The sequence below is a fragment of the Mesorhizobium sp. P3_A2 genome (assembly GCF_056403115.1).
The window spans coordinates 453447-508516 of the sequence record NZ_JBFUGC010000001.1; the positions used below are offsets into that span (position 1 = coordinate 453447).

A 55070-nucleotide genomic window follows, 5' to 3' on the forward strand; every position below is an offset into this window, starting at 1 on the left:
CTGATGTAACATCCCTGTGGCCGATTGCAGGCCGCGCGACGGCGAACTAACAGTTTGAAACCAAAAGAAATGCCGGAGTTGCGCGTGGACAAGAAATGGGACTTCTGGATCGACCGCGGCGGCACCTTCACCGACGTGATCGGGCGCGACCCGGACGGCGGGTTGCATCCCAAAAAACTCCTGTCGGAAAATCCCGAAGCCTACCCTGATGCGGCCATAGCCGGCATCCGCGAGTTGCTCGGCCTGAAATCGGGCGCCGCCATTCCGTCCGGCCTGATCGGCGACATCAAGATGGGCACCACCGTCGCCACCAATGCGCTCTTGGAGCGCAAGGGCGACCGCGTGCTCTTGCTGATCACCAAGGGCTTTCGCGATGCGCTGAAGATCGCCTACCAGGCACGGCCGGATATCTTCGCCAAGGAGATCATCCTTCCCGAACAGCTCTATGAGCGGGTCATCGAGATCAACGAACGCGTGCGGGCCAATGGCGATGTCGAGCGCCTGCTCGACATCGCCGCCTGCCGTCCCGCGATCGAAAAGGCCCGCGCCGACGGCATTGAAGCGGTGGCGATCGTCTTCATGCATGCCTGGAAATACCCCGACCACGAGAAGGCGGTGGCGAAAGTCTGCCGGAAGATCGGCTTTTCGCAGATTTCGGTCAGCCATGAGGTCTCGCCGCTGATCAAGCTGGTCGGTCGCGGCGACACCACAGTGGTCGATGCCTATCTCTCGCCGATCCTGTCGAGGTATGTGCAAAGGGTGGCGGGCGAACTGGGCGCCGTCCCGCCAGCGCCTTATTCTGTCACGCCCCCCTCTGCCCTGCCGGGCGTTTCCCCCACGAGGGGGGAGATCAGCCAGTCCCCTCGCCTGATGTTCATGATGTCGTCGGGCGGGCTCACCGCCGCCGACATGTTCCAGGGCAAGGATGCGCTGTTGTCCGGTCCGGCGGGCGGCGTCGTCGGCATGGTCGAAACGGCGAAGCTCGCCGGCTTCGAGAGAGTCATCGGCTTCGACATGGGCGGCACCTCGACCGACGTCGCCCATTATGACGGCGAGTATGAGCGCGCCTTCGACACCGAGGTCGCCGGCGTGCGCATCCGTGCGCCAATGATGCGCATCCACACGGTCGCCGCCGGCGGCGGCTCGATCCTGCACTACGAAGCTGGCCGCTTCCGCGCCGGCCCGGACTCCGCCGGCGCCAATCCCGGCCCGGCCGCCTACCGGCGCGGCGGCCCGCTCGCCGTCACCGACGCCAATGTGATGCTGGGCAAGCTGCAGCCCGATTTCTTCCCCGCAATTTTCGGCCCCGGCCAGGACCAGCCGCTGGATGCGACCGCGGTACGCGAAAAATTCGCCGCACTCGCCGCCGAAATCGGCGACGGCCGCGCCCCAGAAGCCGTCGCCGAAGGTTTTGTCACCATCGCCGTCGAGAACATGGCCAACGCCATCAAGAAGATATCCGTCCAGCGCGGCTACGACGTCACCGAATATCTGCTGAACTGCTTTGGCGGCGCCGGCGGCCAGCATGCCTGCCTGGTTGCCGACGCGCTCGGCATGGAAGCGGTGCTGATCCACCCCTTCTCCGGCCTGCTGTCGGCCTATGGCATCGGCCTGTCATCGGTCTTTGCTTCACGCCAGCAGGCGCTGCTCAAGCCGCTGGCGGAAGAGTCCAGGTCAGAGATCGACAGCCTCATTGCCACGTTGAAAAAGGCCGTCATCGCCGAACTCGCGGCGCAAGGCATCGCCGAGGATAAAGTTGCCGCAAAGCCGGTTCTGCACATCCGCTACGACGGCACCGACACGACGCTGCCGGTGAATTTCGAGCAGGACTCGATCTTTCAGGCCAGGCGCGATTTCGAGATCGCCCACAAGGCGCAGTTTGGTTTCGTCTATGACAACAAGCCGATGATTGTCGAGACGGTTGGCGTCGAAGGCAGCGAAATCGCAGAGGCCAGGGCCGAAGCCTATGCGCCCGCAGGACCTGCACGGGTTGAAGCCGGCGCTTCCGGAACGCGGCGCATCTACACCGAAGGCCGGTGGCATGAGGCCGGCATCCATCGCCGCGAAAACCTGCGCCCCTCCAATTTGGTCGCGGGACCCGCTCTCATTATCGAGCCGAACCAGACCATCGTCGTCGAGCCGGGCTGGCGGGCCGAAATCACCAATCTCAATCACGTCGTCATTCGCCGCACGGAACGGAAAGTGCGCGCTGCGGCCCTCGGCACCCAAGCCGATCCGGTGATGCTGGAGGTCTTCAACAACCTCTTCATGTCGATCGCCGAGCAGATGGGCGTCACGCTGCAGAACACTGCCTATTCCGTCAACATCAAGGAAAGACTGGATTTTTCCTGCGCCGTCTTCGACCGTCACGGCGCGCTGGTCGCCAACGCGCCGCACATGCCAGTGCATCTCGGCTCCATGGACCGATCGGTCGAGACCATCATCCGGCTGAACTCCGGCGACATCCATCCCGGCGACGTCTTTGCGCTGAATGCCCCCTACAATGGCGGCACGCATCTGCCCGACATCACCGTGGTGACGCCGGTGTTCGATGATGCGGAGAAAGAAATCCTGTTCTGGGCGGCCTCACGCGGTCATCATGCCGACATTGGCGGCACGGCCCCCGGCTCGATGACGCCGCTTGCCACCACGGTCGACGAAGAAGGCGTTTTGTTCGACAATTTCCGTGTTGTCGATCGCGGAAAATTCCGCGAGGCGGAACTGCAGACGCTGCTCACCGACCACCCCTACCCCGCGCGCAACCCGCACCAGAACATTGCCGACCTCAAGGCGCAGATCGCAGCCAATGAAAAGGGCGTGGCGGAACTGCGCAAGATGGTCGCCCATTTCGGCCTCGATGTCGTCGAGGCCTATATGGGCCATGTCCAGGACAATGCCGCCGAAAGCGTGCGCCGCGTGCTGGAGCGGCTGCCCGACGCATCAGAATATGAATACCCGACTGACACCGGCCAAGTCATCAAGGTGAAGATCACGGTCGACCGGCAAAAGCGCGAAGCGACCGTCGACTTCACCGGCACCTCGCCTGTCATGAAGAACAACTTCAACGCGCCCGAGCCGGTCGCCCGCGCCGCCGTGCTCTACGCCTTCCGCGTCATGGTCGAGGACATGATACCGATGAATGCCGGGTGTCTGCGGCCAATCAACATCATCATCCCCGACGGCTGCATGCTGAAACCCAGCTATCCCGCCGCCGTTGTCGCCGGCAATGTGGAGACCTCGCAACATGTCACCAACGCGCTGTTCGGCGCCATGGGCGCCATGGCCAACGCGCAAGGCACGATGAACAACCTGACCTTCGGCAACAAGCAGTACCAGTATTACGAGACGATCTGTTCCGGCTCGCCGGCCGGGCAGATGAACTCCGGCCGCGGCTTTGCCGGCACCTCCGGCGTCCACACCCACATGACCAATTCCCGCCTCACCGATCCGGAAGTGCTGGAATTGCGCTTTCCCGTCCTGCTCGAGGATTTTCACATCCGCGAGGGATCCGGCGGCAAAGGCAAATGGAACGCCGGCGACGGCACCAGGCGGACGATCCGCTTCCTCGAAAAGATGGAATGCGCCATCCTGTCCTCGCACCGCAACCGCCCGCCGCAAGGTCTGGACGGCGGCGGCGACGGCGAGGTCGGCTCGACCAAGGTGCGGCGCAAGGACGGCAGCATCGAGACGTTGATGGCCTGCGACCAGACCGTGCTCGACGCCGGTGACGCCGTCATCCTGACGACGCCGACGCCGGGAGGGTTTGGCCAAGATTAGTGCATGTCGCCCAAAAATTGTTCATCCGATTTGGGAAAGCGACTTGCATCAAAACAACAAGCTGAAGCGTCAACAGCCTGTCACTGGCCTGTCATGACGCTGCGCTACCCGCTTGCGCCAAAGCAAACGGGGAATCATTAGCCATGACGGACGTTTCGGCAGATCTGGTCTTTCGCCGTGGCAAGGAAGTTGGAAAAGCCGTCTACCAGAACCGCCCGCTGTCGAAGGCCGGCCTTTCCGAGCGGCTGTTTGCGCTGCTGTTTTCCGGCCTCGTCTACCCGCAGATCTGGGAAGACCCTGAAGTCGACATGGAGGCCATGCAGCTTGGCCAGGGGCACCGCGTCGTCACCATCGCCTCCGGCGGCTGCAACATCCTGGCCTACCTCACCCGGTCGCCTGAACGCGTCGATGCGGTCGATCTCAACGCCGCCCACATCGCCTTGAACCGGATGAAGCTGGAGGCGGTGCGGCATCTGCCTTCGCAGGGCGACCTGTTCCGCTTCTTCGGTGCCGCCGACACCAGCCATAATTCGGAAGCCTATGACCGTTTCATCGCGCCGCATCTCGATCCGGTCAGCCGCCACTACTGGGAGCGCCGCAACTGGCGCGGCCGCCGGCGCATCACCGTCTTCGACCGCAACTTCTACCAGACCGGCCTGCTCGGCCTGTTCATCGCCATGGGACATCGCACCGCCAAATTCTTCGGTGTCGACCCCGCCGGGATCATGGCGTCGAAGAGCATCGCCGACCAGCGCCGCTTCTTCAACGAAGAGCTGGCGCCGGTCTTCGACAAGAAGCTCTTGCGCTGGGCGACCTCGCGCAAGGCGTCGCTGTTCGGTCTCGGCATTCCACCGGCACAGTACGATTCGCTGATCACCTCGGGCGACGGCTCAATGGCCAGCGTGCTGAAGGCCCGGCTTGAAAAGCTCGCTTGCGATTTTCCGTTGAAGAACAACTACTTCGCCTGGCAGGCTTTCGCCCGCCGCTATCCCAATCCTGGTGAGGCCGCCCTGCCCGCCTATCTCGAAGAGGCCAACTACAAAGCGATCCGCAACAATGTCGATCGCGTCGGCATCCACCACGCCAATCTGATCGAATTCCTGGCTGGCAAGGACGCCGGGACCGTCGACCGCTTCATCCTGCTCGACGCGCAGGACTGGATGACCGACGACCAGCTCAACGCGCTGTGGTCGGAGATCACCCGCACCGCCTCGGTCGGCGCCCGCGTCATCTTCCGCACCGCCGCCGAACCCAGCCTGCTGCCCGGCCGCGTCTCGACTTCGCTGCTCGACCAGTGGAACTACGAGGACGAGGCCTCGCGCGACTATTCGGCCCGCGACCGCTCGGCGATCTATGGCGGCTTCCACCTCTATGTGAAGCGCGCCGCATGAGCACGAGCGAGCTGCCGGCCGGCCATGCCGAACTGATGGACGGCGTCTATCGCTGGCAGCGCCACATCTACGACCTGACCCGCAAATATTACCTGCTCGGCCGCGACCAGATGATATCGGAGCTGGATGTGCCGGCGAAAGGAACCGCGCTCGAACTCGGCTGCGGCACCGGCCGCAACATCGCCCTTGCCGCCCGCCGCTACCCCGATGCCCGTTTCTACGGCCTCGACATCTCGGCCGAGATGCTGGAGACCGCCGGCAAGGCGATTGGGCGCGAAGGCCTGTCCGGCCGCGTCGTGCTGGCGCGCGGCGATGCCACGGATTTCGACGCCAAGACACTGTTCGGCGTCGAGCGTTTCGACCGCATCTTCGTGTCCTATTCGCTGTCTATGATCCCCGGTTGGGAAAAGACGGTTTCAGCAGCACTCGCCGCACTTGCGCCCGGCGGCTCATTGCATGTCGTCGATTTCGGCCAGCAGGAAGGCCTGCCGCGCTGGTTCCGGACCATGTTGCGCGGTTGGCTCAAAAAGTTCCATGTCACCCCGCGTGAATCATTGCGCGAAGTCCTGGAATCGGAATCTCGGCGAACCGGCGCAACCTTCCGTTTCCGCACGCTTTATCGCGGTTATGCCTGGCTCGCCGTGATCGCATCGCACAACCTTACCTCCCCCTCGATGGGGGAGGTCGCGCCGAAGGCGCGGGTGGGGTGAAGCGCTAGGCACCCCACCCCSGCGCTGCGCGCCGACCCWCCCCATCAAGGGGAGGGTAAAGGGAGCTAATGTAGCGCCTTCAGCAGCGCGCCAAGCATCACCTGCGGCCGGTAGCCGAGCTTGGCCGGGGTCAGCCCGAGCCGCACCACCACCAACTGCTCCGACGGGATGATGGCGACCGTCTGGCCGTCATGGCCCTCCATCCAGTAAGTGTCCTTGGGCAGGCCGGCAGCGACGCCGGCGCCAGGATTTTCCTCGTCGCCGGGAGCTTCGATCCACAGCTGGCCCTTGCCGTAGACTTTCGAGGCGGTCGCCGGTTCGCGCATCCAGTCGACGAAACCGGCCGGCAGGATCTGGTTGCCGTTCCACACCCCGCCCTGCAGCAGAAACTGGCCGAAGCGCGCCCAGTCATGCGCCGTGGCGTAGAGATAGGATGAGCCGACGAAGGTGCCCTCTTCGTCGGTTTCGAGCACCGCGCTTTGCATGCCAAGCGGCGCGAACAGTGCGGTTCGCGGCCAAGCCAGCGCCTTCGCCTTGTCGCCGATCGCATCCTGCCACAGCCGTGACAGCATCACTGCTGTGCCACTCGAATAGGAAAACACCTTGCCGACGTCGCCGGTCAGCGGCTTGGCTTCGGCAAAGCCCGCCATGTCGGGCTCGAGATAGAGCATGCGCGTTACATCGGCGACATCGCCATAATCCTCGTTGAACTCCAGCCCGCTCGACATCGCCATCATGTCTGCGAGGCTGATGGCGGCGCGGCCGTCGGCCTTCCAGGGGCCGAACAGGCCCTGATTGGTCACCGCCATCTTGCCGTCCTTGACCAGCGTGCCGACGAGCGCAGCGTTGACCGTCTTGGTCATCGACCAGCCCAGCAGCGGCGTCTTCGCCGAAAACCCGTCGCCATAGCGCTCGGCGACGATGCGGCCATTTTTCACCACCACCACCGCTCGCATGCCGGTTCCGGTCATCCCTGCATCGTCGAGGATCTTGCCGATCTCGGGATTCTGCGAGGCATCGACCCGATCTCCCTCCGGCCACAGATCGCCCTTGGTGGTCGCCGACGCTTCGGCAGGGATTGTCGTGCGCCGTACCTTGCCGACATCGCCATCGGGAACCGAGGCGCAACCCAAGCCGTGGCGCGCGACGGCAACGCTCTTGCCGAGGAAGCCGAGCAGCCCGGCCGAGACGGTCCCCCTGTTCTTGTCGACCGACACTTTCATAAACCTGAGCAGTGGATGGCCCGGTGCCTGCACGTCGACGGCAAGCACCTCGTTGGGGTCACGCCCGGCGATAAAGACATTCGAGCAGACGATCTTGGCCGAATAGCCCGCACCGACGCGGATCAGTTCCGGCGGCGCGATGTAGAGCCAGGCAAACAATGCGGCGACCGCCAGCACGACCAGGCCAAGCAGCCATTTGATGATCTTCACGACGGCCCGCATCTTTTAGTCCCTGCTTTTCCGCTGCCCGGTGGCTTGCGGCTCGACTTATGTCATCGATTTGCCGCCATTGCTTCCGCAAAATCGGTGTTCTTGTTGAGCGCCGTCAACCTGTTATCAACCATGATCGGCGATCACTGGAGAATCGGGCGATGCTGTGGGGCGATCGTCTGGTCTGGTGGGGCCACCCGCAACAACAAAACCCAACAGCGACCGGCTGATTCCGGCTCGAGAAATGCGATGCGCCGTTTCGCGGCCCTCATCACGTTGACGCTGCTGGCCGCCTGCTCGACCGCCGGCGATCTCGTGCCGTCGATGTCGCCTTCGAGCAGCCCGACGGTTGCGGTGCGCGCACCGCGCTTCGAAGACTCCAAGCCGCATGAATGGGACAGCGGCGCGCCCTGGAATTACGCCGTTCACGGCACCGATGTCTCAAAGTACCAGACGTCGGTCGACTGGCCGACAGCCAAGGCCAACGGCATCTCCTTCGCCTTCATCAAGGCGACCGAGGGCGGCGATCGTTTCGACGAGTATTTCAACGAGCATTGGACCCGCACAAAGGCCAATGGCATTCCGCGCGCGGCCTACCATTTCTTCTATTTCTGCACGCCGGCCGCCACCCAGGCGCGCTGGTTCATCGAGAACGTGCCCGTCGACCGTTCGGCCATGCCGCCGGTGCTCGACATGGAATGGAACCCGAAATCGCCGACCTGCCGGCTGCGTCCGGATTCGGCGACGGTGCGCGCGGAGATGACCACCTTTCTCGAAATCGTCGAACGGCACTATGGCAAGAAGCCGATCATCTACACCTCGGTCGACTTCTTTGACGACAATGACCTTTCGACTTTCCGCGGCTATCCCTACTGGCTGCGCTCGGTCGCCGGCCACCCCCGCCAGAAATATGGCAGCCACCCGTTCACCTTCTGGCAATACACCGGCACCGGCATCGTTCCCGGCATGACCGGCAAATCCGATATCAACGTCTTCAACGGCAGCGAAGCTGCCTGGAAAAAGTGGCTGCGGCAGAACACGCATTGACACCGGCGCTGCCGCCTGCTTTTCGACGGTCCATGCGAACCGATTTGCAACCACAGGGATATCAGGGCCGGAAACAGTCGAAGAACCGACTGCGCTCCGGGCTGCTCGCGGCCCTGCTGCTCAGCGCCGCGGCCATGCCGGCGGCAGCGCAGGAATGCGGCGGCGACTTCGAAGCCTGGAAACAAGGCGTGGCGGCGGAAGCCAAGGCAGCCGGCGTCGGCGCTATCGGCCTTAACGCCCTGGAAGCCGCTTCCATCGACGACAAGGTGCTGGCGCGCGATCGCGCCCAGGGCGTCTTCGCCCAGACCTTCATCCAGTTCTCCAACCGCATGATCTCGGCCTACCGGCTGAAGCAGGGCGCGGCCAACCTGAAGAAATACGCCGACGTCTTTGCCCGCGCCGACCAGCAGTTCGGCGTCCAGGCGCCGATCATCGCCGCCTTCTGGGGGCTGGAGACCGATTTCGGCGCCGTGCAAGGCGATTTCCACACGCTGAGCGCCTTGGTGACGCTGTCGCATGACTGCCGCCGCCCGCAGCTGTTTCGGCCGCAACTGGTGCCGCTGTTGATGCTGATCGATCGCGGCGTCGTGCCGGCCGACGTCACCGGCGCCTGGGCCGGCGAGGTTGGCCAGACGCAGATCCTGCCCTCCGACTATCTGGCGCGCGGCGTCGACGGCGACGGCGATGGCATCGTCGACCTCAGGAGCAGCGTGCCCGACGTGATCATGACCACGGCCAACAAGGTGCTGTCGCGCGGCTGGAAACGCGACCAGCCCTGGATCGAGGAAGTGCGTGTGCCCGAGGACATGCCGTGGGAGCAGACCGGCCGCACCAACAAGCTGCCGCTGTCACAATGGGCTCAATGGGGCGTTACCAATCCCGACGGCACGCCGCTGATCGACAACGGCCTCAAGGCCGGCCTGGCGCTGCCGATGGGCCGCAAGGGCCCAGCCTTCCTCGCCTATGACAATTTCGACGTCTATCTCGAGTGGAACCAGTCCTTCACCTACGCGCTGACTGCCGCCAACCTCGCGGCACGGCTGGCAGGGGCAAAGCAGTTCGACCCGCGCAATCCCGAAACCGGGCTCAATGGCGACCAGATGAAGGAATTGCAGACCAAGCTCGAAGCGCGTGGCTACGATGTCGGCACGGTCGACGGCATTCTGGGCACCAACACCCGTGAGGCTATCCGCAAGGAACAGATGCGGCTTGGGCTACCGGTCGACGGCTGGCCGACGCCGGAGCTTTTGGGGAAATTGTGAAGTGAGTAGGCAGTAGAATCTCCCCAAGCTGCATTCCCTATTCCCTACTCCTTGCCCGAACGAAATCGATAAATGCCCGCAAAGCCGGCGGGACGTGTCTTGAACTTGGGTGATACAGGAAGAAGCCTGGGAAGCTGGGCGACCAGAGCTCAAGAAATCTCACCAGCCTGCCAGCCGCGATCGACGGCTGGACCTGATAGTCGATCATGTAGGCGACACCTGCTCCACCCAGCGCCGCATTCAGCATCAGCTCGGTGTCGTTGACCGTCAGGCTGCCCTGGACCGCGATTTCAAGAACCCGTTTGCCGCGCGAAAACTCCCACCGGTAGATGTTGCCGCCGCCCGGCCACTGAAAATTGATGCATTGGTGCTGGTGCAGATCCTGGGGATGACGGGGAATTGCGCGGCCTTCAAGGTACGCCGGGGCAGCCACCGCCGCCATTTGCAGATCCTCGCTGAGCTTGACTGCCACCATGTCCTTCTGCAGCCGCTCGCCGAGACGGATCCCGGCGTCGAACCGGCCTTCGACAATATCGGTCAGCATGTCGTCGACGATCACCGTCAGCGCGATTTCCGGATAGGCGCGCTGGAAGTCTCCCAGGATAGGCGCGATGAAACGCATCGCCGCGACGCGCGACACGTTGATGCGCAGCGACCCCGCCGGCCGGTCTCGTCCGGCCTGAACGTCGGCAACTGCACCGTCCAGTTCGCCGAATGCGGCGGCCAGCCGGGCAAACAGCGTATCGCCCGCAGCGGTCGGTGAAACACTGCGGGTCGTGCGGTTAAGCAGCCTGACCCCGATACGAGCCTCCAACTGCCGGATCGACTGGCTGAGCGCAGGCGGCGATACACGCAGCCGGGCGGCGGCGCGGACGAAGCTACGCTCTTCCACGATTGCCGCGAATGCCTTGAGCTCGGTGAATTCGGAGCCGCGCATTATGTATCCCTGGATTAACAAGCCAATCAGATAATAGGCCATTATCTGATCAGTTGCATGACCCTATTTCTCGATTATCGGCGCCGACAGATGAAACCGGCGCGGGCCTGAATGATTGAAGGAAACGTATCATGTCCAAGTCCTTGCAAGGCAAAACCGCACTCGTCACCGGCAGTTCGCGCGGCATCGGGCGAGCCATCGCCGAAGGGCTCGCGGCCAAGGGCGCTGCCGTCATCGTCAACTATGTCGGCAACCACGAAGCCGCTCACGAGGTCGTGGCCGCCATCGCCGGCAAGGGAGGAAAAGCGGTCGCCATCCAAGCCGACATGTCCAGCGTTTCGGATATCCGCCGTCTGTTTGACGAGACCGAGAGTGAGTTCGGCGCGATCGATATCGTGGTTGCCAATGTCGGCGTCGCCGTCATCAAACTTCTGACCGAGGCAACCGAAGCCGATTTCGACCATGTCTTCGGCACCAATGCCAAGGGCACCTTCTTCGTACTTCAGGAAGCAGCGCGTCGCGTGCGAGACGGCGGCCGCATCATCGCAATCTCCACCGGCGGCACCAAGATGTTCTTCACGCAGACGGCGCTCTATCTCGGAAGCAAGGGCGCCGTCGAACAGTTCGTACGCGTGCTCTCGCGTGAACTCGGGCCGCGCGGCATCACTGTGAATGCGGTGTCGCCGGGCTTCACCGATACGGACCTGCTTCCCGAGCGCGATCGCGCCGTGGCGGCCGGTATGTCGCCATTCGGCAGGATCGGTGCGCCACGCGACGTTGCCGATATCGCGGTCTTCCTGGCCAGCGACGAGGCCCGCTGGCTGACCGGCGAGAATATCCAGGCCGGTGGCGGGGTGGCCTAATCCGCCATCGTCTCCAGGCTGGCAAACCCTTGCGGCGCGTCGCCTTCGTCGAAGGGTGTCGTCACCTCGACGAAGGTGTCGGGATAAAAGCCGTTGAAGCGGGTTCGCAGCGACAGCGAGTAGGCGCCGATATGGCCGATCTCGATCCAGTCGCCGGTGTCGACGGTTTCCGGCAGCCAGAATGGCCTGGACAGAATGTCGACGGAATCGCAGGTCGCGCCGCAGACCTTGAACGGCACGATGTTCTTTTCCTCGCCATTGCGCGAGCGGATCGCCGGGTCGGGGATGAAACGGGCCGGCAGGGTGATCTTGCCGGTCCATGAATCCGACAGCGACGCCCAGATGCCGTCATTGATGTAGAGCCGCTTGCCCTTGCGCAACAGCACGCGCACGATCAGCGACAGGCAGCGCGCCACGATCACCCGGCCGGGCTCGGCCACCAGCGGCATCTGGTCGAACTGATATTCCCTGAGGTCGCCCGACAGCCGCGACATGATCTGGCCGAGCGACGGCATCTCGATCTGCTTGCGGTTGGGGTCATGGCCATATTCGGCGGGAAAACCGCCGCCGACATCGAGGCCGGCAACGTCGAAGGTCAGCCGGTTGCGCACCCAGTCGGCCGAGGCCAGCGCCCGCTCATAGGTGTCGGGATCCTCGATCTGGCTGCCGACATGGAAGCAAAGCCCGACCTTGTAGCCGGTGCGGTTGAGCCGCTCGGCAAGCTCCACCGCATAGGCCGGCCCGGCGCCGAATTTCTTCGACAGTTCATAAGCCGCCGAGCCCTTGGTCTGGATGCGCACGAAGACGCTGATGGCGCCCGGATCGATGTCGAGCGCCCGCACCACGCGCGTCAGCTTGGTGATCTCGTCCTCATGGTCGAGCGAAATGACGCGGATGGCGTATTTCTCCAGCGCCAGCTTGATGTCCGACTGCGCCTTGACCGGATGCATGTAAAGCATCTCGGCATCGGGTGAGACGGCGCGCACGGCGGCGAATTCGCCGGGCGAGGCCACGTCGAAGGCGGTAACGCCGGCTTCGACCAGCGCCTTCAGCACGATCTGCTCGCCATTGGTCTTGACCGCATAGGCGGTCTTGCCGGGAAACATGCCCATGAATTGTTTGGCGTCCGCCTTCAGCACCTGCGGGCGAAAGCAGTAGACCGGGTCGTCAGGACGAAGCGCCAGCGCCGCCTCGCGGGCATTCTCGAATCGCTGCATGGACGAATCCCCTGACTTCTCGGCTGCGCACAATTAATCCAAGCTAGCGGCTAAAGAAAACAATTCTGTGTCTGGCGGGCACTGACGCTTCGACTAGCGTCGGATCGAGCGTTTGCCAACGATCAGGTTTCGGGTGGCCCTTGTCGCCGAACCCGATATGCCTTCTGCCTGAGCGGCTGGCATTCATGCCGTCTTGGGAAGGACCTGTCACGATGGCAATTGCCACGACATCCGTGCAGCGCGGACCGATGACGCTCAGGGACTGGGGCCAGCTTCTGTTGCTCGGCGCAATCTGGGGCGGTTCATTCTTCTTTGCCCGCATCGCCGTTGCCGAGATGCACCCGCTGGTGCTGGTGCTGTTTCGCGTCGCCATCGCGGCCATTGCGCTGCAGCTCTATCTCGCCATTCGCGGCCCGTCCTTCCGCCTCGCCTTTCCGCATGCCGGCCTGTTTTTCCTCCTGGCGCTCGCCAACAATGTCGTGCCGTTCTCGCTGATCTTCGCCGGCCAGACCGCGCTCGGCGCCGGCGTCGCCTCGGTGCTCAATGCAACGACGCCGTTCTGGACGCTGATCCTCGCCAATGCGTTGACATCGGACGAAAAGCTGTCGTGGAACAAGCTTGCCGGCATCGGGCTCGGCATCGCCGGCACCGCGGTCATGATCGGCCCCGGCCTGCTGGCCGGGCTCGGCGGCCCGGTCTGGGCGAAGTTCGCGCTGATCGGCGCCTCGCTGTCCTACGCGGTTGCGCTGATGATCGCCCGCCGCTTCAAGGGCGTGCCCTCGCCCGTCATCGCCACCGGACAATTGACGGCGTCGACCATCATCATGATCCCGGTGGTGCTGTTCACCTACGGCCCGGCCGGCCTGTTCTCGGTCTCGCCGCCGGTCTGGGCGGCGGTGTTGGCGTTGGCACTGCTCTCCACCGCCTTCGCCTACATCCTCTATTTCAATCTCGTCGCCTCTGCCGGCGCCACCAACGCCTCGCTGGTCACGCTCATCGTCCCGGCTAGCGCCATCCTGCTCGGCCTGCTGTTCCTCGGCGAGCGGCTCGCTCTGTTCGAGTTCTGCGGCATGGCCTTGATCGCCTTCGGCCTGGTGACGATCGACGGACGGCTGTTCGGTCGGCGCTAAAACTGGGATGGTAGCGCTGCCATGCCACGCTTCTGCCACAGACCCGTCACAATTTATTCACAGCCCGCCAGCGGGCATTTGCCGAAGAGTTTCAATGCCTAACACCAAGCGGCAGGTCGCAAATTCCACAATCGCGTCGCATTGCAGCATATTTTCCGCTTGCCTGTGGCACAAATGACCCTAGACTCCGTCCATAGCTCTTTCATAGAGGAGGCTATGACATGGGACTTACCAGGCCAATCAACGCATTGATGATCTGTGCTGCATTTGCCTTCATTGGCGCCCTTATCATAGGCGTTCTTCCGTAACCGCCAGAGCGGAAGAAGATAGCAGCAACTAGCCCACAAATTCGAAAGGCCGGGTTTTTCGCCCGGCCTTTTGCATTTCAGATTTCATACCACGAACCTCAGGCTGCCGCCGATCCGGCTGCCTCTGTTTCGTGGGAGCGGATGCCGATCATGTGGCAGATCGCGAACACCAGGTCGGCCCGGTTCATGGTGTAGAAGTGGAAATCGCTGACGCCGCGCTCGACAAGGTCGAGCACCTGCTCTGCGGCCACGGCCGATGCCACCAAAGCATGCGTCTGCGGGTCGTTTTGCAGTCCCTCGAAGCGCTCGGCCAGCCATGCCGGTACCAGCGCACCGCAGCGTGCCGAGAAATTAGCGACCTGGGTGAAATTGTGCACCGGCAGGATGCCGGGCACGATCGGGATGTAGATGCCGGCGCGGCGCGCCTTCTCGACGTAACGCTCATAGAGATCGTTATCGAAGAAGAACTGGGTGATCGCCCGCGTTGCGCCATTGTCGGCCTTGCGCTTGAGCATGTCGAAGTCGGTGGCGAAGTCAGGGCTTTCCGGATGCTTTTCCGGATAGGCCGAGACCGAAATGTCGAAATCGCCGGCATTCTTCAGCGCCCCGACCAGTTCGGCGCCATTGGCATAGCCATCGGGATGCGGCCGGTAGGCCGTGCCGACGCCCGCCGCCGGATCGCCGCGCAAGGCGACGAAGCGCCGGACGCCCATCTCGGCGAATTCGCGAACCACGGCGTCGACCTCATGGCGTGCAGCATCGACGCAGGTCATGTGCGCCGCCGGCGTCAGCGTCGTCTCGTTGAGGATGCGCTTGACCGTGCGCGCCGTGCGCTCGCGCGTCGAGCCGCCCGCGCCATAGGTCACCGAAACGAATTTCGGCTTCAGCGGCTCCAGTCTTGTGACGGTGTCCCACAGCCGCGCCTCCATCTCATCAGTCTTCGGTGGGAAGAACTCGAAGGAGACGCGGACCTTGTCGCCAATGTCGGGACGGCGGGAAAATCGGAACTGGTTCATCAGGCGGTTTCCCCAATTTGGTATGCTTTGGCCGGCAGTGTGTCGTTTGAGGGTTCGGCGATCAGCAAGCGGCGGTCGCGGCCGAGCCACAGCTTGACGGTGAGCCTGGCTTCGTTGCCGCCGCGCGGCTCGAATTCCTGGCTGTCTTCAAGGTCGAGCCCGGCCTCGGCGAACCATTCAGAGATCTGCCGGTCGGAAAAGCCCAGCCTGACATGCGCATGCTGGTCGCGCAGGAACTCCAGCGCATGCGGCGCGAAGTCGACGATCACCAGCCGGCCCGAAGGCCGCAGCAGCCTCGCCGCCTCGCGGATGGCACGGGCGGGGTCATCGAGATAGTGCAGCACTTGATGGATGGTGACGAGGTCAAAGGCATCGCGCTCGACCGGCGGCGCAAAAATGTCGCCCTGGCGAACCTGCGCATTGGCAATGCCGGCCTTGTCGAGATTGGCGCGCGCCACCGTCAGCATCTCGCGCGACATGTCGATACCGACCCCACGCCGGTAGAGCGGCGAGAAGATTTCGAGCAGCCGCCCGGTGCCGGTGCCAAGATCGAGCATAGACTGGAACGGCCGTTTGCCGACCAGCTTGAGCAGCGCTGCCTCCACGGCACGGTCCGGCACATGCAGCGAGCGGATGTGATCCCAGCTGGCGGCGTTTTCGGAGAAATATTCCGCCGCACGATCCTGGCGCTTGCGCTTGACGGCAGCCAGCCGCTCGAGATCGCGCTCGACCTGCGGATCGGCGCCGCGAATGCCTGACACCAGCCCCATGACGAAGTCGCGGGCAGAATCCGTATCGGACAACCGGAAGAACGCCCATGAGCCCTCCTGGTAGCGGCCGATCAGCCCTGCTTCCATCAGCAGCTTCAGATGGCGCGACACGCGCGGCTGCGACTGGCTGAGGATCTCGGTGAGATCGGACACGGTAAGGTCGCCACGCGACAACAGCGCCAGGATGCGCAGGCGGCTGGATTCGGCCGCCGCCTTCAACGTATCCACCATCGTATCGAGCGAGACATGCATTGGCGTATTCTCGTTGAAAAGATATAAACATATGTTTATGTCAGCTTTGACGACATGGCAAGGCCTATGTCGCTTCCTGACAAGAAAATGCCGCACGCGTGATCTCCATGCCCAGGAAGCGCTTTTCCGTCACGATCGACTGGAAACTTGTGCTAGAGGCGAAAGCCATGTTCGAGACGCGCGACGGCGAAAAGCTCCTGCAGTCAGACCCGGCCGACATGTCGCCCGATGGCCACGTCGTGTTCATCGGCCGCGTCGCCTCGCCATGGACATCCAGGGAAAGCTGCCCGAAGAACATGAGAGCGGCCCGCGAAACCGGACAGGCGGCGACGGTTTTCATCGACCCACCCTATCGTGGGGGCCTGCTTGCGCTGGAGCGCGCCAGCCACATCATCATCCTATCCTGGCTGCATCACGCACCGCGGGGACTGATTGTGCAAAAACCCCGCCATGCGGCTGAACCGAAAGGCGTTTTCTCGCTGCGCTCCCCTGCCCGGCCGAATCCGGTCGGACTGCACATAGCCAAGCTGATCGCTGTCGACATCGATACAGGCCGCATCGACATCGACGCCATTGATGTGCTTGACGGCACGCCCGTCATCGACATCAAACCCTATTTCGCCTCGACTGACGCCTTCGCCGAGGCGACCATTGCCGGGCGCGACGAGGCATGAGCGCGCCCACCGGCCGTCGCCGCGCCATCGCCAAGGCGCTGACCGCGCTGCTGCCGCTGGCGCCCTATGCCGACATGGAGAAAATCCGCGCCGACGCCGGGGCTGTGCATATGAAGACGCTGCCGCCGGGCATTGCCGTATGGCTGGCAACGATAGCCCACATCAGGCACGGCCATACCGACTATGAAAAGCTGCTGGCCGAGGGCTATGACCGCGACTCGGCGCGGTTCTTCGTCATCGAGCAGACCAACATGGTGCTGACCCGCTGGCGCGCCACCCGCCTGCTCGACGCCGACGATGAAGAGGAATGACTGTTTTTGTGCATGTCGTTCTCTCAAAACCGGGACCACTTTTGAGCGACATGCATTAGGCTACTGCCGGCTCAGCACCGCAACGGCGTTGTAGGGCTGGCCGTCGGCCTGCCCGACCCAGGTCCAGGACAGGTTTCCCTTGAAGAACCGGACGGTGATGCCGCCGCCGTCGATACACTTGTCCTGACCGTAGGTGATGTTTTCGCGGTATTCCGCCGAGCTGTCGTCCCGGGAAATCTGGGTCAAGGATCCTCCGCAGCCAAGCGAAGGATAATCGATCGACGCAGCGCCATCGCCGATGGTCATGGCGATCGCCCAGTCGGCGCCGGCAGCCCCAGCCGGACTCTGATGGCCGCTGCCGGTCCAGATGCCGTTGAGCCCCGTCGCGTTGACCACGCAAGGCACGTTCTGGAAGATCGGCGTCAGTTCGCTGCCTGTCTTCTCGCAGCGATAGGTCTGGCCGTTCTGGCACAGCTCCTCTCCCTCGCGAGCGCACTGAGCAGACGCGTTTCCCGTTGTGGCGAAAATGACTGTCGCAAAAATGATGGCGCCGAGCCGCTTGCCCATGGTCCCCTCCCGGCAAGATGTCCGCAGGCAGCATAAGGCAAGTCTAATGAGGCAGCCAGCATGCATCGACAGGCCGAGGCTTTGTCCAAGCCGAATTGAGGGGAATCCTTGCATGACATCATCACCTGTCCGGCTGACCGGCACACCGCTGAGCGCGCGCGACATCGCCGCCATTGCCCGCCGCAACGCGCGGGTCGAAATCTCGCCGGAGGTCGACGCCTTGGTCCGCGCCAGCCGCGCGGTGATCGAGCGCCATGCGGCTGAAAATCGTCCGGTCTACGGGCTGACCACCGCACTGGGTGCCGCCGTCGATACGCCGCTCAGCGACGCGGATCTGGTCGCCTATCAAAGGCGGGTTTCGCTGGGTCATTCCGTCGGCTTCGGACCGGCTTTGCCGCAGGAGGCCGTGCGCGCCATGATGGCGGTGCGGATCGCCGGTATGGCCGCCGGCGGCACCGGTATTTCGCCTGCCGTCTTCGAAGGGCTGGTTACGGCGCTCAACGCCGGCGTGCATCCCGTCGTGCCGTCGCTTGGCTCGCTGGGTGCAGCCGATCTGGCGCCACTCGCGCATCTGACGCTGGGCCTGCTTGGTCAGGGTGAGGCCGACTATGGCGGTGAGACCATACCGGCGGCCGAGGCGCTCAGGCGCGCCGGGCTAAAACCGCTCGACATCCGCGCCAAGGATGGCCATGCCATCATCGTCGCCAACAGCCTGTCGGTCGCACAAGCCTGTCTGGCGCTCGAAGACATAGAGCGCGCATTTTCCTGGTCGCTGAAAGCGGTCGCCCTGAACTTCGAGGCGTTCCGCGCCAATCTCGGCGCGCTCGACGACGCGGCCATGGCGGCACGGCCCGCCTTTGGCCAGCGGGCGATGGCGGCGCAACTGCGCGACCTCTTGGCAGGCAGCGCGCTGTTTGCGCAAGCTGCTGCCCGGCGCATCCAGGACCCGCTCAGCTATCGCTGCGTTCCGCAGGTCTGGGGCGCGCTGACCCATGCGATCGACGAAGCCCGCACGGCCACCGAAATCGAGCTCGCCAGTTCCGGCGACAATCCGGTCGTGCTGACCAGCGAGGACAGGATCGTGTCGCAAGGCAATTTCGACATGACCGCCTTCGCCCTCGCCTGGGAGCGGCTCGGCCAGGCTATGGCGCACGCCGCGGCAGGTATTGCCAACCGGACGATCAAGCTGATGTCCCCCACCGTGTCGGAACTGCCGCGTTTCCTGGCGGCGCAGGGCCAGAACCGCATCGGCTTTGCCATTTTGCAAAAACCCGTTGCCGCCATGGAAGCCGAAATCCGCTTCCTGGCCAACCCGGTCTCGCTGACCCCGATCGCGGTGTCCGACTGGATCGAGGACCAGTCCTCGATGGCGCCGGCGGTGATTGCCAAGACGAGCCTGATCGTCGAACGCTTGCGCTACCTCATCGCCATGGAGCTGATCGCTTCGGCCTACGCCGTGGAGATCCGCGGCGTGACGGACGGACTGGGCCGTGGCGCGGATGAGGCCTACAAGGCGGTGCGCGAGCGCGTTCCCCCGCTTGAGGAGGACCGGGAACTGGGCAGCGATGTCGCTGGCATCGCCGCAATGATCGCCGGCAGCGACAGCGCTGGACAAAAGGAGGCTAGATGAGCAGCACCACCGACCCGCAACCCAAAGGACTGCCTTCCGTTTCAGCCCGCCATATCGATCCGCATTCCTATCCCGACGGCATCGCCTTCCTCGACGGCCAGTATCTGCCGATGTCGCAGGCAAAAATCTCGGTGCTGGACTGGGGCTTTCTGCATTCCGACGCCACCTACGACACCGTGCATGTCTGGGACGGCAGCTTCTTCCGCCTCGACCTGCATCTCGACCGCTTCTTCGCCAGCTTGCAGAAATTGCGCATGACGGTCCCGTTCGACCGCGATGGCGTCAGCGAGATCCTGCACAATTGCGTGGCGCTCTCGGGCCACCGCGCCGCCTACGTCGAGATGCTGTGCACGCGCGGCGCTTCGCCGACCTTCAGCCGCGATCCGCGCCAGGCGATCAACCGCTTCATGGCATTTGCCGTGCCGTTCGGTTCGGTCGCCAATGCCGAGCAGTTGCGGCGTGGACTGCATGTCGCCATCAGCGACAAGGTGCGCATTCCGCCGGCCTCGATCGACCCGGCGATCAAGAACTACCACTGGCTCGACCTGGTGCGCGGTCTCTACGACGCCTATGACTGCGGCGCCGAGACGGCGCTCATTCTCGACTTCAACGGCAATGTCGCCGAAGGCCCCGGCTTCAACGTGTTCTGCGTCAAGGATGGCAACCTGTCGTCGCCGGCCATTGGCGTGCTGCCCGGCATCACCAGGCGCACTGTCTTCGATCTCTGCGCCGAAGCCGGCCTTGCCGCCGCCGCGGCCGATGTCAGCGTTGCCGCGCTGAAGGGAGCCGACGAAGTCTTCATCACCTCCACCGCCGGCGGCATCATGCCGGTGACGGTGATCGACGGCACGCCTGTCGCGGACGGCAAGATAGGCGCAATCACCAGCCGGCTAATGGCGCTCTACTGGCAAAAGCATGACGACCCGGCCTGGTCGAGTCCGGTACGCTACCCCTGACCAGCCGAGCGCCTTGCTCAGCCGGATGGTCGGGGCAAAAAGATTCCTCCTCGCCTCTGGAAAATCGCGCGATGCGCCGTATATGGCAGAAACGGAGAAGCCTCCGTTTCCATCCCCAATTCACGGCCCGCATGGGCAAGGATTCCACATCATGACAAGCAAGGTTTGGTTCATCACCGGATCGTCGAAAGGTTTTGGCCGCGTCTGGGCCGAGGCAGCGCTCGCCCGTGGCGACCGTGTCGCTGCAACCGCCCGCGATGCCGGCACGCTCGCCGATCTCGTCGCCAAATACGGCGACAACATCGCCGCGATAAAGCTCGACGTCACCGACAAGAAAGCCGTCGATGCGGCAATAGCCGAGGCGCACAAGCGCTTTGGCCGGCTCGACGTCGTCATCAACAATGCCGGTTACGGCCATTTTGGCGCCATCGAGGAAGTCAGCGAACAGGAAGCCCGCGACCAGATCGAGACCAACGTCTTCGGCGCGCTCTGGGTCACCCAGGCGGCGCTGCCGATCATGCGGGCGCAGCGCTTCGGCCACATCATCCAGATCTCGTCGATCGGCGGCGTCAACGCCTTTGCCTCGCTCGGCCTCTACCACGCCTCGAAATGGGCGCTCGAAGCGTTCAGCCAGTCGCTCAGCCTGGAAGTCGCCGAGTTCGGCATCCATGTGACGCTGGTCGAGCCGGGCGGCTTCTCGACCGACTGGTCCGGTGCCTCGGCCAAGACCTCGAAAGCCATCGAGGCCTATGCACCCGCCCGCGCCGCTATGGCCGAGCGCCGCAGCCGCGCCGTGGCCGGCGATCCCGAGGCCACTGGACCGGCAATGCTCGAAATCGTCGACGCGGCCGAGCCACCGCTGCGCGTGTTCTTCGGCGACGGCGGCCTGCCGATGATCAAACAGGAATACGCCAACCGCATCGCGCTTTGGGAAAAGTGGGACCACGTTTCCATCGAGGCGCAGGGCGCGAAGAAGAACCGCAAGGCGGCCTGAACATTTCTGTTAAATCCGGTTGCGCCGTCCCGGCGGCGCAGCCGGCTCTCGTATCGTGGAACTACGGTCGATAAATCCACTGCTCCGGCACGCGCACCGAGATCTCTTCGCCGACCGTGATGCTGCCCGGTTTCTCGACCCAGGCAACCAGGCCGCGCAACCGCTTCGCCGCCTTCGGGAAGGCCAGCGCGCCCGTCTCATGATCGGCCATCCCCGCATTTTCGGCGACCGAACGCCCGGCAAGGCGGCAAGGCCCATTCTGCGCATCGACCTTGATCGTTACCCCGCCTTTGAAGAACAGCAGCGTGCCTGAAGGCAACATCGACAGATGCGGAACGCCCTCGATCAGCAGATTGGCGCCTATCCATTCCGGCTTGATCTCCTTCAGGCCCATCCGCTTAGCGACGACGGCGAGCTCGTCCGCCGCGACAATCGATACCTGTCGCTCGTTACGCATTTCGGTGCCGCGCGGGTACCAGGGCTCGCGCCCGCCGGAGCGCCGAGTGGCACCAGCGTGGAAGTCGCCATCGATGCCGTCGAAGCCGAGCTGCAATTCTTGAACCGCACGCGTCTGGAAGTGATCTGATGGCGCGACGTAGAGCGCCGCCGCGCGGGCGGAAAGCTTCTTCGCAGGAATGATTTCGACCGGCTTCTCGGATTCCGCGAAGAGGTCCGCTGCGGCGTTCTGTTTTTGAATCATGCCTTTGGTTTTTGCTCCCCGACCGGCAGAGCCGCAAGAGCCGTTTCAGCCAAAGCGCGCAACTCTTCCACCGAAGCGCCGTCTCGCGCCTGGATCGACATGCCATTCATGGTCCCGGCCAGGTATTTGGCGAAGCCCTCGACGGAGAAGCCTTCCGGCAGGTCGCCCTTTGCCTTGCCCTGCGCCAGCCGTTCGGCGATCGCCGCTTCGCTCGCCTTGCGATAGGTCTTGAGCTCGTCGGCAACGGCTTGCGCCTGGGGAGAGGTCGCCAGCGCGCCGCTGACAAACAGGCAGCCGCCGGGCTTGCCGGGTCTCGAATAGGCTTCCGCCGCCCCGAGCAGTAACCGCCGGATCGCCTCCCCCGTCGACACCGGCGCGCTCAATGCTTCCAGCGCAAAGCCGATCTCTGTCTGGTGGTAGCGCTCAAGCGCCTTGCGGAACAAAGTCTCCTTGTCGGTGAAGGCATTGTAGATCTGCGGCGGCGTCAGCCCCATCGCCTCGCGCAGCATGGTGAGCGACGTCGCCTCATAGCCATGCTCCCAGAACAGATGCATTGCCGCATCCAGCGCCCGGTCGGGGTCGAAGGCACGCGGCCGGCCGCCACGCGGCTTTTCCAAATTATCCATAGCGATCGTTATGAAACCTGTTGACTCGCTTTCCCTCCATAACGTAACAATCGATACGAAACATGGCAAGCAGCAACTGCAGTCCATGCGATCTCCAGGAGAGGATAGAAAAATGCCCATCACCGTGACCGCACCGCAAGGCGTACTGACCCCGGCGGGAGAGCGCGAAATCCTGCCGCGTCTCAGCGCCGCCCTGATCGAAGCCTCCGGCGCCACCGGCAATGCGTTCTTTACCGCCATCGTCGGCGGCACGGTCCACATCCTGCCGCCGCACCACATCTATGCCGGCGGTGCCAATCGGCCCGTCGTCATGGTCGAGTTGAAATTGCCCAACATCGGCCTCGGCTCGCTTGAAGCCCGCAGCGCCTTCATCACCACTGCCGCCAGCATTGTCGCCGATCTCTGCGTGCCTGGTCACAGGCCCGAAAACACCTGGGTCAACATCGTCAACGCGCCCGACGGCGGCTGGGGCATCGGTGACAGGCAATACACCGGCGACGCGCTCATCGCGGCCGCAACCGCGGCAGCGCAGTGATGCGGCAAGCGCACCGAGCAGGACCCAACTAGATGCGGCTCTCCCCTTCGCTGTTCTTCACTACCAATTGCGAGCCAGCGCTGGCCTTCTACGAAGAGAGCGGCCTCGGTCGGGCAACCATCCTGCTGCGCTGGGGCGACAACGGCATGCCGGTGCGAACCGAAGCCATGCGGGGAAAGGTGCTGCATGCGCGATTCGAAGGTCCGGGCGTGCTGTTTCATGCCTCGGACAATGACGATGCGGAGCCGATGAAGGGCTCCGCAATGATGCTGGAGTTCGACGATCCGGCCAAAATGCGGGAGTTTTTCGACCGCATGGCCTCAGGCGGCCGGATCACTGTACCGCTGGCACGGCAATTTTGGGGAACCAGCTTCGGCATGCTGATCGACGCGTTCGGCGTGCAGTGGATGTTCTCCGGGCAATGAGCGTGGAGCACGATCTTCTTACCTGAAAGCGGCAGCGGTCCCGTATTGCGCCGCATTGCCGCCGCGCTGCGCCGGCTTCATGGTGAGACAGTCGGCGGAGGTCTCCCATGCGTCCCGGTACGGCAATCGCATTGCTCTGGCTGGTCTGGGTCGTGTCCTGGCTTCTAGCCGCCTTTTGGTCCGACCCCGCGCAAAAGCGCGCCGGCATCCAGGCGGAGTTTCGCTATCGCGCTTTGTGGATGGTCGGCGCGGTGCTGCTGTTCATTCCCGCGCATGGCTATGCCGGCCGGCTGCGGTTCTGGTTTCCGACCCTTGCCGAAGCGTGGATCTGCGTCGGGCTCATTGCCGTTGGCTTGCTGTTCGCCTGGTGGGCGCGGCTGCATCTCGGCCGCCTCTGGTCGGCTTCGGTGACGGCCAAGGCCCAACACCGTGTCGTCGACACCGGCCCCTACGGGCTGGTTCGCCACCCGATCTACACCGGGCTGCTGCTGGCCATCCTGGCCACCATGGCGGCCAAGGGCACGGTCTGGGGCATCGTCGGCGCGGTCTTTCTCACCATCGGCATCGTCGTCAAGGCAAAGCTTGAGGAGCATTTTCTGCGCGGCGAACTGGGCAGCGCCTATGACGATTATGCCCGACGGGTGCCGATGTTGGTGCCGTTCACCCCAGCCTGACTACAGCATTCTGAGCAGCGCGCCACCAATCGAATAGCCGGCGCCGAAGGCGCACAGCACACCGAAATCGCCGGGCTTCATGTCGGCATGGTTTTCCGAAAGCGCAATGATGGCGCCCGCGCCGGCGGTGTTGCCGAGCCGCTCCAGCACCATCGGCGCGCGGTCGTGGTCGACCTCGTGGCCGAAAGCCAGCTTCAGGATCATCGCGTTCATCCGCGCATTGGCCTGATGCAGCCAGAAGCGCCGGACGGCTTGCGGCGTCAGCCCGTGCTCGGCCAGGAATTCGACGATGAATTTGTGGCCGGCGACGGTGACTTCCTTGAACACCTTGTTGCCGACCTGTTTGATCAGATTGCCCTCGAGGCTGATCATGTAAGGATCGTCCTGGGCAGTGCGGGTGTGGTAGCCCAGATTGGTGCGGATGTTGTTCGACATCTGCGTCCAGGTGCGCGTGTCCAGCACCTCGAAGCGCCCCGGCCGCTTCTCGCCCTTGGCCAGCCCCTCGACCACCATCGCCACCGACGCGTCGCCGAAGATGAAATGCGTCTGCCGGTCGCGGAAGTTGAGATGGCCGGTGATGATCTCCGGGGTAACCACCAGCACGCGTTTGTGCGCGCCCGTCCGCACCAGATTGACCGCAATGTGCAAGGCGGCCGCGGCCGACGAACAGCCGAGGCCCATGTCGAAACCGGCGCCGTTGGTGCCCAGGGCATCCTGCATTTCGATGGCGATCGCCGGATAGGGCCGCTGCTGGTGCGAAGCCGAGCAGATCACCAGGTCGATGTCGGACGGTTTCAACCCTGCATGGTCGAGCGCCTTCCTGGCCGAGGCGACGCCGAACTCGGCCTGCAGCGACAGCGCATCGTCGGGCCGTGCCGGGATGCGCGGCGCCATCCGGGTCGGATCGAGAATGCCTTCCCGCTCGATCACATGGCGGGTCTGGACGCCCGAGGCGTGGACGATGAAGGCGCTGTCGGATTTCTGCAGCGGCGTCTCGCCGGAGACCTCGCGGCGCGCATTCTCCGTGTCGACCCAGGCATTGAAGCTGGCGACCAGTTCTTCATTGGTGATCTTGGCTTCAGGGATTTCAACGCCGATGCCGCTGATGATGACGCGATGCATATCCAGTCCGTTCATGCGCAGGCGTTGTCGTCCTCATGTGGGCGACGAAGAGGCGCGACGCAACACTTTTCTCACCCGGCCGGTTTACGCCGGCTTAAGCCGAGGACATTGGTCGGCATTCTCCAGAGTGCTAGCCGGCCCGCTTGGCGACGATGAAGATGCGCGGGAAGCGCAGCAGGACCTTGCCGTTTGCGGTCTTCGGATAGGCCTTGGCAATCTTGGCCGTGTAGCTGTCGAGGAACATCTCGCGCTCGCCGGCGTCCAGCGGATCGAGGAAAGGCTTCAGCCCCGTCGACTTCACCCATTCGACGATCGCTTCGGCGTCGGCCTGCGGATGATTGTAGGCCGTATGCCAGATATCCACCCGGTCGGAGAGTGGCGACAGCAGGTCATAGTAGAACGACACCGGCGGCAACGGCCCGCGCGCGGCCCCCGCCATCTTCACGGCGAACGGCATTTCGGCCGCGGTCTCGCGCATCAGCTGATGCGAGGGCTCAAGCAGATTGTCGGGCATCTGGACGGCGAGCGCGCCGCCGGGCGCGAGAAAGCCCATCAGCCGCTGGAAAACAGCCGGATGGGTCGGCAGCCACTGGAACACCGCATTGGCGAAGATCACGTTGACCGGCTCTGCCGGCTGCCATGTCGAGGCGTCCGCAAGGTCGAAGTTGACGCTGGGCAGGCGCGCCCTCGCCTTTTCGATCATGTCGGGAGAGGAGTCGAAACCGCTGATCTGCGCATCCGGCCAACGCTCGACCAGCAGCTCGGTCGAGTTGCCCGGCCCGCAACCGATGTCGACGACCCGGCGCGGAAAATCCACCGGCACCTGCGCCACGAGGTCACGCGCGGGCCGCGTACGCTCATCCTCAAACTTCAGATATTGGGCGGCGGACCAATCAGCCATTTGAACTCCTCATATCGCTTTGAGAATTCGCCGCCCGGTTGCCCTATTACCGCGTCAGCCTCTTGTAGGTCATGCGGTGCGGGTTGACGGCTTCGGGCCCGAGCCGGCGGATCTTGTCCTGCTCGTAATCCTCGAAATTGCCCTCGAACCATTCGACATGGCTGTCGCCCTCGAAGGCGAGGATGTGCGTCGCCAGACGGTCGAGGAACATGCGATCGTGCGAGATGATGACGGCGCAGCCACCGAAGTTTTCCAGCGCGTCCTCGAGCGCGGCCAGCGTTTCCGTGTCGAGATCGTTGGTCGGTTCGTCGAGCAGCAGCACATTGCCGCCGGTCTTCAGCATTTTTGCCAGATGCACGCGGTTGCGCTGGCCGCCGGAGAGGTTGCCGACCTTCTGCTGCTGGTCGCCGCCACGGAAGTTGAACGACGCGCAATAGGCGCGCGTGTTGGCTTCGAACTTGCCGAGCTTGACCACTTCGGCGCCGCCCGAGATTTCTTCCCAGACGGTCTTTGACGGGTCGAGCGCGTCGCGGCTCTGGTCGACATAGCCGAGCTTGACCGTCTCGCCGACGCGAACCGTGCCGGCGTCCGGCTTTTCCTGGCCGGTGATCATGCGGAACAGCGTCGTCTTGCCGGCGCCGTTGGGTCCGATGACGCCGACAATGCCGCCCGGCGGCAGCTTGAATTCCAGGCCTTCGATCAGCAGCGTGTCGCCAAAACCCTTCGACAGGCCGTCGACCTCGATCACCACATTGCCGAGGCGCTCGCCATGCGGGATGACGATCTGCGTATCTGTCGGACGCCGCTTGTCAGCTGCATCCAAGAGATCCTGGAAGGCCTGGATACGCGCCTTGGACTTGGTCTGGCGGGCTTTGGGGCTCGACTGGATCCACTCGCGCTCGCGGCCGATGGCGCGCTGGCGGGCGTCGTCCTCGCGACCTTCCTGCTTGAGGCGCTTGGCCTTGGCTTCGAGGTATTTGGTGTAGTTGCCCTCATAGGGAATGCCGCGGCCGCGGTCGAGCTCGAGGATCCAGCCGGTGACATTGTCGAGGAAGTAGCGATCGTGGGTGATGATCATGACAGCACCCGGATAGGCGCGCAGATGCTTTTCCAGCCAGGCGGTCGTCTCGGCGTCGAGATGGTTGGTCGGTTCGTCGAGCAGCAGAAGATCGGGCTGGCGCAGCAGAAGCTGGCAGAGCGCGACACGGCGGCGCTCGCCGCCCGACAGCTTGGTGACGTCGGCATCCTTGGGCGGGCAGCCCAGTGCTTCCATAGCCATCTCGACCTGCTGTTCGAGATCCCACAGGTTCAGCCGGTCCATCTCGTCCTGGAGCTTGGCCGACTCGTCGGCCGTCTCGTCGGAATAGTTCATCATCAATTCGTTGTAGCGTTCGATGATGGCGGTCTTGGCGGCGACGCCTTCCATGATGTTCTCGAACACCGTCTTGTTCGCGTCGAGCGCCGGCTCCTGCGCCAGATAGCCGACGGTGGCGCCTTCGGCGAGCCAGGCTTCGCCGTTCCACTCCTTGTCGATGCCGGCCATGATCTTGAGGATCGTCGACTTGCCGGCGCCGTTGGGGCCGAGAATGCCGATCTTGGCGTCCGGGTAGAAGGACAGATGAATGTTTTCGAGCACCTTCTTGGTGCCATAGGCCTTGTTGAGGCCGGCCATGTGATAGATGAACTGGCGTGCCACGCGCGCTTTCCCTGACAGTTGACCGAAAATGTCGGATTGAATGGAGGTTGGGCGCTATGTAGGCGATGCCGGGCCGAACGGCAATCGCTTTTGCCATTTCAAGCCGGTCTGCACCGAAGCCCTGTCGAAATTCCCGAAGATCGCCGGGTCGATCAGCTCCGCTTGCGCTGCTGCAACGCGCCGACCGCAACTGAGACGGCCATCAGCACGATCGCCAGCCATTTCAGCGTAGTGATGATCGGACCGGCATCGATGTCGTAGGCGATGAACAACAGGATGCCTGGCACGAGCAGGCCGCACATGATGAGCATGATGCGGTTGATCTGCCAGGACACCTTTGCCGCCAGTGCGTCGTCGCCGGCTTCAGCGACGAGCCCCGCGCGCATCTCCCTGGAGGCCATCAGCGCACTGGACAGGCGCATCGAGATCGGCAGGCCAATACCGATGATAAGGAACGCATAGGCCGCCAGCAGAGCCGAGAATTTGAGCGCACTGGTTTCGGCCGGCACCGGAAACAAAAGGTTTGCCAGCGGCAGGAAGACACAGACGACGCCGAGCGCGGCAATGGCGATGAAAATCACCGCATTGACCATTGTGAACAGCTGGTAGCGGCCGGCCCCGATCGGCGCGGCAAGCACCCGCATGCGCGCCCATTCGGCCTCGGTATAGGAGAAGCCCGGCCACTCCATGCGGCCGTCCCTGATTGCGATCATCCCCCTGGCCCAGAAGGCCAGCCGCGCCAGCGCGCCTGATGTCATGCCACTCATCGCCACTCCGCCGAATGAAATGCGTCAGACCATATCACCGCGTCACTGCCCAGCGGCAGACGGATATCCTACTGGAACCCCGCCGCATCGACCGAGCCCTTCGGGCAGCCGGCCTTGGTCGTCGGCGCCGAAGCGAGCATCAGATTGCCCAGCGAACTGTCCGGGCCGATCGGGCCGGTCAGGCCGAGCGTCAACTCGCCGATCAGCCGCCTGCCGCTCGACGGATCGACCAGGCAAGAGACGCGCACCCGCGCCCCGGCTCCAGAGCCGAAGGCGCTGTCGAAGGCGCTGCGGATCTGGTCCGAGGTCAGCTGCTTGCCGACATTCTTGGTGAAAAGATCGCGCACCGGCGAGGCATTTACCGCCCGCATCAGGTTCAACGCCTCGGCAAAATACTCCTGCTGGCTCTTGCCGTAGCAGGTGCCATGCTTGATCCATTCATGCCGTTCGAGCTTGGACGCCGTGCCCGGCATCACCTGGTCAAGCTCGGCGCGCGTGTTGGCATCGAGATCGACCGGCGGCAGGTCGCCCCAATGGGCCGGATTGTCATTGGCCTTGTCGCTCGCCGGTACTTGGCAATAAAAGTTGCCGTTCGGCTGTGGCCACAGGCCGTGCAGCGTGAAATGCGACGCGTCGAAACCGCCTGCTGTCTGCGCCTGGCATTCGGGCTTACTCGACTTGGTTTCGCAGAAGGCCGGCTGCCAGCTCAGCGCAAAGACATATTCGGGCTTTCCCGAAGCCGCAGACTTGCCCTGATCGGCAGGTCCAGCCGGTTGGGTCGACGCGCTGCCGCCGGTAACATGGCCACAGCTGATCTTGACCCAGCGGCGTTCCGGATCGGCCCCCGGCACACGGATGAGATAATGCGTCGGCGCATCCTTGTTGCCGGCCAGGAGATCGTAGCTTTGCCCGGCAGTCGTCGAGACATTGCCCGGATTCTTGCCGCTCTTGATCGCCTGCGTTGCCGGACAGGCAGCGTCTGCGACGAAAGAGCCGCTCATCTTGACGTCGGCTCGCGCCATGCCTGCGCTGGCCAGCGCCACCAACACCGCAGCCCATATCGCCGATATCCGCATTCCAGAACTCCTAGCGTTTCATGCCGCAAGCTAGAAACGTACGACATGTCAGAATTACGATTTCTTTCGTCCGCCGCAAAAACAATCTCCACCAGGTGCGGCTGGCGCTTCCCGACCTCCCCTTGACGTCGCCCCCGCCGTCGCCCAACAGTCGCCCAGGGAGCGAGATATGGCATTTGACGGGCAGACGACGCTGGCCTCACCGACCGGGGCCACGCTCAACCTTTATGTGAAGCACGCCAGCGGCACTCCGCGTGCGGTCGTCCAGATCAATCACGGCCTAGCCGAGCATGCCGCGCGCTATGCCCGCTTTGCCGATTACCTCGCGCTGCGCGGCTTTCATGTCTACGTCCACGACCACCGCGGCCACGGCGCGACCAAGGCGCCTGATGCGCCGCTCGGCAGGTTCGCCGGCACCGACGGCGCCGCCAAGGTGATTGCCGATGTCGACGCCGTCCACGACCTGATCGCCAAGGAACAGCCCGGGGTACCGGTCATCCTGTTCGGCCATTCGATGGGCGCGTCGGTGGCATTGAACTACCTGTTGGCGCACTCGCCACGCGTTCACGCCGCCGCGATCTGGAACGGCAATTTCTCGCAAGGCCTGCTTGGTCAGCTTGCGCTCGCCATCCTGGCTTATGAGCGCTTCAGGCTCGGCTCCGATGTCCCCTCGCGTATCTTGCCCCGACTGACCTTCCAGGCCTGGGGCAAGGCGGTGCCCAACCACAAGACGCTGTTCGACTGGCTGTCGCGCGACGAGGCGGAAGTGGCGAAATACATCGCCGACCCACTCTGCGGCTGGGATGCCTCGATCTCGATGTGGCGCGACGTCGTCCAGATGGCGCAGAATGGCGGCAAGGATTCCGGCTTTGCCGGCATAAGGCGCGATCTTCCCGTCAGCATCGTCGGCGGCGAGAAAGACCCGGCTTCCGACTATGGCAAAGCCATCGATCATCTCGCCAAACGCATGCGCGCGATGGGCTTTTCGAATCTGCTTTCAAAGGTTTACGCCGACACCCGCCACGAAAGCCTGAACGAAGTGAACCGCGACACCGTCATGGACGATTTCGCTGCCTGGGCCGATGGTGTGTTGAAACGCTGACATCGCTGGCCCAGCGCAAGGCCCGTGACAGTGGCATCCCGGATTGATAGAGGCTGCGGTTCCGACCCGTTTTTGGTGATTTATGGCTGAACCTCCGCTGAAAGGCGTCCGCGTCGTCGAACTCGCCCGCATCCTGGCCGGGCCATGGGCCGGACAGTTGCTGGCCGATCTCGGCGCCGACGTCATCAAGGTCGAGAGTCCCGACGGTGGGGACGACACCCGCAAATGGGGTCCGCCCTTCGTCATGAGCCATGACGGCGAGAACCTGTCGGCCGCCTATTACCATTCCTGCAATCGCGGCAAGCGCTCCATCGCCATCGACTTCTCGACGCCTGAGGGTGCTGAAACGATACGCCGGCTGGTCGCTACCTCGGATGTGCTGATCGAGAACTTCAAGCTCGGCGGGCTGAAAAAATACGGCCTCGATTACGAGAGCCTGCGCAAGATCAATCCAAAGCTCGTCTACTGTTCGATCACCGGCTTTGGCCAGGATGGGCCTTACGCACCCCGCGCGGGCTACGATTTCATCATCCAGGCCATGGCCGGCATGATGTCGATCACCGGCGAGGCCGGGCGCGAGCCGCAAAAGGCCGGCGTCGCCATTTCCGATATCTTCACCGGCCTCTATTCGGTGATCGCCATCCAGGCAGCGCTTCGCCATGCCGAAAAGACCGGCGAAGGCCAGCACGTCGACATGGCGCTGTTCGACACCCAGATTTCCGCACTCGGCAACCAGAACCTCAACTATCTCGTCTCCGGCAAATCGCCGGTGCAGATGGGCAATGCGCATATGAACATCGCGCCCTATGAGGTTGTACCGGTCAGGGATGGCCACATCATCCTCGCGGTCGGCAATGACGGCCAGTTCGGCAAATTCTGCGCCGCTGTCGGGCTCGACCATCTCGCAGCGGATCCCGATTTCGCCACCAACCCTGCCCGCGTCGCCAACCGGGTGAAATTGCGCGAGCATATGATCGAGACGCTGAAGAACTGGGATCGCGACCCGCTGCTGGCGAAACTCGAAGCGGCAAGCGTTCCGGCGAGCCCGATCAACAATATCGGCCAGATGTTTGCCGATCCGCAGACCATCGCGCGCGGCATGCGCCTCGACCTCGACGATGGCCACGGCAACCGTCTGCCCTCGGTGCGTGCGCCTATGGTGATGTCCGGCACGCCGCTGGTCTATGAACGCCCCTCGCCGCGCCTGGGCGAACACACTGACGAAATCCTTGCCGAACTGGAGAAGTCTGGGAAATGAAGACCGGCGGACAATTGATTGTCGACGCGCTCGAAGCCAACGGCACCGACCGCATCTTCTGCGTGCCGGGCGAATCCTATCTCGCCGTGCTCGACGCGCTGCATGACTCGCCGATCCGCACCATCGTCTGCCGCCAGGAAGGCGGCGCCGCCATGATGGCCGACTGCCAGGGGCGGCTGACCGGCAAGCCCGGCATCTGCTTCGTCACCCGCGGCCCCGGCGCCACCAATGCGTCCGCCGGCATTCACATCGCCATGCAAGATTCGGTGCCCGTCATCCTGTTCATCGGTCAGGTCGCCAGCCACGCCAAGGAGCGCGAGGCCTTCCAGGAAGTCGACTACAAGCGCTTCTTCGGCGACATCGCCAAATGGGTCGTCGAGATCGACGATGCCGCGCGCATCCCGGAATTCGTCACCCGCGCCTTCGCGGTGGCAATCTCAGGCCGCCCCGGTCCTGTCGTGATCTCGCTGCCCGAGGACATGCTGACCAGTCTGGTCGAAGCGCCCGCAGCCTTGCCGCACACGCCAGTCGAAACGCGGCCCGGCGAAGCCGAGCTCGACGCACTGGAGAAACTGCTCGGCAAGGCCAAGCGTCCTTTCGTCATCCTGGGCGGCACCCGCTGGGACGAGGAAGCGGTGGCACAGATGCGCACCATTGCCGAAGCCTGGTCGCTGCCGGTCGGCTGCTCCTTCCGCCGCCAGATGCTGTTCGATCATCTCCACCCGAACTATGCCGGCGATGTCGGCATCGGCATCAACCCGAAGCTGGCAACGGCGATCAAGCAGGCCGATCTGGTGCTGCTGATCGGCGGCCGCATGGGCGAGATGCCGTCCTCCGATTATACGCTGCTGAAGAGCCCCTACCCCGACCAGACGCTCGTCCATGTCCATGCCGATGCCGGCGAGCTTGGCCGTGTCTACCGGCCGACGCTGGCGATCAACGCTTCGCCATCGGCCTTCGTCGAGGGGTTCGCCAAGCGCAAACCTTCGGGATCGCCGGTTTGGGCGGATGAGACGCCAAAGCACCATGCAGCCTATCTCGACTGGTCGACGCCACCGGAAAGCGGCCCCGGCCCGGTCCAGATGGGCCCGATCATGAATTACCTGGAAAAGGTGCTGCCCGACGACGCTATCCTGACCAACGGCGCCGGCAACTACGCCACCTGGGTGCATCGCTTCCACCGCTTCCGCCGCTTTGCCACGCAAGGCGCTCCCACCTCCGGTTCGATGGGCTACGGCACGCCTGCCGCGGTCGCCGCCAAGGCGCTGCACCCGGACCGCACCGTGATCGCCTTTGCCGGCGACGGCTGCTTCCTGATGAACGGGCAGGAATTCGCCACCGCCGTCCAGTATGACCTGCCGATCATCGTCATCGTCGTCAACAACGGCATCTACGGCACCATCCGCATGCATCAGGAGCGTGACTATCCGGGCCGCGTCGTCGCCACCGACCTGAAGAATCCGGACTTTGCCGCCCTTGCCCGCGCCTATGGCGGCCACGGCGAAACGGTCGAGAAGACGGCCGATTTCGCCCCCGCCTTCGAGCGCGCCCGGGCCAGCGGCAAGCCGGCGATCGTCGAGATCAGGCTCGATCCCGAGGCGATCACCCCGACCCGGACGATGACGCAGATCCGCGACAAGGCCTGATTGGCGAGGCAGTCGCTAAATCCGATCTCCCCCCTTGTGGGGAGGAGTGCTCCGCGCAGCGGACGGAAAGCCAATTGCTTGGCTTTCCGAACGACGAGCGGCCGGCAGGACAGAGGGTGGCGCTGTCCCGCCGACTTCCAAAGCAATCGCTATTCTGTCCGTCCCTACTTCGCCGCCTCGATCTGCCCGCGGATCTCGCCATCCTTGTTCGCGGCGGTGTGGACATTGACGTAATAGTTGCCGGCAGCCAGGTCGGCGGCCTGCGCGTCGGTTAGCTCCGCCGAACCCTTGATCGGGCTCTTGAGCTTGCCTTTGAACGGGATCACGGGCGCTGCACTCGCGCCCATCGCTGCCGGGCCGTGAATGTGCGCGGCGGTCGCCGGGCCGCTGAGGCCGGAATATTTGACGTTCCAGCTGAGCTTCTTCTTGGTGGTGTCGAACGTCAAGGTAGCAGTGCCTTTGCCCTTGGTGGTGACGGGCGGGCTCTGCTGGCTGCCGTCGAGCGTCGCCTTGTACTTCACCACCTCCGCCATGGCCGGCGACGCGAGAAGGAAGGCGGTCGAAACGGCCAGTGCCGAAAGCACCGGCAGGAAAGAGTGTGTGCGCATAAAGAACCTCCGATTGCGTGTCACATGCTTCGCGGCTCCCCGGCGCGCGCATGCCTCAACCGGAACGTCTGAACGACGCAATGTTTCCCGACGCACGGTTTTGTGACTGGGAAAACAAAAGGGGCGATCGCTCGCCCCCTTTTTCAGTTCCAGAAGGGCTGCCGTCAGACGCCGGCCAGCGCCTGCGTCAGGTCGGCGATCAGATCGTCCGGATGCTCGACGCCGATCGACAGCCTGACCGTCGTCTCCAGCACACCGATGCGCTGGCGCACGTCGAAGGGAATGCCGGAATGGGTCATCGCCGCCGGGTGGCTGGCAAGCGATTCCGTGCCACCGAGGCTCACCGCGAGCTTGAAGATCTGCAGCCCGTTGAGGAAAGCCAAGGCCGCCTTCTCCCCGCCTTTGATATCGAACGAGAAGGTCGAGCCGGCGCCGCTGCACTGCGCCTTGTAGGCGCGGCCCGCGGCCGTATCCTCGCCGAGGAACGGCAGATAATGCACCTTCTCGACCTTGGCATGATCGCGCAGGAATTCAGCCACGAGCCGCGCATTGTCGTTGGCCCGCTCCATGCGGATCGACAGCGTTTCCAGCGAACGGCCGAGCATCCAGCAGGAATGCGGGTCGAGCTGCGTGCCAATGGCGCCGCGCAGCGCCTTGATCGGCTTGGTCACCGCCTTGCTGCCCATGGCCGCACCGGCGATCAGGTCGGAATGGCCGCCGACATATTTGGTCAGTGAATAGACCGAGACATCGGCGCCGTGTTCGATCGGCCGCTGGAACACCGGGCCGAGCAGCGTGTTGTCGCAGACGATGATCGGCGTTGTTCCTTGCTTGGAGCCAATTTCGTCGGCGATCTTCCGGGTCAGCGCGATGTCGACCAGGCTGTTGGTTGGGTTGGACGGCGTCTCGATCAGGATGACCGAGACGCGGCCCTTCGCAACTGCCGCGTCTGCAGCCGCCCGCACCGCCGTCTCGTCGACGCCATCGGCAAAACCGACAGCGCCGATGCCGAAACCGGACAGCGTGCGCGTCAAAAGCGTCTCGGTGCCGCCGTAAAGCGGTTGCGAATGCAGGATGACATCGCCCGGGCGGGCATAGGCGAGCAGCGTGGTCGCGATCGCCGACATACCCGACGAAAACAGGATGCAGGCATCCGTTCCCTCATAGACCGCCAGCCGGTCCTCGACGATCTCTGAGTTGGGATGGTTGAAGCGCGAATAGACCAGGCCCGACGCCGTGCCGCTTGGCGGCTCCTTGCGACCGGAGGTGTAGTCGAAGAAGTCACGTCCCTCTTCGGCCGACTTGAACACGAAGGTCGAGGTCAAAAACACCGGCGGCTTTACAGCGCCCTCCGACAGTTGCGGATCGAAGCCATAGCTCAACATCAGCGTCTCGGGGTGGAGCTTGTGGTTGCCGATATGGGTTTTCGACGGGCGTGGCGCGGTCATGGCTTTTCCTGCATTTGGAGGAGTCTCGCGCGGCAATTTATGCGATCTCCTTCACGCAGTCCTTGCTATTTTCGGCCTCGCATGGCTGTATTCCAGCAACAAACTGCCAGGAGCGAGCAAAATTGCAGCAGAAGATAGCCGACGATTTCGACCTTAAAATCCTGCGCGAATTGCAGGCCGACGCCCGCATCACCAACAATGAGCTGGCCGAACGCATCGGCCTGTCGCCGTCACCTTGCCTGCGGCGGGTGCGGCGGCTGGAGGAAGCCGGCACCATCAGGGGCTACACCACGCTGGTCGATCCGGCCGCCTTCGGCTGGAGCATGGTCGCCATCGCCACCGTCAGGCTCAGCCGGCAGAACGAGGACGAGATTGTCATGTTCGAGGAGGCGATCCGCGGTTGGGAAGAGGTGCTGGAATGCCACCTCGTCACCGGGTCGCGCGACTATGTGCTGAAGGTGGTGACCGGCAGCCTCGACCAGTACGAGCGCTTCATCAAGGAAAAGATCGCGCGGCTGAAATGCGTCGCCTCGATCGAGACCAGCTTCGTCATGAACACCATAAAGGAACGGCGCCTCTGAACCCGAGGCGCCGTTCTCACTATCGGACTATCACTACAGCCGGTCAGGCTTATTTGATAGCCTTGTCGGTGATGGCTGTGGTGTAAGCGCCGGTCGGCGCCTTGGTGATGATCTTCTGGTCGAGCAGCGCCTTGGCGGTGCGCTCGTAGGTCGCCGGATCGAGCTTGCCGTCGGCATTGTCGATCAGCTTGGCGATTTCGCTCATCATCCGCTTCTGGTGGTTCTCGTCCTGGCCCCCATTGTCCATGACGATACCAGCGGCTTCGTCATTGTTGTCGATGGCGTATTTCCAGCCCTTCATCGAAGCGCGCACGAAACGCACCATCTTGTCTTCGAAGGCAGGATCCTTGAGCTTGTCTTCCGAGGCATAGAGCCCGTCCTCGAGCAGGTCGTTGCCCATCGCCGAGTAGTTGAACACGGTGAGCTGTTCCGGCTTGTAGCCGGCGTCGATCAGCTGCCAGTACTCGTTATAGGTCATGACCGAGATGCAATCGGCCTGCTTCTGGATCAGCGGCTGCACGTCAAAGCTCTGCTTGAGAACCGTGACGCCGTCCGGGCCGCCTTCGGTCTTGAGGCCGAGCTTGTTCATCCAGGCGTAGAACGGATATTCGTTGCCGAAGAACCAGACGCCGAGCGTATGGCCCTTGAAATCGGCTTCGGTCTTGATCGGCCCGTCCTTCGGGCAGACCAGTTCCATGCCGGCCTTCTTGAACGGCTGGGCGATGTTGACCAGCGGCACGCCCTTTTCGCGCGCGGCCAGCGCCCCACCCATCCAGTCGACGATGACGTCGGCGCCGCCGCCGGCGATCACCTGTTCGGGCGCGATATCGGGACCGCCCGGCTTGATGTCGACGTCGAGACCTTCGGCCTCATAGAAACCCTTGGCCTTGGCGACGTAATAGCCGGCGAACTGGGCCTGCGTGACCCATTTCAGCTGCAAGGTCACCTTGTCGGCGGCCATGGCCTGGAACGCGGCCAGCGACATCGCGCCGGCCAGCAACGGAATGATCAGTCTTTTCATGTTTTTACCCTCTGAAGTTAACACCCAAAACCCACCGCCCTATCCACCACGGACAGAGGGATGCCAAAACGTGACGGCTCTCTCGACAAGAGCGACCACGCCATAAAAGACCGAACCCGCAAGGGCTGCAACTGCGATTTCGGCCCATACCATGTCGATGTTCATCCGCCCGACCTCGGTCGAGATGCGGAAGCCCATGCCGACGACCGGAGTGCCGAAGAATTCGGCGACGATGGCGCCGATCAGCGCCAGCGTCGAGTTGATCTTCAGCGCGTTGAAAATGAAAGGCGCCGCGGCCGGCAGCCGGAGCTTCAAGAGCGTCGGCCAGTAGCCCGACGCGTAGGTGCGCATCAGGTCGCGCTCCATATGGCCGGAGGCGGCAAGCCCCGCGACCGTATTCACCAACATCGGGAAGAAGGTCATGATGATGACCACCGCTGCCTTGGAAGGCCAGTCGAAGCCGAACCACATCACCATGATCGGTGCTACGCCGATGATCGGCAGCGCCGAGACCATATTGCCGATCGGCAGCAGGCCACGGCGCAGGAACGGCACGCGGTCGGCCGCGATGGCCACGAGGAACCCGGCGCCGCTGCCGACGACATAACCGAAGATCACCGCTTTGAAGATGGTCTGCCGCACGTCTGCGCCGAGCACCGGCAGGGAACTGGCGATGCGCGCGCCGATGGCGCTCGGCGGCGGCAAAAGGATGAAGGGAATGCCGGCGCCGCGCGTCACCGCTTCCCAGATGATCAGGATCCAAGCGCCGAAGATCGCCGGGATGATCAGCCGCAACGCCATCCGGGCTCCTTTCGCCATCGGGCGAAGCCCTGACAGCACCGCCACGCAGCGCCAGGCCAGCAGCCAGGCAGCCGTGAGAAGCAGGAAATACGGCGCCAATGCCGTGCCTTCGAAACCTGTAATGCCCGAGATCAACATCCAGGCGACGAGGTGAGCGCCGATGAACAGCACCACGGCTTCGGCCAGCGACGAAATCCTGAGCATGGAGATCAGACCCGCCAGAACAGCCAGGCCGATCATCGGGGTCTTTATTCCGAAATAGGCGTAGTCGAAACTGGCGGCCGGGTCCGCCAGTGCAGCCGCTTCCGGCTTCGACATCGCGCCGAGCGCCAGAGCGACAAGACACAGCGCGGTGGCCAGCAGCGCTTGCCAGGATGGCTTCAGCCAGTTCATGCCGGCCTCCCGCCCATGGCGCGGTCGACGAGGCGCCCGGCTATGCCGACCACCATGACCAGCAGCGCCGCCACTACCGAGCCGGCAACCAGAGTCGACCAGATGTCGATGGACTGGCTGTAATAGGCGCCAGCGAGCAGTTTGGCGCCGATGCCGGCCACCGCACCGGTCGGCAATTCGCCGACAATGGCGCCGACCAGACTCGCCGCCACCGCCACCTTCATCGAGGTGAACAGGAACGGCACCGAGGCCGGCACGCGCAGCTTCCAGAAGGTCTGCGAGGCGCTGGCATTGTAAGTGTGCATCAGGTCGAGATGCATGATCTCGGGTGAACGCAGGCCTTTCACCATGCCCACCGTCACCGGGAAGAACGACAGATAGGTCGAAATCATCGCCTTCGGGATGAGACCAGTCACGCCAATCGCCGCCAGAACGACAATGATCATCGGCGCGACCGCCAGGATGGGAATCGTCTGCGAGGCGATGATCCACGGCATCAGGCTGCGGTCGAGCGTCGCCACGTGAACGATGCCGACAGCGATGATGATGCCGAGCGCGGTGCCGAAGGCAAAGCCGAGCAGCGTCGACGACAGCGTCACCCAGGCATTGTAGACAAGGCTGCGGGTCGAGGTGATCGGCCGCAGAAACGTGTTCTCGAAGAAATTCACCGCCACCTGATGCGGCGCCGGCAGCGTCGGCTTGGGCTGCGACAGCGTCTTGCCGATGAATTCGACGGTGCCGGAGGTTTCGTTGGCGCGGCGGTCGAGATCGCGTTGGAACGGCGCGTTGAGGATGACGGCAAAGATGTACCAGAGCACGACCACGCCCAGGAGGATCGAGGTGACGGGGACGAGTTTGTCGCGGAAGGTGTCCATCAGCGCTCCCCTTCTCCTCTCCCCACCGGGGAGAGGGTGGCCGGAGCGAAGCGAAGGTCGACCGCCTTAGCGTTCGTCATCCTAGGGATGCGTGGGTGCGAAGCAGCAACCGCAAGGGGAGCGGCCAACCACGCCTTCGTCATCCTAGGGCGGAGCGACGCGAAGCGTCGCGCAGACCCTAGGATCCATTCCGTGACGTGGGCCGAGAGATATAACCGGTCGAGAATGTTCGCCTTCGAGCGCACTGCGTAGGGTGCATCGTTCTGCACCGCTGCGGAGCGTCGAAGTAACGGCATGGATCCTAGGGTCTGCGCCGCGTCGCTTCGCTCCTTGCTTCGCCCTAGGATGACGAAGGCATGGGTGGTCCCTCGCTTATCAGCCCCCTCAATCATCATAGCTGTGCCCTGCCCTCAGGCCATCACGCACCCGGGCTGCAATCGCCAAAAACTCCGGCGTCTCGCGGATATCCAACGGCCGCTCCTTCGGCAGCGTCGATTCGATGATGTCGGTGACCCGGCCAGGGCGCGGCGACATGACGACGATGCGCGTCGACAGATACACCGCCTCGGGAATGGAATGGGTGACGAAGCAGATCGTCTTGTTGGTCCGCGCCCACAGTTCCAAAAGCTGTTCGTTGAGGTGGTCGCGCACGATCTCGTCCAGCGCGCCGAACGGCTCGTCCATCAGCAACAGATCGGCGTCGAAGGCGAGCGCGCGGGCGATCGAGGCACGCTGCTGCATGCCGCCGGAAAGCTGCCAGGGGTATTTCTTCTCGAATCCTGAGAGGTTGACGAGTTCCATCGTGCGCTTGATGCGCTCGGCCTGCTCGGCCCTGGACAGGCCGATGATCTCCAACGGCAGCGCCACATTGCGCTCGATGGTACGCCACGGGAAAAGGGCGGCCGCCTGGAAGACATAGCCATAGGCGCGTTTCTCGCGCGCCTGTTCCGGCGTCATGCCGTTGACCGAGATCGTGCCCGACGTCGGCTTCTCCAAATCGGCGATGACGCGCAGCAAAGTGGTCTTGCCGCAGCCGGACGGGCCGATGAAGGAGACGAACTCGCCCTTGCCGATGGTGAGGTCGACATTGGAGAGCGCCTCTACTGGACCGTCATTGGTCTGGAAGGTGAGGCCAAGTTTGCTTGCCGAAACGACGGCTGGCGAGGTTCCCGTCATTGGCCGCAGCCTGCCTTTCGCAGCCGCTGCCGCGCAGGATGAAACGCCGTTGCATTTGCGTTGATGTTGTTTTCCACTCGTCCAATCCCACTCAACCGACGCCCGGAGCCTTGCCGATGTCGCCCAAACCCACCTGTCACCTTATCCGTCCTGAAAGCACTTATGAAGGCAAGCAGGGATTGACCTATTTTGCCGGCATCGCCACGGAGTCGGTCGGTTCCTCCGGCATCTGCATGCACGTGCTCACCATGCCGCCCGGCGCCCGCGCCAAGGCGCATCTGCACGAAAACCATGAAACGGCGATTTATGTTCTCTCCGGCGAGGTCCACACTTGGTATGGCGACAGGCTGGAGCATCACATCGTCGTCAAGGCCGGCGACCTCTTCTACATCCCCGCCGGCGTGCCGCATCTGCCGGCCAATCTGAGCAACGCCCCGTCCTCGGCCGTCATCGCCCGCACCGATCCCAACGAACAGGAAAGCGTCGTCCTGCTGCCGGAACTGGACGCGCTGGTCGCCTGACGAGGGAGGCGTCACCGTCATTTGCACCGGGAGACTTCCCCCATGACGTTGCCGTCCTCATCGGCGATCGTCAGTTTCTTGGCGTTCTTGGCGCTGCGCTTGATGGTGAACTTGGTCGGCTCCGAGCCCTCTTCGCCTTCCGCCTCACAGGTTGCTGTCACCACCAGAGACCCATCAGCCTGCGCCTGTTTCTCCGTGAACGTGCAGGCGCTGGCGGCGGTGATCAATTCCTTGTCGGTCAAAAGCAGCATCTTGTCGGCGGCGACTTCCTGGCCGTTCCGATTGATGCAGCCATATTTGTCACCATAGGGCTTGGACAGATCAATGCCTGCAGCCGAGGCCTGCCCCGCAGTCAGAACGGCAAGCATCACAACGGACAGGCCAAAACCACGCATGCTCATTCCCCCAAACCCAAAATCATGAACAAGGCTGCAGCGGCCCCATCTCCTCAAGGCCGGGAATGGTCACGAAGAAACCACCCTCGCCCTTGTTGGTGACCACAACGGTTTCAGCCGTCGTCCCCGCCTCGCCCTCGGCGGAACAGGTTGAATCAAGCGATTGCGTACCCGGCGCCGAGGTCAATTGCCGCGCAAACCGGCAGCCGCTGCCATAGGTCTCGATACCTTCGGCAGTCAGCACGATATAGTCGTCGCCGTCCTGGTAACCGGCCTTTGCGACGACGCAGCCGGCATCGTTGCCCCAGGAGCCAACCAGTACGCTGGCCGCTTCTGCCGGACCGGCGATGACGGTCGCCACGACCAACGAGATGAGCGCTGCGAAGCTCCGCAACCTCAAACCCCTGTCGCCGGAATGCCGGTGCGTTCCACCTTGCGCGGCGCGGTGATGTCCTTCCAGGTCGACAGCGCCCGGTTGACCGCCGCGTTCGGCTCGCGGGCGACGAATTCGCCATGGCCGGGCTTGGCCTTGATCTCCGCTTCCTCGATCGAGAGTTCACCGCGCGAAAAGACGAAGCGCGGCAGGCCGGTCACTTCAAAACCTTCGAAGACATTGTAGTCGATCACCGACTGCTGCTTCTTCGACGTGATCTTCTTCTTGCGCTTCGGGTCCCAGACCACGATGTCGGCATCGGCGCCTTCGACGATGGCGCCCTTCTTCGGATACATGTTGAGGATCTTGGCGATGTTGGTCGAGGTCACGGCGACGAACTCGTTCATCGTCAGCCGGCCGGTGTTGACGCCGGTGGTCCACAGCACCGGCAAGCGGTCTTCGAGCCCGCCAGTGCCGTTCGGGATCTTGGTGAAATCGCCAACGCCGTTGCGCTTCTGCTTGGTGGTGAAGGCGCAGTGGTCGGTCGCCACCACTTGCAGCGAGCCGGCCTGCAGGCCTGCCCACAGCGAATCCTGGTGCAATTTGTTGCGGAAGGGCGGGCTCATGACACGGCGCGCCGCATGGTCCCAGTCCTTGTTGAAATACTCGCTCTCATCCAGCGTCAGATGCTGGATCAGCGGCTCGCCGAACACCCGCATGCCTTTCTGGCGCGCGCGGCGGATCGCTTCGTGCGCCTGCTCGCATGAGACATGCACGATATAGAGCGGCACGCCGGCCATGTCGGCGATCATGATGGCGCGGTTGGCCGCCTCGCCTTCCACCTCCGGCGGCCGCGAATAGGCATGTGCCTCCGGCCCGTTATTGCCGGCGGCCAAGAGCTTTTGCGACAGAGCGGCGACCACGTCACCATTTTCGGCATGCACCAGCGGCAGCGCGCCGAGATCGGCGCAGCGCTGGAACGACGCATACATCTCGTCGTCGTCCACCATCAGCGCACCCTTGTAGGCCATAAAATGCTTGAAGGAGGTGATGCCCTTGTCGACGACGGTCGCCATCTCGTCGAACACCTGCTTGCCCCACCAGGTGATCGCCATGTGGAAGGAGTAGTCGCAGGAAGCCTTCGAGGTCTTGTTGTCCCACATCTGCAAGGCTTCCAGCAGCGACTGCTGCGGCGCCGGCAAGCAGAAATCGACCACCATCGTCGTGCCGCCGGAGAGGGCCGCGCGGGTGCCGGATTCGAAATCGTCGGCCGAATAGGTCCCCATGAACGGCATTTCGAGATGGGTGTGCGGATCGATGCCGCCCGGCATGATGTAGCAGCCGGTGGCGTCGAACTCATGGTCGCCATGCAGGTTGGAGCCGATGGCGACGATCTTGCCGTGCTGCATCAGCACATCGGCCTTCCAGGTGCGGTCGGCAGTGACGATGGTGCCGTTTCGGATGACTTTGGTCATTTTCGTGTTCCCTTGTTCTTGTCGCGCTTCTTTGTGAGCGTCGTTTGAACCCAGATTTTTAGTTCACGCCACGATCCCCGCGGTCTCCACCACCGCGTGGAACAGCACATCGGCGCCGGCGCCGGCCCATTCCTTGGTGATTTCCTCGGCCTCGTTGTGTGACAACCCGTCAACGCAGGGACACATCACCATGGCGGTCGGCGCAACGCGGTTGATCCAGCAGGCATCGTGGCCGGCGCCGGAGACGATATTGCGGTGCGAATAGCCGAGCCGATCGGCGGCGTCGCGGATTGCCTTGACGCAACCGGCGTCGAAGGTCACCGGGTCGAAAGCGCCGACCTGCTCGACCTTGTACTGGATGTCGAGCGCCTCGCAGATCGTTTCGATGCCTTCGCGGATCCGGCCGTCCATCGCGTCCAGCACTTCCTTCTCGGGCGAGCGAATGTCGATGGTGAAGACGGTGCGGCCGGCGATGATGTTTCGCGAATTGGGAAACACTTCCATATGGCCGACGGCGCCGACGGCGTCGGGCTGGTAGTCCATGGCGATCTCGTGCACCAGCTCGATCACCCGGGCCATGCCGAGCCCGGCATTGCGGCGCTTGGGCATCGGCGTCGAGCCAGTATGCGCCTCCTTGCCGGTCAGCGTCACCTGCAGCCATTTCAGCCCCTGGCCATGGGTGACGACGCCGATATCGATGCCTTCATCCTCGAGGATCGGCCCCTGCTCGATATGCAGTTCGAAGAAGGCGTGGATCTTGCGATCACCGACCTTCTCGGTGCCCTTCCAGCCGATGCGCTCCAGCTCCTCGCCGAATTTTTTTCCCTGTTTATCGGTGTGCTGATACACGTCCGCCTGCTCCAGCACGCCGGCGAACACGCCGGACGCCATCATCGCCGGGGCAAAGCGCGAGCCTTCCTCGTTGGTCCAGTTGGTGACGACGATCGGATGCCTGGTGGTGATGCCGAGGTCGTTGAGCGAGCGGATGATCTCCAGCCCGCCGAGCACGCCAAGCACGCCGTCATATTTGCCGCCGGTCGGCTGCGTATCGAGATGGCTGCCGACATAGACCGGCGGCAGGCTGGGATCGGCGCCTTCCCGGCGCGCAAACATGGTGCCCATTTCATCGAGGCCCATTTCGAGTCCGGCCGCCTCGCACCAGCGCTTGAACAGATGCCGGCCTTCGCCGTCCTCGTCGGTCACGGTCTGGCGATTGTTGCCGCCGGCAATGCCGGGGCCGATCTTCGCCATCTCCATGATGGAATCCCACAAACGGTCTGAATTGATTCGCAGATTCTCGCCTGGGGCGGCCATTCAAAGTCTCTCCAATTGCACAGCGTCCCCCTCCCCCTCGAGGGGAGGGTGGCCGCGAAGCGGTCGGGTGGGGTCGCCCGCGACGCGCGCGACCTTCTCTTTGACCACCTGCGCCACATGCCAAGCGCTGTTTATGACATCGGGTTCGTCAACGCGAAAGATATCGTACCCGAGCGACCGCAGGTAATTATCGCGGACAGCGTCGTGCCGCTTGCCCTTCTCGTGTTCGTGCATGTCGCCATCGACCTCAACGATCAGCTTCACAGCCAAGCAGGCAAAGTCGACGATGTACGGCCCGATAGGGCACTGGCGGCGAAACTTGATGCCGACCGATTTGAAATCGCGCAATTCATACCAGAGCAGATTTTCGCCCTTGGTCGCGTGAACTCGAAGCGCACGCCCTTTTTGACGCATTTCGAAGCTCACGCGAGTGCGGGGCATCAGGGGCAGCCTCGTAGCAAAAGATCAGGCCGGCACGCTGCACCGCGGACCTCACCCGGCCGCTTCGCGGCCACCCTCCCCTTGAGGGGGAGGGGTATCCGCGCCCGGTTCGTCAATCGATCGCCCTCAGCACTTCACGCACATGGTCGATCAATTCGTTGATCTGGCCCTTGGTGATGATCAGCGGCGGCGACAGCGCGATGATGTCGCCGGTGGTGCGGATCAGCGCGCCGCGCTCGAACGCCTTGACGAAGGCCGAGAAGGCCCGCTTGGTCGGCTGGCCGGCGATCGGTGCCAGTTCGATCGCGCCGATCAGGCCGATGTTCCTGATGTCGATGACATGCGGCTCGCCCTTCAGCGAATGCAGCGCATCTTCCCAGTACGGCGCCAGCTCCTCGCCACGGGTGAGCAGGCCCTCTTCCTTGTAGGTGTCGAGCGTGCCGAGGGCCGCGGCACATGCGATCGGATTGCCCGAATAGGTGTAGCCGTGGAAGAACTCGATCATGTGCTCGGGGCCGGTCATGAAGGCGTCGTGGATTTCCTTCTTCACGAACACCGCACCCATCGGAATGACGCCGTTGGAAACGCCCTTGGCGGTGGTCATGATGTCGGGCGTGACGCCAAAATAGTCGGCGGCGAACGGCGCGCCGAGGCGGCCGAAACCGGTGATGACCTCGTCGAAGATCAGCAGGATGCCGTGCTTGGTGCAGATCTCGCGAAGCTTCTGCAGGTAGCCCTTCGGCGGCAGGATGACGCCGGTGGAGCCGGCGACCGGCTCGACGATGACGGCGGCGATGGTCGAGGCGTCATGCAGGGTGACGATGCGCTCCAGCTCGTTTGCGAGCTCCGCGCCATATTCCGGCACGCCCTTGGAGAAGGCGTTCTTCTCCGGCAGATGCGTGTGCGGCATATGGTCGACGCCGCCGAGCAGCGTGCCGAACATCTTGCGGTTGCTGACGATGCCGCCGACCGAGATGCCGCCGAAATTGACGCCGTGATAGCCGCGCTCGCGGCCGATCAGGCGGGTGCGCGCGCCCTCGCCCTTCACGCGGTGATAGGCGATCGCCATCTTCAGCGCCGTGTCGACCGATTCCGAACCGGAATTGGTGAAGAAGACATGATCCATGCCCTTGGGCGCGAGATCGACCAGGCGGTTGGCCAGCTCGAACACGATCGGGTGGCCCATCTGGAAGGCCGGCGCATAGTCGAGTTCAGCGGCCTGATGCTGGATCGCCTCAGTGATCTTGGGACGGCAATGGCCGGCATTGACGCACCAGAGGCCGGCGGTACCGTCGAGCACCTTGCGGCCATCGCTGGTGGTGTAATGCATGTCCTTGGCGGACACGAACATGCGTGGCGCCTGTTTGAACTGCCGGTTTGCCGTGAACGGCATCCAGAATGCGCTGAGATCGTTCGGCGTGACTTTCAGCCGGTTGGACATGACCAAGACTTCCCCTTGTAACCTGTTTCGGTGCGGCTAACGCTTGGTCTTTCCAACGCTTGGTCTTTGCTGCGTTTTCATGCTACGCAAATTTTGACCGATTGGACAAACGTTAGCACCGCCCTGTCGGCGGTCAAGGGATTACTAGCGGAAATGCGGCCTCCGAAGTGCGCTCCACGGGTGAGAGAAAAACTGGTCCAGAGAATTGGTCCAGATGACCCGCGCGACCAAGGCTTGGCCTTATGACCGACGCCATGGAAGGCTCCGCTCCTCGCCGCACCCGCATCCAGCAGGAAAAGCGCGAACTGATCCTGGAAGCGGCGCTCGAAGTCTTCTCCACCAACGGCTTTCGCGGCTCGACCATCGACCAGATCGCCGAAGCCGCGGGAATGTCGAAGCCGAACCTGCTCTATTATTTTCGCCGCAAGGAAGATATTCACGAAACGCTGATGGAGCGGCTGCTGGCGACATGGCTGGCGCCACTGCGCGAACTCGACGATATCGGCGATCCCTTGACCGAACTCAGGAGCTACATCAGGCGCAAGCTTGAAATGGCGCGCGATTTTCCCAGGGAAAGCCGGCTGTTCGCCAACGAGATCCTGCAAGGCGCGCCACGCATCATGCCGCTTTTGGAAGGCGAACTGAAAACGCTGGTCGACGAAAAGGCCAATGTCATCAAGGGCTGGATGCGGGCGGGCAAGATCGCCCGCACCGATCCCTGGCACCTCATCTTTTCGATCTGGGCGACGACGCAGCATTATGCGGATTTCGACGTCCAGGTCCGCGCCGTGCTCGGCGCCGACCGCGGCGGCGACGGCCGCTTCGAGGATGCGGCGCGGTTCCTGGAGCAGCTGTTCATCGACGGGCTGAAGCCGAAGGGCTGACTTTGGGCGTCAGGCGCTGCGCAGCTCCTTCGGCTGCGCCTTCAACAGGTCTTCCAGCTTCGCAACCGAATTCTGCTCGGCGAGTGGCGTGTAGACAATCAGCTTCATGTCCGAGCCGTCGTCGATCGACAGGCTCATATGCTCAAACGCCATGGAGCCTGCGATCGGGTGGCGCAGATACTTCTTGCCGGACAGACGATGCACCACATCGCGCTGCGGCCACCATTCGCGGAATTCTGGGCTGGAGCGCATCATCAGCGTAATCAGCCGCTCGAAGTCCGGATCGCCGGTGTATTTCGCGCTCTCGGCGCGAAACGCGGCAAGGGTGGCGCGCGCCAGCTGTTCCCAATCGACCAGCAGGTGGCGCCGGTGCGGATCGGTGAACACGCCATGGAGGATGTTGCGGGCATCGCCCTCCAACAGACCGTAGTCGCCGAAAATGGCAACGGCCCCGGCATTCCAGGCCAGCACATCCCAGCGCGGTCCGACAATATAGGCCGGTTGCAGGACGAGACTCTGCAGCATGTGCAACAGGGGGCCTTCGACCTTGACCGGGGTGATGCGCCGCCGCTCAGGCTGCTGGCGGCCGGCCAGCGTGAACAAATGCCGCTTCTCGGCGGCGTCGAGCCGCAAGGCCTCGCAAAGCGCCGTCAGCACTTCCACCGAAGGCCGCACGTCCCGGCCCTGTTCCAGCCAAGTATACCAAGTCGTGCCGACGCCGGCGATCATCGCCACCTCTTCGCGCCTCAGCCCGGGCGTGCGCCGCCTGGCACCGGCCGCGATGCCGGTGGCCGACGGCGAAAGCCTTTCACGGCGCGAACGCAGGAAGGCGCCTAGCTCGCGCCGGCGGCTGTCTTCGGGTGATGGTGCGGAAACGTCCATGGGGCGCAGTATAGCAGTACCGATACCAGGATAAAGTTTGAACTGTTTGCGGCGCGCCGATCGCCCCATCTTGGCATCTAGAGCGAATATGGAGGCTCTCCGACATGGACCTGAAAGACAAGACAATCCTCATCACCGGCTCAACCGACGGCGTCGGCCGCGTCGTCGCGCAACGGCTTGGCGCCGGCGGCGCGCGCGTGCTGGTGCATGGCCGCGATGCGGCGCGAGGCAAGGCGACCGTCGCCGAAATCGAAGCCGCCGGCGGCAAGGCCGAATTTCTCGCCGCCGACCTCGCTTCGCTGGCCGAGGTCCGCCGCCTCGCTGAGGCCGTGCTTGCGAGAACCAACCGGCTCGATATCCTCATCAACAATGCCGGCATCGGTACCGCCGGCGCCAAGCGACAGCTCAGCGCCGATGGCTTCGAGCTGCGTTTTGCCGTCAACTATCTCGCCGGTTTCCTGCTGACGTCGGAACTGCTGCCGCTGCTCAAGGCGAGTTCGCCATCGCGCATCGTCAATGTCGCCTCGGCCGGCCAGCAGGCGATCGATTTCGACGATGTCATGCTGACGCGCTCCTATGATGGCGTGCGCGCTTACTGCCAGAGCAAGCTGGCGCAGATCCTGTTCACCATCGATCTGGCCGGAGAGCTGAAGGGCAGCGGCGTCACCGCCAACGCCCTGCATCCGGCGAGCTACATGAACACGACCATGGTTCGCCAGGCCGGTGTGACACCGTGGAGTTCGGTCGAGACAGGCGCCGACGCCATCCTCAACCTCGCGACCTCACCGGCCCTTGAGGGCCGCAGCGGCCTCTATTTCGACGGCCAAAAGGAATCCCGCGCCGATGCGCAGGCTTACGACGCCAAGGCCAGACAGCAATTGCGAACGCTAAGCCTCGATCTCGTCGGCCAGGCTTCCTCAAAATCAAAGGAACAGCATTCATGACCAGCAAGATCGAACATACAGTCATCATAGGCGGCTCCTCAGGCATCGGCCTGGCGACCGCGCGCAAACTGCTCGGCCCGGGCATGAAGGTCACCATCACCGGCCGCAATCAGGACAAGCTGAACAGCGCCTGGAAGAGCCTTGGCGGCGCGGCCGGCAAGGCTGCCTTCGATGCTTCGAAGCCGGACGAGGTCCGTCGGTTCTTCGATGACCTCGGACCCTTCGATCACCTCGTTCTGGCAGCCAGCGGCGGCAAGGGGCTTGGCCCGTTCGCGAGCCTCGACCTAGGCGACATCGCCGGTGGCGTCGACGAGAAAGTCCGGCCGCAATTGTCCTGCCTGCAGGCAGCCTTGCCGACACTCAACAAATCGGGATCGGTGACCTTCATATCGGCGGTATCGGCGCAACTGACCGCGCCCGGCGTTGCCGGCATCGCCGCCGTCAACGGCATGCTGCTGACGGTGGTGCCAATCCTCGCGGTCGAGCTGAAGCCGCTGCGCGTCAATGTCGTCGCGCCCGGCGTCATCGACACGCCCTGGTGGGACTTTTTGCCCGACGACCAACGGCAGGCGATCTTTGCCGACTATGCCGGCAAGACCCCTGTCGGCAGGATCGGCCACGCCGAAGACGTCGCCGGCGCAATCGCTTTCCTCGTCTCCAACGGTTTCATGACCGGCCAGGTTCTGACCTGCGATGGCGGTTTGCGCTTCGCGGCGTAAACTTACAGCGACTGCGCGATCAGCGTCAGAAAACCGCGGGCGAGCGCGACATTGCCGACGAAGCCGTTGATGCGCGATGCCCGGTCCGGACCCTGATGGTCCCAGAAATTATGGAACATCGGCGTGGCGGCGATGAGGAACAGCACCAGCACAGCACTTGCGATCGCGGTCCACACACCTGCCATCACCAGCGCGCCGGCAATGGTCTGCAGGACGATGCCGGCCCACAGCGCCAGCTTGGCCTGCGGCACGCCGCGCGCGGCCATCAGCCCGGTAAGGAAGGTCTCGTTCTGAACATTGCGCAGGCCGGCGACGACGAAGGCGCCGCCGAGCAACAGGCGGCCGAGAAACAACAAGGTCAAAGGCAAATCGACAGGCATAAACTCTCCCCTTTAAAAACAGTTGGAGCGCCGCCCTCTCGACGGCGCTCCATTGCTAAACCGGACGGTCAGGCTGCTTTGGCGGCCGGCATCGGGTGAATGGCATGGAACGGGATGCAGAGCCGGTTCCAGGTGTTGATCATGCCGATCGCAACAGACAGCTTGACCAGTTCCTCTTCAGAGAAATGCGCGAGCGTGCGGGCATAGAGTTCGTCCGAAACGCCATTGTTGGCGATCAGGGTCGTCGCCTCGGTCCAGGCCAAGGCCGCACGTTCGCGCTCGGAAAACAGCGGCGATTCCTTCCAGGCTGCGACCAGGTAGAGCCGCGTCTCGGTCTCGCCGTCGCGCCGCGCCTCGCGGCTGTGCATCTCGACGCAGTAGGAACAGCCATTGATCTGCGAAGCCCTGAGCTTGATCAAATGCAGCAGGCCCACTTCCAGCCCGCATTCGTCGACCGCCTTGTTGAGCGCCGACACCGCCTTCATGATTTCCGGCGCCTTGGCGAAGAATTGCAGTCTCTGTTTCATCGTCTTTCCTTTCTGTCTGGCGGGTTAGATCTGTTTGGTCGAAGCGGATTTCTGCGGCCGCTGATGGCGCGCCACAAAGGCGCAGCTGGCGGCGATCGATCGCGGATCGCCTTCTGCCTGGTAGTCAGCCACGATGTCGGACAACCGGGTTTCCGCGAGAGCCGCGCGATAGGCGCGCTCGGCCTTCAGCATCGCGGCGTTGATGCCGCACAGTTTTACATAGGCGGACGCGTCGAGCTTGACCGGCCCGTTTCGGCGGATCTCGCCGCAGCGAAACGCCGGCTCCCGCCCTTCGATCGCCAGCACGATATCGAGTAGGGTGATGCGTTCGGCCGGCCGCGCCAGCCGGTAACCGCCCGCCGGCCCGGGTACCGATTCCAGGATGCGCTCCGCCGTCAGCATGTTGAGATGCTTCAAGAGATAGCTCGGCGACAAGCCGAAGGACTCTGCCAAGGCAGCGCCCGGCATGGTGCTGTTGCCTTCCACGCTGGCCAGCGTGGCCGCGCAATGGATGGCCGCTTCAACGCCTTCGCCCAGCTTCATAGTGACGATCTCCAATTCATGGATATATTTTATCGTGGATAAACCTTATCTGCAATAGGAAAATGAAAAACGGCGCCCGAAGGCGCCGCTTTTTCCTCGGTGGGCTCCCTACTCCGCGGCCACCTTGGCCATCGGGTTGTTCGGGTGCGTCGTCCAGTTGGCGTAGACGGGCGACACCGGCTTGCCGGTGCGCTGATCCATCACGCCGGCGGCCAGCGGCTCCATGGTGATGCAGTTTTCGACCGGGCAGACATTGACGCACAGATTGCAGCCGACGCATTCGGCCTCGATCACCTCAAAGTGCCTCTTGCCGTCGACCATGTTGGTGATCGCCTGATGCGAGGTGTCCTCGCAGGCGATGTGGCAGCGGCCGCATTTGATGCAGGCGTCCTGGTCGATACGAGCCTTGGCGACATAATTGAGGTTGAGATACTGCCAGTCGGTGACGTTGGGCGTGGCGCGGCCGATGATGTCGTCGAGCGAGGCATGGCCCTTCTCGTCCATCCAGTTTTCCAGACCGGCGATCATCTCCTGCACGATCTTGAAGCCGTAGGTCATGGCCGCCGTGCAGACCTGCACATTGCCGGCGCCCAGCGCCATGAATTCGGCGGCGTCGCGCCAGGTGGTGATGCCGCCAATGCCGGAAATCGGCAGGCCATGGGTTTCGGGATCGCGCGCGATCTCGGCCACCATGTTCATGGCGATAGGCTTCACCGCCGGGCCGCAATAGCCGCCATGCGAACCCTTGCCGTCAATGGTCGGCTGCGGCGCGAAACTGTCGAGATCGACGCCGGTGATCGAGTTGATGGTGTTGATCAGCGACACCGCGTCGGTGCCACCGGAAAGTGCGGCGCGCGCGGGCTTGCGCACGTCGGTTATGTTGGGTGTCAGCTTGGTGATGACGGGCATGCGGGTGTTGGCCTTGCACCAGCGCACCACCATTTCGATGTATTCCGGCACCTGGCCGACAGCCGCACCCATGCCGCGCTCCGACATGCCGTGCGGGCAACCGAAATTGAGCTCGATGCCGTCGGCCTCGGTCTCCTCGACCACAGGCAGGATCGCCTTCCAGCTTTCCTCGACGCACGGCACCATCAGCGAGACGACGATGGCGCGGTCGGGCCAGTCCTTCTTGACCTGCTTGATCTCGCGCAGATTGACCTGCAGATCGCGGTCGGTGATCAGCTCGATATTGTTGAGGCCGAGCAGGCGGCGGTCCGCACCCCAGATCGCGCCGTAGCGCGGGCCGTTGACGTTGACGACCGGCGGGCCTTCTTCGCCGAGCGTCTTCCAGACCACACCGCCCCAGCCAGCTTTGAAGGCGCGGATGACGTTATACGCCTTGTCAGTCGGCGGCGCCGAGGCCAGCCAGAACGGATTGGGCGATTTGATGCCGACGAAATTGTTGCGGATGTCAGCCATGACAGGTCCCTTTCAGCCGAGACGAAGAAGCAGTTCGACGGGTGCGAGAATGCCGCCTTCAAGCGCGGCGGTGATATTGGCGATCTTGGTGCGGGCGTTCTCGCCCATGATAAGATTAACGCCGGGCGGCGGTTTTTTGCCTTCCGCCTGCGCCGCAGCCATGCGCGCCCGTATCGTGGCGAAGAACTCGATGGCGAAGGTGCCGCGCGGCCGCTCGGCGGCTACGGAGAACCCTGCGGCCGCGGCAGCCGAGCGATAGTCGTCGGGCGTGGCGACGAAGGACATGCTCTCATCGGAGGCCCATGGCAGCGGATAGGTCAGCGCACCGGACTTAAGCCGCATCACATCGTAGACGGCAAAGACGCCGCCCGGCTTGAGCACACGCGCCGCCTCGCTCATCAGCTTTTTCTTGTCGGGAAGATTCATGCCGACATGCAGGATCATGGCCGTATCAAAGCTTTTATCGTCGAACGGCATGTCCAGCGCGCTGCCCTGCACGAACCGAACTTTGTCGGCTATGCCCACCCGCTTCGACAGGCTGGTCGCGATGTCGACATAGCTTTGCGTCAGATCGATGCCGGTGACATCGGCGCCGGCATTGTTGGCGGCAAAGCGGGCTGGACCACCCACGCCGGAACCAATGTCGAGCAGCCTGGCCCCCGGCTTCAAGCCCATCTGGCCGATGAGTTCCCTGGTGGCGGCGATACCGCCGATGTGGAACTCGTCGACCGCTTCGAGATCGCCGGCGCGCAGATGGTCAATGTCCACGCCGGTATCGGCGAGCACCGCAAGAATGTGCTGCTCCAGACCCGATACGTCGTAGTGACGGGCGATGCCCGATTCCACCGAGGCCATGATCTCTATCCTTGTGTCAGACTCCTGTTGATGCTCTCCGCCGCGTCGCGGCCTTGCGCCACGGCCGAGACGGTCAGGTCGTCGCCGCCAAAGATGCAGTCGCCGCCGGCCCAGACATTGGCGAGCGAAGTGCGGCCTTCCGCATCGACCTTGATGCGGCCGGCTTCGACTTCGATCGATGCACCGCTGCCGTTGAGTGCGGCCGGCACAAAACTCTGGCCGATCGCCTTGAACACCTGGTCGGCGACCAGCGTCAGCCGCTCGCCGGTGCCGGCAAGCTTGTCGCCGTTCATCGCGGTGTATTCGAGCTCGATGCCCGACACCTTGCCATTCTCGGCAATGACCCGCTTCGGCTGCAGCCAGTGGCGGATGGTGACACCGTTGGCGGCGGCCAGATCCTGCTCGAACTCGGAGGCGTTCATGTGCTCCTGGCCGCGCCGGTAGCAGATCGTCACCTCCTCGGCGCCGAGCAGCTTCGACTGTACCGCCGCGTCGATCGCCGTCATGCCGCCGCCGATGACGACGACCCGCCGGCCGACCGGCAGGCTGGCGAGATCACTGGCCTGGCGCAGTTCGGCGATGAACTCTACAGCATTGGTGACGCCGTCCGCGTCTTCGCCATCGGCGCGCAGCGCATTGACGCCGCCAAGCCCCATGCCGAGGAAGACGGCATCGTAATTCCGGATCAGGTCCGACAGCTGGTAGTCGCGGCCGAGCGCCTTGCCGTTCTGGATGTCGATGCCGCCGATCCCCGTGACATAGTCGACCTCGGCCTGGGCGAAATTGTCGATGCTCTTGTAGGCGGCGATGCCATACTCGTTGAGGCCACCGGCCTTGGGGCGAGCTTCCAGAATGGTCACCTCATGACCATAACGAGCGAGCCGGTGCGCGGCGGCAAGACCGGCCGGGCCGGCGCCGACGACGGCGACCGACTTGCCGGTCGATTCCGCGCGCGGATAAAACTGCTTGTGCTCGGCCATGGCAACGTCGGTGGCATAGCGCTGCAGGCGGCCGATCTGCACCGGCTTGCCTTCCGCCACCTCGCGCACGCAGACCTCTTCGCACAGCGTCTCGGTCGGGCAGACGCGGGCGCACATGCCGCCCAGAATGTTCTGGTCGAAGATCGTCTTGGCCGAGCCGATCGGATTGCCCGTCGAGATCTGGCGGATGAACAGCGGGATGTCGATCGAGGTCGGGCATGCATTCATGCACGGCGCGTCGTAGCAGAAATAGCAGCGATCGGATTCGACCAGGGCCTCGTGGTGATCGAGCGGCGGA

The 55070-nt window shown here is 63.5% G+C and carries 55 protein-coding genes (1 of these 55 only partly in view); 23 read left to right on the forward strand and 32 right to left on the reverse strand.

What is annotated here, in order from left to right; genetic code table 11:
• Nucleotides 1–84: 84 nt before the first annotated feature.
• The 3 genes from AC1DXM_RS02180 to AC1DXM_RS02190 all read left to right on the forward strand — a co-directional run bounded on the left by AC1DXM_RS02180 (nucleotide 85) and on the right by AC1DXM_RS02190 (nucleotide 5878).
• Nucleotides 85–3777, forward strand: a complete 3693-nt coding sequence (locus AC1DXM_RS02180; RefSeq protein WP_477231538.1) for a hydantoinase B/oxoprolinase family protein — start codon at nucleotides 85–87, stop codon at nucleotides 3775–3777.
• Between the two features lie 143 nt (nucleotides 3778–3920).
• Nucleotides 3921–5168, forward strand: a complete 1248-nt coding sequence (locus tag AC1DXM_RS02185; RefSeq protein ID WP_477231539.1) for a BtaA family protein — start codon at nucleotides 3921–3923, stop codon at nucleotides 5166–5168.
• On the forward strand, nucleotides 5165–5878 hold the full coding sequence (locus tag AC1DXM_RS02190) for a class I SAM-dependent methyltransferase (protein WP_477231540.1): 714 nt from the start codon (nucleotides 5165–5167) through the stop codon (nucleotides 5876–5878). Before AC1DXM_RS02185 ends, AC1DXM_RS02190 begins: the two co-directional genes overlap by 4 nt.
• A gap of 65 nt (nucleotides 5879–5943) precedes the next feature.
• Here the strand turns inward: AC1DXM_RS02190 and AC1DXM_RS02195 are convergent, their stop codons facing one another.
• Nucleotides 5944–7323, reverse strand: a complete 1380-nt coding sequence (locus tag AC1DXM_RS02195; protein WP_477231541.1) for a serine hydrolase domain-containing protein — start codon at nucleotides 7321–7323, stop codon at nucleotides 5944–5946.
• A 237-nt stretch (nucleotides 7324–7560) separates the two neighbouring features.
• Between AC1DXM_RS02195 and AC1DXM_RS02200 the strand changes: the two genes are divergently transcribed.
• Nucleotides 7561–8358, forward strand: coding sequence for a glycoside hydrolase family 25 protein (locus AC1DXM_RS02200; RefSeq protein ID WP_477231542.1), 798 nt, complete (start codon nucleotides 7561–7563; stop codon nucleotides 8356–8358).
• Between the two features lie 32 nt (nucleotides 8359–8390).
• Nucleotides 8391–9620 carry a lytic murein transglycosylase gene (locus AC1DXM_RS02205; RefSeq protein WP_477231543.1) on the forward strand — a complete coding sequence of 410 codons (1230 nt, stop codon included), beginning with the start codon at nucleotides 8391–8393 and terminating at the stop codon, nucleotides 9618–9620.
• Between the two features lie 37 nt (nucleotides 9621–9657).
• Here AC1DXM_RS02205 and AC1DXM_RS02210 read toward each other — a convergent pair whose 3' ends face one another.
• On the reverse strand, nucleotides 9658–10599 hold the full coding sequence (locus AC1DXM_RS02210; protein WP_477231544.1) for a LysR family transcriptional regulator: 942 nt from the start codon (nucleotides 10597–10599) through the stop codon (nucleotides 9658–9660).
• Between the two features lie 89 nt (nucleotides 10600–10688).
• Here AC1DXM_RS02210 and AC1DXM_RS02215 point away from each other — a divergent pair, with 89 nt between their 5' ends.
• Nucleotides 10689–11420: an SDR family oxidoreductase gene (locus tag AC1DXM_RS02215; protein ID WP_477231545.1), complete on the forward strand. Its 732-nt coding sequence runs from the start codon at nucleotides 10689–10691 to the stop codon at nucleotides 11418–11420.
• Here the strand turns inward: AC1DXM_RS02215 and AC1DXM_RS02220 are convergent.
• Nucleotides 11417–12637: an alanine racemase gene (locus tag AC1DXM_RS02220; RefSeq protein WP_477231546.1), complete on the reverse strand. Its 1221-nt coding sequence runs from the start codon at nucleotides 12635–12637 to the stop codon at nucleotides 11417–11419. The two genes, AC1DXM_RS02215 and AC1DXM_RS02220, sit on opposite strands and share 4 nt — an antisense overlap.
• A gap of 212 nt (nucleotides 12638–12849) precedes the next feature.
• Here AC1DXM_RS02220 and AC1DXM_RS02225 point away from each other — a divergent pair, with 212 nt between their 5' ends.
• The gene (locus AC1DXM_RS02225; RefSeq protein WP_477231547.1) at nucleotides 12850–13767 is read left to right on the forward strand and encodes a DMT family transporter; all 918 of its coding nucleotides are present in this window, start codon (nucleotides 12850–12852) and stop codon (nucleotides 13765–13767) included.
• Between the two features lie 406 nt (nucleotides 13768–14173).
• On the opposite strand, the gene metF is transcribed toward AC1DXM_RS02225, so the two are convergent.
• The gene (gene metF / locus AC1DXM_RS02230; protein WP_477231548.1) at nucleotides 14174–15091 is read right to left on the reverse strand and encodes a methylenetetrahydrofolate reductase [NAD(P)H]; all 918 of its coding nucleotides are present in this window, start codon (nucleotides 15089–15091) and stop codon (nucleotides 14174–14176) included.
• Nucleotides 15091–16113, reverse strand: a complete 1023-nt coding sequence (locus AC1DXM_RS02235; protein ID WP_477231549.1) for an ArsR/SmtB family transcription factor — start codon at nucleotides 16111–16113, stop codon at nucleotides 15091–15093. Before AC1DXM_RS02235 ends, metF begins: the two co-directional genes overlap by 1 nt.
• Before the next feature lie 167 nt (nucleotides 16114–16280).
• On the opposite strand from AC1DXM_RS02235, the gene tsaA reads away from it, so the two are divergent.
• Entirely contained in the window at nucleotides 16281–16787 is a 507-nt protein-coding gene (tsaA, locus tag AC1DXM_RS02240) for a tRNA (N6-threonylcarbamoyladenosine(37)-N6)-methyltransferase TrmO (RefSeq protein WP_477231953.1), read from the forward strand.
• Nucleotides 16784–17098, forward strand: coding sequence for a DUF2293 domain-containing protein (locus AC1DXM_RS02245; RefSeq protein WP_477231550.1), 315 nt, complete (start codon nucleotides 16784–16786; stop codon nucleotides 17096–17098). Before tsaA ends, AC1DXM_RS02245 begins: the two co-directional genes overlap by 4 nt.
• A 60-nt stretch (nucleotides 17099–17158) precedes the next feature.
• On the opposite strand, the gene AC1DXM_RS02250 is transcribed toward AC1DXM_RS02245, so the two are convergent.
• Nucleotides 17159–17665, reverse strand: coding sequence for a hypothetical protein (locus AC1DXM_RS02250; RefSeq protein ID WP_477231551.1), 507 nt, complete (start codon nucleotides 17663–17665; stop codon nucleotides 17159–17161).
• Nucleotides 17666–17777: 112 nt separating this feature from the next.
• On the opposite strand from AC1DXM_RS02250, the gene AC1DXM_RS02255 reads away from it, so the two are divergent.
• The 3 genes from AC1DXM_RS02255 to AC1DXM_RS02265 all read left to right on the forward strand — a co-directional run bounded on the left by AC1DXM_RS02255 (nucleotide 17778) and on the right by AC1DXM_RS02265 (nucleotide 21245).
• Complete coding sequence (locus tag AC1DXM_RS02255) at nucleotides 17778–19295, forward strand: HAL/PAL/TAL family ammonia-lyase (protein ID WP_477231552.1); 1518 nt, start codon at nucleotides 17778–17780, stop codon at nucleotides 19293–19295.
• A complete protein-coding gene (locus tag AC1DXM_RS02260; RefSeq protein ID WP_477231553.1) occupies nucleotides 19292–20251 on the forward strand; it encodes an aminotransferase class IV in 960 nt (319 codons plus the stop codon). The genes AC1DXM_RS02255 and AC1DXM_RS02260 overlap by 4 nt, the downstream gene beginning before the upstream one ends.
• A 151-nt stretch (nucleotides 20252–20402) precedes the next feature.
• Nucleotides 20403–21245, forward strand: coding sequence for an SDR family oxidoreductase (locus AC1DXM_RS02265; protein ID WP_477231554.1), 843 nt, complete (start codon nucleotides 20403–20405; stop codon nucleotides 21243–21245).
• 61 nt (nucleotides 21246–21306) lie between these two features.
• Here the strand turns inward: AC1DXM_RS02265 and AC1DXM_RS02270 are convergent, their stop codons facing one another.
• Together AC1DXM_RS02270 and AC1DXM_RS02275 are read right to left on the reverse strand one after the other, a co-directional pair.
• On the reverse strand, nucleotides 21307–21945 hold the full coding sequence (locus tag AC1DXM_RS02270) for an MOSC domain-containing protein (RefSeq protein WP_477231555.1): 639 nt from the start codon (nucleotides 21943–21945) through the stop codon (nucleotides 21307–21309).
• Entirely contained in the window at nucleotides 21942–22571 is a 630-nt protein-coding gene (locus AC1DXM_RS02275) for a TetR/AcrR family transcriptional regulator (RefSeq protein WP_477231556.1), read from the reverse strand. The genes AC1DXM_RS02270 and AC1DXM_RS02275 overlap by 4 nt, the downstream gene beginning before the upstream one ends.
• Nucleotides 22572–22683: 112 nt before the next feature.
• On the opposite strand from AC1DXM_RS02275, the gene AC1DXM_RS02280 reads away from it, so the two are divergent.
• The 3 genes from AC1DXM_RS02280 (at nucleotide 22684) to AC1DXM_RS02290 (ending at nucleotide 24205) form a co-directional block, all read left to right on the forward strand.
• Nucleotides 22684–23106 (forward strand): hypothetical protein, encoded by a 423-nt coding sequence (locus tag AC1DXM_RS02280; RefSeq protein ID WP_477231557.1) that lies wholly within the window; start codon nucleotides 22684–22686, stop codon nucleotides 23104–23106.
• Between the two features lie 32 nt (nucleotides 23107–23138).
• On the forward strand, nucleotides 23139–23531 hold the full coding sequence (locus tag AC1DXM_RS02285) for a VOC family protein (RefSeq protein WP_477231558.1): 393 nt from the start codon (nucleotides 23139–23141) through the stop codon (nucleotides 23529–23531).
• A 107-nt stretch (nucleotides 23532–23638) separates the two neighbouring features.
• Complete coding sequence (locus tag AC1DXM_RS02290) at nucleotides 23639–24205, forward strand: methyltransferase family protein (protein WP_477231559.1); 567 nt, start codon at nucleotides 23639–23641, stop codon at nucleotides 24203–24205.
• Here the strand turns inward: AC1DXM_RS02290 and AC1DXM_RS02295 are convergent, their stop codons facing one another.
• The 5 genes from AC1DXM_RS02295 to AC1DXM_RS02315 all read right to left on the reverse strand — a co-directional run bounded on the left by AC1DXM_RS02295 (nucleotide 24206) and on the right by AC1DXM_RS02315 (nucleotide 29767).
• Nucleotides 24206–25327, reverse strand: a complete 1122-nt coding sequence (locus AC1DXM_RS02295) for a beta-ketoacyl-ACP synthase III (RefSeq protein ID WP_477231954.1) — start codon at nucleotides 25325–25327, stop codon at nucleotides 24206–24208. It abuts the gene before it with no gap.
• A 130-nt stretch (nucleotides 25328–25457) separates the two neighbouring features.
• Complete coding sequence (gene tam, locus AC1DXM_RS02300) at nucleotides 25458–26228, reverse strand: trans-aconitate 2-methyltransferase (protein ID WP_477231560.1); 771 nt, start codon at nucleotides 26226–26228, stop codon at nucleotides 25458–25460.
• A gap of 46 nt (nucleotides 26229–26274) precedes the next feature.
• Nucleotides 26275–27924, reverse strand: a complete 1650-nt coding sequence (gene ettA, locus AC1DXM_RS02305) for an energy-dependent translational throttle protein EttA (RefSeq protein ID WP_477231561.1) — start codon at nucleotides 27922–27924, stop codon at nucleotides 26275–26277.
• A gap of 152 nt (nucleotides 27925–28076) precedes the next feature.
• Nucleotides 28077–28691, reverse strand: coding sequence for a hypothetical protein (locus AC1DXM_RS02310; RefSeq protein ID WP_477231562.1), 615 nt, complete (start codon nucleotides 28689–28691; stop codon nucleotides 28077–28079).
• Nucleotides 28692–28759: 68 nt separating this feature from the next.
• Nucleotides 28760–29767, reverse strand: coding sequence for a ribonuclease T2 family protein (locus AC1DXM_RS02315; RefSeq protein ID WP_477231563.1), 1008 nt, complete (start codon nucleotides 29765–29767; stop codon nucleotides 28760–28762).
• Between the two features lie 169 nt (nucleotides 29768–29936).
• On the opposite strand from AC1DXM_RS02315, the gene AC1DXM_RS02320 reads away from it, so the two are divergent.
• The 3 genes from AC1DXM_RS02320 (at nucleotide 29937) to AC1DXM_RS02330 (ending at nucleotide 33773) form a co-directional block, all read left to right on the forward strand.
• Entirely contained in the window at nucleotides 29937–30869 is a 933-nt protein-coding gene (locus AC1DXM_RS02320) for an alpha/beta fold hydrolase (protein ID WP_477231564.1), read from the forward strand.
• Nucleotides 30870–30951: 82 nt separating this feature from the next.
• Nucleotides 30952–32127 (forward strand): CaiB/BaiF CoA transferase family protein, encoded by a 1176-nt coding sequence (locus AC1DXM_RS02325; protein ID WP_477231565.1) that lies wholly within the window; start codon nucleotides 30952–30954, stop codon nucleotides 32125–32127.
• Nucleotides 32124–33773 carry a thiamine pyrophosphate-binding protein gene (locus AC1DXM_RS02330; protein WP_477231566.1) on the forward strand — a complete coding sequence of 550 codons (1650 nt, stop codon included), beginning with the start codon at nucleotides 32124–32126 and terminating at the stop codon, nucleotides 33771–33773. The genes AC1DXM_RS02325 and AC1DXM_RS02330 overlap by 4 nt, the downstream gene beginning before the upstream one ends.
• 164 nt (nucleotides 33774–33937) lie before the next feature.
• Here the strand turns inward: AC1DXM_RS02330 and AC1DXM_RS02335 are convergent, their stop codons facing one another.
• Together AC1DXM_RS02335 and AC1DXM_RS02340 are read right to left on the reverse strand one after the other, a co-directional pair.
• Nucleotides 33938–34381, reverse strand: coding sequence for a CHRD domain-containing protein (locus tag AC1DXM_RS02335; protein ID WP_477231567.1), 444 nt, complete (start codon nucleotides 34379–34381; stop codon nucleotides 33938–33940).
• Between the two features lie 164 nt (nucleotides 34382–34545).
• Nucleotides 34546–35829 carry a cystathionine gamma-synthase family protein gene (locus tag AC1DXM_RS02340; protein WP_477231568.1) on the reverse strand — a complete coding sequence of 428 codons (1284 nt, stop codon included), beginning with the start codon at nucleotides 35827–35829 and terminating at the stop codon, nucleotides 34546–34548.
• Between the two features lie 122 nt (nucleotides 35830–35951).
• On the opposite strand from AC1DXM_RS02340, the gene AC1DXM_RS02345 reads away from it, so the two are divergent.
• Nucleotides 35952–36410, forward strand: a complete 459-nt coding sequence (locus tag AC1DXM_RS02345; RefSeq protein WP_477231569.1) for an Lrp/AsnC family transcriptional regulator — start codon at nucleotides 35952–35954, stop codon at nucleotides 36408–36410.
• Between the two features lie 49 nt (nucleotides 36411–36459).
• Here AC1DXM_RS02345 and AC1DXM_RS02350 read toward each other — a convergent pair whose 3' ends face one another.
• The 4 genes from AC1DXM_RS02350 to AC1DXM_RS02365 all read right to left on the reverse strand — a co-directional run bounded on the left by AC1DXM_RS02350 (nucleotide 36460) and on the right by AC1DXM_RS02365 (nucleotide 40676).
• Nucleotides 36460–37431 carry an ABC transporter substrate-binding protein gene (locus AC1DXM_RS02350; protein ID WP_192258496.1) on the reverse strand — a complete coding sequence of 324 codons (972 nt, stop codon included), beginning with the start codon at nucleotides 37429–37431 and terminating at the stop codon, nucleotides 36460–36462.
• A gap of 39 nt (nucleotides 37432–37470) precedes the next feature.
• On the reverse strand, nucleotides 37471–38625 hold the full coding sequence (locus AC1DXM_RS02355) for an ABC transporter permease (RefSeq protein WP_477231570.1): 1155 nt from the start codon (nucleotides 38623–38625) through the stop codon (nucleotides 37471–37473).
• Complete coding sequence (locus tag AC1DXM_RS02360; protein ID WP_477231571.1) at nucleotides 38622–39500, reverse strand: ABC transporter permease; 879 nt, start codon at nucleotides 39498–39500, stop codon at nucleotides 38622–38624. The genes AC1DXM_RS02355 and AC1DXM_RS02360 overlap by 4 nt, the downstream gene beginning before the upstream one ends.
• 384 nt (nucleotides 39501–39884) lie before the next feature.
• Nucleotides 39885–40676 (reverse strand): ABC transporter ATP-binding protein, encoded by a 792-nt coding sequence (locus AC1DXM_RS02365; RefSeq protein ID WP_477231572.1) that lies wholly within the window; start codon nucleotides 40674–40676, stop codon nucleotides 39885–39887.
• A gap of 116 nt (nucleotides 40677–40792) precedes the next feature.
• Between AC1DXM_RS02365 and AC1DXM_RS02370 the strand changes: the two genes are divergently transcribed.
• Nucleotides 40793–41197 (forward strand): cupin domain-containing protein, encoded by a 405-nt coding sequence (locus tag AC1DXM_RS02370; protein ID WP_015317160.1) that lies wholly within the window; start codon nucleotides 40793–40795, stop codon nucleotides 41195–41197.
• 17 nt (nucleotides 41198–41214) lie between these two features.
• On the opposite strand, the gene AC1DXM_RS02375 is transcribed toward AC1DXM_RS02370, so the two are convergent.
• The 6 genes from AC1DXM_RS02375 to aptA form a co-directional block, all read right to left on the reverse strand.
• Entirely contained in the window at nucleotides 41215–41592 is a 378-nt protein-coding gene (locus AC1DXM_RS02375; protein WP_477231573.1) for a hypothetical protein, read from the reverse strand.
• Between the two features lie 22 nt (nucleotides 41593–41614).
• On the reverse strand, nucleotides 41615–41986 hold the full coding sequence (locus tag AC1DXM_RS02380; protein ID WP_477231574.1) for a hypothetical protein: 372 nt from the start codon (nucleotides 41984–41986) through the stop codon (nucleotides 41615–41617).
• Nucleotides 41987–41988: 2 nt separating this feature from the next.
• Nucleotides 41989–43440: a dihydropyrimidinase gene (hydA, locus tag AC1DXM_RS02385; RefSeq protein WP_477231575.1), complete on the reverse strand. Its 1452-nt coding sequence runs from the start codon at nucleotides 43438–43440 to the stop codon at nucleotides 41989–41991.
• A 63-nt stretch (nucleotides 43441–43503) separates the two neighbouring features.
• A complete protein-coding gene (locus tag AC1DXM_RS02390; RefSeq protein WP_477231576.1) occupies nucleotides 43504–44754 on the reverse strand; it encodes a Zn-dependent hydrolase in 1251 nt (416 codons plus the stop codon).
• On the reverse strand, nucleotides 44755–45195 hold the full coding sequence (locus AC1DXM_RS02395) for an endonuclease domain-containing protein (RefSeq protein WP_477231577.1): 441 nt from the start codon (nucleotides 45193–45195) through the stop codon (nucleotides 44755–44757).
• Between the two features lie 112 nt (nucleotides 45196–45307).
• Complete coding sequence (gene aptA, locus AC1DXM_RS02400) at nucleotides 45308–46636, reverse strand: omega-aminotransferase AptA (RefSeq protein ID WP_352583821.1); 1329 nt, start codon at nucleotides 46634–46636, stop codon at nucleotides 45308–45310.
• A 254-nt stretch (nucleotides 46637–46890) separates the two neighbouring features.
• Between aptA and AC1DXM_RS02405 the strand changes: the two genes are divergently transcribed.
• On the forward strand, nucleotides 46891–47520 hold the full coding sequence (locus AC1DXM_RS02405) for a TetR family transcriptional regulator C-terminal domain-containing protein (protein WP_142868293.1): 630 nt from the start codon (nucleotides 46891–46893) through the stop codon (nucleotides 47518–47520).
• 9 nt (nucleotides 47521–47529) lie between these two features.
• Here AC1DXM_RS02405 and AC1DXM_RS02410 read toward each other — a convergent pair whose 3' ends face one another.
• Nucleotides 47530–48402, reverse strand: coding sequence for a helix-turn-helix transcriptional regulator (locus tag AC1DXM_RS02410; protein ID WP_477231578.1), 873 nt, complete (start codon nucleotides 48400–48402; stop codon nucleotides 47530–47532).
• A gap of 104 nt (nucleotides 48403–48506) precedes the next feature.
• Here AC1DXM_RS02410 and AC1DXM_RS02415 point away from each other — a divergent pair, with 104 nt between their 5' ends.
• On the forward strand, nucleotides 48507–49346 hold the full coding sequence (locus AC1DXM_RS02415) for an SDR family oxidoreductase (protein WP_477231579.1): 840 nt from the start codon (nucleotides 48507–48509) through the stop codon (nucleotides 49344–49346).
• Nucleotides 49343–50065 (forward strand): SDR family oxidoreductase, encoded by a 723-nt coding sequence (locus AC1DXM_RS02420; RefSeq protein ID WP_477231580.1) that lies wholly within the window; start codon nucleotides 49343–49345, stop codon nucleotides 50063–50065. The genes AC1DXM_RS02415 and AC1DXM_RS02420 overlap by 4 nt, the downstream gene beginning before the upstream one ends.
• A gap of 2 nt (nucleotides 50066–50067) precedes the next feature.
• On the opposite strand, the gene AC1DXM_RS02425 is transcribed toward AC1DXM_RS02420, so the two are convergent.
• The 6 genes from AC1DXM_RS02425 to AC1DXM_RS02450 all read right to left on the reverse strand — a co-directional run.
• Complete coding sequence (locus tag AC1DXM_RS02425; protein WP_477231581.1) at nucleotides 50068–50445, reverse strand: DoxX family protein; 378 nt, start codon at nucleotides 50443–50445, stop codon at nucleotides 50068–50070.
• A gap of 68 nt (nucleotides 50446–50513) precedes the next feature.
• A complete protein-coding gene (locus AC1DXM_RS02430; protein WP_112560322.1) occupies nucleotides 50514–50972 on the reverse strand; it encodes a carboxymuconolactone decarboxylase family protein in 459 nt (152 codons plus the stop codon).
• Between the two features lie 24 nt (nucleotides 50973–50996).
• The gene (locus AC1DXM_RS02435; RefSeq protein ID WP_477231582.1) at nucleotides 50997–51515 is read right to left on the reverse strand and encodes an RrF2 family transcriptional regulator; all 519 of its coding nucleotides are present in this window, start codon (nucleotides 51513–51515) and stop codon (nucleotides 50997–50999) included.
• 108 nt (nucleotides 51516–51623) lie between these two features.
• Nucleotides 51624–52937 carry an NAD-dependent dihydropyrimidine dehydrogenase subunit PreA gene (gene preA / locus AC1DXM_RS02440; protein WP_477231583.1) on the reverse strand — a complete coding sequence of 438 codons (1314 nt, stop codon included), beginning with the start codon at nucleotides 52935–52937 and terminating at the stop codon, nucleotides 51624–51626.
• A 12-nt stretch (nucleotides 52938–52949) separates the two neighbouring features.
• On the reverse strand, nucleotides 52950–53792 hold the full coding sequence (locus AC1DXM_RS02445) for a class I SAM-dependent methyltransferase (RefSeq protein WP_477231584.1): 843 nt from the start codon (nucleotides 53790–53792) through the stop codon (nucleotides 52950–52952).
• Between the two features lie 5 nt (nucleotides 53793–53797).
• On the reverse strand, nucleotides 53798–55070 hold the 3' portion of the coding sequence (locus AC1DXM_RS02450; protein ID WP_477231585.1) for an NAD(P)-dependent oxidoreductase. Its footprint extends 83 nt past the window's final position; the window shows 1273 of its 1356 coding nt (coding positions 84–1356); its start codon lies off the right edge, out of view; its stop codon occupies nucleotides 53798–53800.

Bases quoted from the DNA above. Each gene is read 5' to 3' on its own strand.
- AC1DXM_RS02210 (WP_477231544.1), bottom strand. From the start codon at position 10,599: ATGGCCTATTATCTGATTGGCTTGTTAATCCAGGGATACATAATGCGC.
- AC1DXM_RS02445 (WP_477231584.1), bottom strand. From the start codon at position 53,792: ATGGCCTCGGTGGAATCGGGCATCGCCCGTCACTACGACGTATCGGGT.
- AC1DXM_RS02190 (WP_477231540.1), top strand. From the start codon at position 5,165: ATGAGCACGAGCGAGCTGCCGGCCGGCCATGCCGAACTGATGGACGGC.
- AC1DXM_RS02235 (WP_477231549.1), bottom strand. From the start codon at position 16,113: ATGCATGTCTCGCTCGATACGATGGTGGATACGTTGAAGGCGGCGGCC.
- AC1DXM_RS02435 (WP_477231582.1), bottom strand. From the start codon at position 51,515: ATGAAGCTGGGCGAAGGCGTTGAAGCGGCCATCCATTGCGCGGCCACG.
- AC1DXM_RS02410 (WP_477231578.1), bottom strand. From the start codon at position 48,402: ATGGACGTTTCCGCACCATCACCCGAAGACAGCCGCCGGCGCGAGCTA.
- AC1DXM_RS02225 (WP_477231547.1), top strand. From the start codon at position 12,850: ATGGCAATTGCCACGACATCCGTGCAGCGCGGACCGATGACGCTCAGG.
- aptA (WP_352583821.1), bottom strand. From the start codon at position 46,636: ATGTCCAACCGGCTGAAAGTCACGCCGAACGATCTCAGCGCATTCTGG.
- AC1DXM_RS02285 (WP_477231558.1), top strand. From the start codon at position 23,139: ATGCGGCTCTCCCCTTCGCTGTTCTTCACTACCAATTGCGAGCCAGCG.
- AC1DXM_RS02315 (WP_477231563.1), bottom strand. From the start codon at position 29,767: ATGCGGATATCGGCGATATGGGCTGCGGTGTTGGTGGCGCTGGCCAGC.
- AC1DXM_RS02275 (WP_477231556.1), bottom strand. From the start codon at position 22,571: ATGGATAATTTGGAAAAGCCGCGTGGCGGCCGGCCGCGTGCCTTCGAC.
- AC1DXM_RS02330 (WP_477231566.1), top strand. From the start codon at position 32,124: ATGAAGACCGGCGGACAATTGATTGTCGACGCGCTCGAAGCCAACGGC.
- AC1DXM_RS02395 (WP_477231577.1), bottom strand. From the start codon at position 45,195: ATGCCCCGCACTCGCGTGAGCTTCGAAATGCGTCAAAAAGGGCGTGCG.
- AC1DXM_RS02355 (WP_477231570.1), bottom strand. From the start codon at position 38,625: ATGAACTGGCTGAAGCCATCCTGGCAAGCGCTGCTGGCCACCGCGCTG.
- AC1DXM_RS02205 (WP_477231543.1), top strand. From the start codon at position 8,391: ATGCGAACCGATTTGCAACCACAGGGATATCAGGGCCGGAAACAGTCG.
- AC1DXM_RS02325 (WP_477231565.1), top strand. From the start codon at position 30,952: ATGGCTGAACCTCCGCTGAAAGGCGTCCGCGTCGTCGAACTCGCCCGC.
- AC1DXM_RS02185 (WP_477231539.1), top strand. From the start codon at position 3,921: ATGACGGACGTTTCGGCAGATCTGGTCTTTCGCCGTGGCAAGGAAGTT.
- AC1DXM_RS02340 (WP_477231568.1), bottom strand. From the start codon at position 35,829: ATGACCGCGCCACGCCCGTCGAAAACCCATATCGGCAACCACAAGCTC.
- AC1DXM_RS02375 (WP_477231573.1), bottom strand. From the start codon at position 41,592: ATGCGTGGTTTTGGCCTGTCCGTTGTGATGCTTGCCGTTCTGACTGCG.
- AC1DXM_RS02245 (WP_477231550.1), top strand. From the start codon at position 16,784: ATGAGCGCGCCCACCGGCCGTCGCCGCGCCATCGCCAAGGCGCTGACC.
- AC1DXM_RS02420 (WP_477231580.1), top strand. From the start codon at position 49,343: ATGACCAGCAAGATCGAACATACAGTCATCATAGGCGGCTCCTCAGGC.
- AC1DXM_RS02415 (WP_477231579.1), top strand. From the start codon at position 48,507: ATGGACCTGAAAGACAAGACAATCCTCATCACCGGCTCAACCGACGGC.
- AC1DXM_RS02265 (WP_477231554.1), top strand. From the start codon at position 20,403: ATGACAAGCAAGGTTTGGTTCATCACCGGATCGTCGAAAGGTTTTGGC.
- AC1DXM_RS02370 (WP_015317160.1), top strand. From the start codon at position 40,793: ATGTCGCCCAAACCCACCTGTCACCTTATCCGTCCTGAAAGCACTTAT.
- hydA (WP_477231575.1), bottom strand. From the start codon at position 43,440: ATGACCAAAGTCATCCGAAACGGCACCATCGTCACTGCCGACCGCACC.
- AC1DXM_RS02360 (WP_477231571.1), bottom strand. From the start codon at position 39,500: ATGGACACCTTCCGCGACAAACTCGTCCCCGTCACCTCGATCCTCCTG.
- AC1DXM_RS02350 (WP_192258496.1), bottom strand. From the start codon at position 37,431: ATGAAAAGACTGATCATTCCGTTGCTGGCCGGCGCGATGTCGCTGGCC.
- AC1DXM_RS02220 (WP_477231546.1), bottom strand. From the start codon at position 12,637: ATGCAGCGATTCGAGAATGCCCGCGAGGCGGCGCTGGCGCTTCGTCCT.
- AC1DXM_RS02425 (WP_477231581.1), bottom strand. From the start codon at position 50,445: ATGCCTGTCGATTTGCCTTTGACCTTGTTGTTTCTCGGCCGCCTGTTG.
- AC1DXM_RS02310 (WP_477231562.1), bottom strand. From the start codon at position 28,691: ATGAGTGGCATGACATCAGGCGCGCTGGCGCGGCTGGCCTTCTGGGCC.
- AC1DXM_RS02290 (WP_477231559.1), top strand. From the start codon at position 23,639: ATGCGTCCCGGTACGGCAATCGCATTGCTCTGGCTGGTCTGGGTCGTG.
- AC1DXM_RS02365 (WP_477231572.1), bottom strand. From the start codon at position 40,676: ATGACGGGAACCTCGCCAGCCGTCGTTTCGGCAAGCAAACTTGGCCTC.
- AC1DXM_RS02195 (WP_477231541.1), bottom strand. From the start codon at position 7,323: ATGCGGGCCGTCGTGAAGATCATCAAATGGCTGCTTGGCCTGGTCGTG.
- AC1DXM_RS02390 (WP_477231576.1), bottom strand. From the start codon at position 44,754: ATGGCCGCCCCAGGCGAGAATCTGCGAATCAATTCAGACCGTTTGTGG.
- AC1DXM_RS02200 (WP_477231542.1), top strand. From the start codon at position 7,561: ATGCGCCGTTTCGCGGCCCTCATCACGTTGACGCTGCTGGCCGCCTGC.
- AC1DXM_RS02250 (WP_477231551.1), bottom strand. From the start codon at position 17,665: ATGGGCAAGCGGCTCGGCGCCATCATTTTTGCGACAGTCATTTTCGCC.
- tsaA (WP_477231953.1), top strand. From the start codon at position 16,281: ATGTTCGAGACGCGCGACGGCGAAAAGCTCCTGCAGTCAGACCCGGCC.
- AC1DXM_RS02270 (WP_477231555.1), bottom strand. From the start codon at position 21,945: ATGATTCAAAAACAGAACGCCGCAGCGGACCTCTTCGCGGAATCCGAG.
- AC1DXM_RS02430 (WP_112560322.1), bottom strand. From the start codon at position 50,972: ATGAAACAGAGACTGCAATTCTTCGCCAAGGCGCCGGAAATCATGAAG.
- AC1DXM_RS02405 (WP_142868293.1), top strand. From the start codon at position 46,891: ATGGAAGGCTCCGCTCCTCGCCGCACCCGCATCCAGCAGGAAAAGCGC.
- AC1DXM_RS02280 (WP_477231557.1), top strand. From the start codon at position 22,684: ATGCCCATCACCGTGACCGCACCGCAAGGCGTACTGACCCCGGCGGGA.
- AC1DXM_RS02320 (WP_477231564.1), top strand. From the start codon at position 29,937: ATGGCATTTGACGGGCAGACGACGCTGGCCTCACCGACCGGGGCCACG.
- AC1DXM_RS02215 (WP_477231545.1), top strand. From the start codon at position 10,689: ATGTCCAAGTCCTTGCAAGGCAAAACCGCACTCGTCACCGGCAGTTCG.
- tam (WP_477231560.1), bottom strand. From the start codon at position 26,228: ATGGCTGATTGGTCCGCCGCCCAATATCTGAAGTTTGAGGATGAGCGT.
- preA (WP_477231583.1), bottom strand. From the start codon at position 52,937: ATGGCTGACATCCGCAACAATTTCGTCGGCATCAAATCGCCCAATCCG.
- AC1DXM_RS02335 (WP_477231567.1), bottom strand. From the start codon at position 34,381: ATGCGCACACACTCTTTCCTGCCGGTGCTTTCGGCACTGGCCGTTTCG.
- AC1DXM_RS02295 (WP_477231954.1), bottom strand. From the start codon at position 25,327: ATGCATCGCGTCATCATCAGCGGCATCGGCGTTGAAATCCCTGAAGCC.
- AC1DXM_RS02260 (WP_477231553.1), top strand. From the start codon at position 19,292: ATGAGCAGCACCACCGACCCGCAACCCAAAGGACTGCCTTCCGTTTCA.
- metF (WP_477231548.1), bottom strand. From the start codon at position 15,091: ATGAACCAGTTCCGATTTTCCCGCCGTCCCGACATTGGCGACAAGGTC.
- AC1DXM_RS02255 (WP_477231552.1), top strand. From the start codon at position 17,778: ATGACATCATCACCTGTCCGGCTGACCGGCACACCGCTGAGCGCGCGC.